General features: G+C 62.9%; 47 protein-coding genes and 2 tRNA genes (2 of these 49 only partly in view). 18 read left to right on the top strand and 31 right to left on the bottom strand.

Annotated elements, in window-relative coordinates:
* The 4 genes from QWY74_RS02290 to QWY74_RS02275 all read left to right on the top strand — a co-directional run.
* Positions 1–1,170, top strand: the 3' portion of a protein-coding gene (locus QWY74_RS02290; protein WP_264823705.1) for a cupin domain-containing protein. 6 nt of this gene lie to the left of the window's left edge; only the last 1,170 of its 1,176 coding nucleotides appear in the window; the start codon falls outside the window, past its left edge; its stop codon occupies positions 1,168–1,170.
* A 4-nt stretch (positions 1,171–1,174) separates the two neighbouring features.
* On the top strand, positions 1,175–1,597 hold the full coding sequence (locus tag QWY74_RS02285; protein WP_264823706.1) for a GNAT family N-acetyltransferase: 423 nt from the start codon (positions 1,175–1,177) through the stop codon (positions 1,595–1,597).
* A gap of 327 nt (positions 1,598–1,924) precedes the next feature.
* A complete protein-coding gene (locus tag QWY74_RS02280) occupies positions 1,925–3,523 on the top strand; it encodes an isocitrate lyase (protein WP_264823707.1) in 1,599 nt (532 codons plus the stop codon).
* A 256-nt stretch (positions 3,524–3,779) separates the two neighbouring features.
* On the top strand, positions 3,780–4,253 hold the full coding sequence (locus QWY74_RS02275; RefSeq protein WP_264824387.1) for an outer membrane lipoprotein: 474 nt from the start codon (positions 3,780–3,782) through the stop codon (positions 4,251–4,253).
* A 342-nt stretch (positions 4,254–4,595) separates the two neighbouring features.
* On the opposite strand, the gene QWY74_RS02270 is transcribed toward QWY74_RS02275, so the two are convergent.
* Positions 4,596–4,877 carry a hypothetical protein gene (locus QWY74_RS02270; protein ID WP_264823708.1) on the bottom strand — a complete coding sequence of 94 codons (282 nt, stop codon included), beginning with the start codon at positions 4,875–4,877 and terminating at the stop codon, positions 4,596–4,598.
* Between the two features lie 206 nt (positions 4,878–5,083).
* On the opposite strand from QWY74_RS02270, the gene QWY74_RS02265 reads away from it, so the two are divergent.
* Positions 5,084–5,563, top strand: coding sequence for an FKBP-type peptidyl-prolyl cis-trans isomerase (locus tag QWY74_RS02265; RefSeq protein WP_264823709.1), 480 nt, complete (start codon positions 5,084–5,086; stop codon positions 5,561–5,563).
* A gap of 135 nt (positions 5,564–5,698) precedes the next feature.
* Here QWY74_RS02265 and QWY74_RS02260 read toward each other — a convergent pair whose 3' ends face one another.
* Positions 5,699–6,331 (bottom strand): CDP-alcohol phosphatidyltransferase family protein, encoded by a 633-nt coding sequence (locus QWY74_RS02260; protein ID WP_264823710.1) that lies wholly within the window; start codon positions 6,329–6,331, stop codon positions 5,699–5,701.
* Between the two features lie 221 nt (positions 6,332–6,552).
* Between QWY74_RS02260 and msrA the strand changes: the two genes are divergently transcribed.
* On the top strand, positions 6,553–7,203 hold the full coding sequence (gene msrA / locus QWY74_RS02255) for a peptide-methionine (S)-S-oxide reductase MsrA (RefSeq protein ID WP_264823711.1): 651 nt from the start codon (positions 6,553–6,555) through the stop codon (positions 7,201–7,203).
* A gap of 13 nt (positions 7,204–7,216) precedes the next feature.
* Here the strand turns inward: msrA and QWY74_RS02250 are convergent, their stop codons facing one another.
* Positions 7,217–7,864 carry a C40 family peptidase gene (locus QWY74_RS02250; RefSeq protein WP_435389104.1) on the bottom strand — a complete coding sequence of 216 codons (648 nt, stop codon included), beginning with the start codon at positions 7,862–7,864 and terminating at the stop codon, positions 7,217–7,219.
* A 278-nt stretch (positions 7,865–8,142) separates the two neighbouring features.
* Positions 8,143–10,602, bottom strand: a complete 2,460-nt coding sequence (locus QWY74_RS02245; protein ID WP_290313674.1) for a DUF1266 domain-containing protein — start codon at positions 10,600–10,602, stop codon at positions 8,143–8,145.
* A 291-nt stretch (positions 10,603–10,893) separates the two neighbouring features.
* Between QWY74_RS02245 and gabT the strand changes: the two genes are divergently transcribed.
* Positions 10,894–12,168, top strand: coding sequence for a 4-aminobutyrate--2-oxoglutarate transaminase (gene gabT, locus QWY74_RS02240; RefSeq protein WP_264823713.1), 1,275 nt, complete (start codon positions 10,894–10,896; stop codon positions 12,166–12,168).
* 87 nt (positions 12,169–12,255) lie between these two features.
* On the opposite strand, the gene QWY74_RS02235 is transcribed toward gabT, so the two are convergent.
* Positions 12,256–12,498, bottom strand: coding sequence for a GlsB/YeaQ/YmgE family stress response membrane protein (locus QWY74_RS02235; protein WP_264823714.1), 243 nt, complete (start codon positions 12,496–12,498; stop codon positions 12,256–12,258).
* A 50-nt stretch (positions 12,499–12,548) separates the two neighbouring features.
* On the bottom strand, positions 12,549–13,091 hold the full coding sequence (locus QWY74_RS02230) for a DUF924 family protein (RefSeq protein WP_290313673.1): 543 nt from the start codon (positions 13,089–13,091) through the stop codon (positions 12,549–12,551).
* Between the two features lie 202 nt (positions 13,092–13,293).
* Here QWY74_RS02230 and QWY74_RS02225 point away from each other — a divergent pair, with 202 nt between their 5' ends.
* From QWY74_RS02225 to QWY74_RS02210, 4 genes are all read left to right on the top strand, one after another.
* The gene (locus QWY74_RS02225) at positions 13,294–14,889 is read left to right on the top strand and encodes a solute:sodium symporter family transporter (protein ID WP_264823716.1); all 1,596 of its coding nucleotides are present in this window, start codon (positions 13,294–13,296) and stop codon (positions 14,887–14,889) included.
* Between the two features lie 168 nt (positions 14,890–15,057).
* Positions 15,058–16,227, top strand: coding sequence for an MFS transporter (locus QWY74_RS02220; RefSeq protein WP_290313672.1), 1,170 nt, complete (start codon positions 15,058–15,060; stop codon positions 16,225–16,227).
* Positions 16,228–16,251: 24 nt separating this feature from the next.
* Complete coding sequence (locus QWY74_RS02215) at positions 16,252–17,643, top strand: YcjX family GTP-binding protein (protein WP_264823718.1); 1,392 nt, start codon at positions 16,252–16,254, stop codon at positions 17,641–17,643.
* Entirely contained in the window at positions 17,640–18,698 is a 1,059-nt protein-coding gene (locus QWY74_RS02210; protein ID WP_264823719.1) for a TIGR01620 family protein, read from the top strand. Before QWY74_RS02215 ends, QWY74_RS02210 begins: the two co-directional genes overlap by 4 nt.
* 26 nt (positions 18,699–18,724) lie before the next feature.
* Here QWY74_RS02210 and QWY74_RS02205 read toward each other — a convergent pair whose 3' ends face one another.
* From QWY74_RS02205 to QWY74_RS02165, 9 genes are all read right to left on the bottom strand, one after another.
* Positions 18,725–19,846: an ABC transporter ATP-binding protein gene (locus QWY74_RS02205; protein WP_264823720.1), complete on the bottom strand. Its 1,122-nt coding sequence runs from the start codon at positions 19,844–19,846 to the stop codon at positions 18,725–18,727.
* Positions 19,847–20,075: 229 nt separating this feature from the next.
* Entirely contained in the window at positions 20,076–20,954 is an 879-nt protein-coding gene (locus tag QWY74_RS02200; protein ID WP_264823721.1) for a carbohydrate ABC transporter permease, read from the bottom strand.
* On the bottom strand, positions 20,947–21,855 hold the full coding sequence (locus tag QWY74_RS02195) for a carbohydrate ABC transporter permease (RefSeq protein WP_264823722.1): 909 nt from the start codon (positions 21,853–21,855) through the stop codon (positions 20,947–20,949). The genes QWY74_RS02200 and QWY74_RS02195 overlap by 8 nt, the downstream gene beginning before the upstream one ends.
* 56 nt (positions 21,856–21,911) lie before the next feature.
* Positions 21,912–23,189 (bottom strand): ABC transporter substrate-binding protein, encoded by a 1,278-nt coding sequence (locus QWY74_RS02190; RefSeq protein ID WP_264823723.1) that lies wholly within the window; start codon positions 23,187–23,189, stop codon positions 21,912–21,914.
* 332 nt (positions 23,190–23,521) lie between these two features.
* Complete coding sequence (locus tag QWY74_RS02185; RefSeq protein WP_264823724.1) at positions 23,522–24,700, bottom strand: AGE family epimerase/isomerase; 1,179 nt, start codon at positions 24,698–24,700, stop codon at positions 23,522–23,524.
* Between the two features lie 95 nt (positions 24,701–24,795).
* Positions 24,796–26,244: an ATP-binding protein gene (locus QWY74_RS02180; RefSeq protein WP_264823725.1), complete on the bottom strand. Its 1,449-nt coding sequence runs from the start codon at positions 26,242–26,244 to the stop codon at positions 24,796–24,798.
* A 32-nt stretch (positions 26,245–26,276) separates the two neighbouring features.
* Positions 26,277–27,005 (bottom strand): response regulator, encoded by a 729-nt coding sequence (locus tag QWY74_RS02175; RefSeq protein ID WP_264823726.1) that lies wholly within the window; start codon positions 27,003–27,005, stop codon positions 26,277–26,279.
* Positions 27,006–27,124: 119 nt separating this feature from the next.
* On the bottom strand, positions 27,125–27,922 hold the full coding sequence (locus QWY74_RS02170; protein WP_290313671.1) for an HAD family hydrolase: 798 nt from the start codon (positions 27,920–27,922) through the stop codon (positions 27,125–27,127).
* 114 nt (positions 27,923–28,036) lie between these two features.
* On the bottom strand, positions 28,037–28,627 hold the full coding sequence (locus tag QWY74_RS02165; protein ID WP_264823728.1) for a PTS sugar transporter subunit IIBC: 591 nt from the start codon (positions 28,625–28,627) through the stop codon (positions 28,037–28,039).
* Between the two features lie 470 nt (positions 28,628–29,097).
* On the opposite strand from QWY74_RS02165, the gene QWY74_RS02160 reads away from it, so the two are divergent.
* From QWY74_RS02160 to gpgF, 3 genes are all read left to right on the top strand, one after another.
* On the top strand, positions 29,098–31,038 hold the full coding sequence (locus QWY74_RS02160) for an exoribonuclease II (RefSeq protein ID WP_264823729.1): 1,941 nt from the start codon (positions 29,098–29,100) through the stop codon (positions 31,036–31,038).
* Positions 31,039–31,175: 137 nt separating this feature from the next.
* Positions 31,176–32,294, top strand: coding sequence for an N-acetylglucosaminyl phosphatidylglycerol synthase (gene gpgS / locus QWY74_RS02155; protein WP_264823730.1), 1,119 nt, complete (start codon positions 31,176–31,178; stop codon positions 32,292–32,294).
* Positions 32,287–33,390: a glucosaminyl phosphatidylglycerol flippase gene (gpgF, locus tag QWY74_RS02150; protein WP_264823731.1), complete on the top strand. Its 1,104-nt coding sequence runs from the start codon at positions 32,287–32,289 to the stop codon at positions 33,388–33,390. Before gpgS ends, gpgF begins: the two co-directional genes overlap by 8 nt.
* A 351-nt stretch (positions 33,391–33,741) precedes the next feature.
* On the opposite strand, the gene sucD is transcribed toward gpgF, so the two are convergent.
* From sucD to sdhC, 9 genes are all read right to left on the bottom strand, one after another.
* On the bottom strand, positions 33,742–34,614 hold the full coding sequence (sucD, locus tag QWY74_RS02145) for a succinate--CoA ligase subunit alpha (protein ID WP_264823732.1): 873 nt from the start codon (positions 34,612–34,614) through the stop codon (positions 33,742–33,744).
* Positions 34,614–35,780, bottom strand: coding sequence for an ADP-forming succinate--CoA ligase subunit beta (sucC, locus tag QWY74_RS02140; protein WP_264823733.1), 1,167 nt, complete (start codon positions 35,778–35,780; stop codon positions 34,614–34,616). Before sucC ends, sucD begins: the two co-directional genes overlap by 1 nt.
* A 138-nt stretch (positions 35,781–35,918) precedes the next feature.
* The gene (lpdA, locus tag QWY74_RS02135; protein WP_290313670.1) at positions 35,919–37,358 is read right to left on the bottom strand and encodes a dihydrolipoyl dehydrogenase; all 1,440 of its coding nucleotides are present in this window, start codon (positions 37,356–37,358) and stop codon (positions 35,919–35,921) included.
* A gap of 48 nt (positions 37,359–37,406) precedes the next feature.
* A complete protein-coding gene (odhB, locus tag QWY74_RS02130) occupies positions 37,407–39,008 on the bottom strand; it encodes a 2-oxoglutarate dehydrogenase complex dihydrolipoyllysine-residue succinyltransferase (RefSeq protein WP_264823735.1) in 1,602 nt (533 codons plus the stop codon).
* 40 nt (positions 39,009–39,048) lie between these two features.
* Positions 39,049–41,880 carry a 2-oxoglutarate dehydrogenase E1 component gene (locus QWY74_RS02125; RefSeq protein WP_264823736.1) on the bottom strand — a complete coding sequence of 944 codons (2,832 nt, stop codon included), beginning with the start codon at positions 41,878–41,880 and terminating at the stop codon, positions 39,049–39,051.
* Positions 41,881–42,096: 216 nt separating this feature from the next.
* Positions 42,097–42,807 (bottom strand): succinate dehydrogenase iron-sulfur subunit, encoded by a 711-nt coding sequence (locus tag QWY74_RS02120; RefSeq protein ID WP_264823737.1) that lies wholly within the window; start codon positions 42,805–42,807, stop codon positions 42,097–42,099.
* A gap of 12 nt (positions 42,808–42,819) precedes the next feature.
* The gene (sdhA, locus tag QWY74_RS02115) at positions 42,820–44,592 is read right to left on the bottom strand and encodes a succinate dehydrogenase flavoprotein subunit (RefSeq protein ID WP_264823738.1); all 1,773 of its coding nucleotides are present in this window, start codon (positions 44,590–44,592) and stop codon (positions 42,820–42,822) included.
* Between the two features lie 3 nt (positions 44,593–44,595).
* A complete protein-coding gene (sdhD, locus tag QWY74_RS02110; protein WP_264823739.1) occupies positions 44,596–44,943 on the bottom strand; it encodes a succinate dehydrogenase, hydrophobic membrane anchor protein in 348 nt (115 codons plus the stop codon).
* Positions 44,937–45,314, bottom strand: coding sequence for a succinate dehydrogenase, cytochrome b556 subunit (gene sdhC / locus QWY74_RS02105; protein ID WP_264823740.1), 378 nt, complete (start codon positions 45,312–45,314; stop codon positions 44,937–44,939). The genes sdhD and sdhC overlap by 7 nt, the downstream gene beginning before the upstream one ends.
* A 451-nt stretch (positions 45,315–45,765) precedes the next feature.
* Between sdhC and gltA the strand changes: the two genes are divergently transcribed.
* Both gltA and QWY74_RS02095 read left to right on the top strand, forming a co-directional pair.
* Positions 45,766–47,052 carry a citrate synthase gene (gene gltA, locus QWY74_RS02100; RefSeq protein WP_264823741.1) on the top strand — a complete coding sequence of 429 codons (1,287 nt, stop codon included), beginning with the start codon at positions 45,766–45,768 and terminating at the stop codon, positions 47,050–47,052.
* 106 nt (positions 47,053–47,158) lie between these two features.
* Positions 47,159–48,049, top strand: coding sequence for an NAD(P)-dependent oxidoreductase (locus tag QWY74_RS02095; protein ID WP_264823742.1), 891 nt, complete (start codon positions 47,159–47,161; stop codon positions 48,047–48,049).
* Positions 48,050–48,480: 431 nt separating this feature from the next.
* On the opposite strand, the gene QWY74_RS02090 is transcribed toward QWY74_RS02095, so the two are convergent.
* From QWY74_RS02090 to QWY74_RS02075, 4 genes are all read right to left on the bottom strand, one after another.
* Positions 48,481–48,556 (bottom strand) — tRNA-Glu (locus tag QWY74_RS02090).
* A 23-nt stretch (positions 48,557–48,579) separates the two neighbouring features.
* A tRNA-Ala gene (locus tag QWY74_RS02085) sits at positions 48,580–48,655 on the bottom strand.
* Between the two features lie 151 nt (positions 48,656–48,806).
* On the bottom strand, positions 48,807–50,285 hold the full coding sequence (gene gltX / locus QWY74_RS02080; protein ID WP_290313669.1) for a glutamate--tRNA ligase: 1,479 nt from the start codon (positions 50,283–50,285) through the stop codon (positions 48,807–48,809).
* Positions 50,286–50,408: 123 nt separating this feature from the next.
* Positions 50,409–50,957 carry a hypothetical protein gene (locus QWY74_RS02075; RefSeq protein ID WP_264823744.1) on the bottom strand — a complete coding sequence of 183 codons (549 nt, stop codon included), beginning with the start codon at positions 50,955–50,957 and terminating at the stop codon, positions 50,409–50,411.
* 175 nt (positions 50,958–51,132) lie between these two features.
* On the opposite strand from QWY74_RS02075, the gene dusA reads away from it, so the two are divergent.
* On the top strand, positions 51,133–52,131 hold the full coding sequence (gene dusA / locus QWY74_RS02070) for a tRNA dihydrouridine(20/20a) synthase DusA (RefSeq protein ID WP_264823745.1): 999 nt from the start codon (positions 51,133–51,135) through the stop codon (positions 52,129–52,131).
* Positions 52,132–52,140: 9 nt separating this feature from the next.
* Here dusA and QWY74_RS02065 read toward each other — a convergent pair whose 3' ends face one another.
* Positions 52,141–53,172 (bottom strand): succinylglutamate desuccinylase/aspartoacylase family protein, encoded by a 1,032-nt coding sequence (locus QWY74_RS02065; RefSeq protein WP_264823746.1) that lies wholly within the window; start codon positions 53,170–53,172, stop codon positions 52,141–52,143.
* A 144-nt stretch (positions 53,173–53,316) separates the two neighbouring features.
* Here QWY74_RS02065 and QWY74_RS02060 point away from each other — a divergent pair, with 144 nt between their 5' ends.
* The gene (locus QWY74_RS02060; protein ID WP_264823747.1) at positions 53,317–53,937 is read left to right on the top strand and encodes a TetR family transcriptional regulator; all 621 of its coding nucleotides are present in this window, start codon (positions 53,317–53,319) and stop codon (positions 53,935–53,937) included.
* On the opposite strand, the gene QWY74_RS02055 is transcribed toward QWY74_RS02060, so the two are convergent.
* On the bottom strand, positions 53,929–54,633 hold the full coding sequence (locus QWY74_RS02055) for a hypothetical protein (protein WP_264823748.1): 705 nt from the start codon (positions 54,631–54,633) through the stop codon (positions 53,929–53,931). The genes QWY74_RS02060 and QWY74_RS02055 overlap by 9 nt on opposite strands.
* 266 nt (positions 54,634–54,899) lie before the next feature.
* Positions 54,900–57,671, bottom strand: the 3' portion of a protein-coding gene (locus QWY74_RS02050; RefSeq protein ID WP_290313668.1) for an efflux RND transporter permease subunit. Its footprint extends 414 nt past the window's final position; the window shows 2,772 of its 3,186 coding nt (coding positions 415–3,186); its start codon lies beyond the right edge, outside the window; its stop codon occupies positions 54,900–54,902.

The following is a 57,671-nucleotide window of genomic DNA, read 5'->3' as shown; positions in this document are numbered from 1 at the left end:
TCCGATACCCCGTTACCCATGCTCGGCGGCCTGACCGCGACGGAATTTCTGCGCGACTACTGGCAGCAGCAGCCACTGCTGATTCGCGGTGCCTTGCCGGATATCGAGAGCCCGCTGTCCCCCGATGAGCTGGCCGGGCTGGCCTGCGAGGACAACATCGAGGCGCGCCTGGTCGAGGAAAACGGTCCCGAAGGCCCCTGGCAGGTCAGTCATGGCCCCTTCGACGAGGCCACCTTTGCCCGCCTGCCCGAACGCGACTGGACACTGCTGGTCCAGGCAGTGGATCACTACGTGCCGGAGGTCGCCCAGCTGCTGGAACGCTTCACCTTCCTGCCCCGCTGGCGACTCGACGACATCATGATCAGCTACGCACCGCCCGGCGGCAACGTGGGGCCGCATGTCGACCAGTACGACGTCTTCCTGCTCCAGGCCAGCGGTCAGCGCCAATGGCAGCTCGGTGGACAGGTGCCGGAGGATGCGCCGATCATTCAGGGCATCGATCTGAAGATTCTCCAGCGTTTCGAGGTTCAGCCCGATCAGGACTGGGTTCTGGAGCCCGGCGACATGCTGTACCTGCCGCCGGGTGTGGCGCACCACGGTGTCAGCCGAAGCACAGACTGCATGACCTTTTCCATCGGCTTTCGCGCGCCCTCGGCGGATGAAGCCGTGACCTCCTATGCCGACTACATCGGCGAGCAGCTGCCGGGCTCGCAGCGCTACGCCGATGCCGGCATGGCCGCTCCGGCGGACCCGGCCGAGCTCGACGACGCCGCCCTGTCGCGCATGCGTCGCCTGATCCTCGAGACGCTGGACGACCCCGCTCAGATGGCACAATGGTTCGGACGGGTGATGACGCAACCGAAATATGTCGATCAACTGGTCCCCAATGACACCCCGACCGACCCGGAGGAACTTGTCGCCACGCTACACGCCGGCGAGGCGCTGGAGCCCAGCCTGGGCTCAAGGATCGCCTGGCGTGCCCTGGATGATCACCATGCCACCCTGTTTGCCGACGGTGATGGCATTGCCTGCCCACTGCCGCTGGCCCGCGATCTGGCCAACGCCAGCTGCCTCGATGCCGATCTCCTGCAGCACGCGGACGCCCCGACCGTGCTGACCCGGCTGCTCGACGCCGGCAGCCTGGACTGGGTGCAGGACGACGAGGACTGATGCCATGCCCTTGACCATTCGGGAAGGCGGCTGGACCGAGCTTGGCGATGTCGCCGGTGAAATCCGTCGGGTCGTCTTCATCGATGAGCAGCAGGTGCCCATCGAGGAAGAATGGGATGGCCTCGACCCGGACTGCCGGCACTTCCTGGCACTGGACACCGAGGGCCGGCCACTGGGGACCGCCCGTCTGCTGCCCGATGGCCACATCGGCCGGGTGGCGGTTTTCCACGAGGCCCGCGGCCAGGGGGTCGGGCAGGCCCTGATGCAAGCCGCCATCGACACGGCGCGTCGTCGCGGCGACGCCCGGGTGATGCTGGCGGCGCAGATCCAGGCGTTGCCATTCTACGAAAGGCTGGGCTTCATCGCCGAGGGCGAGACCTTCATGGAAGCCGGAATTGCGCACCGCAACATGAGCCTGCCGCTCTAACTTCCTCTCCCCTTCCCCGTCAGTTTTACGAAGCCTGACTACACAATTCGCGCGCAAAAGCACGGTCGTGTAGTCGAGTTACAACCCTGCCTTACCCCAAATATCAATGGCCAAAGCCCGCCATATAGGCCCATAGTGATCCCCAGGACGATCATTGATGTCTCGGCGCGACATTATCCTCGTCACTCGATCAGGCCTGGTGAAGCAAGGCATGGCATCCGCAAGTACCCGCCGGCCACTCCACCAACGCTCTGAAAAGGCCAGCAAAATTCGCACCTGCAGCACAGACGTGATACCCGACTCCCTGAATCGAAAAGAGGATCCACCATGGCTAATTTCCACGATGAACGTCAGACACTGGCTCAGGCACGAGAGACCAGGGACGGCAAGTGGGCCAATATCAACCCGGAACACGCCGCCCGCCTGCGCATGCAGAACCGGTTCCGCACCGGCCTCGACATTGCCCGTTATACGGCGGCGATCATGCGCGAGGACATAGCCGCCTATGATGCCGACCCGGGGCGCTATACCCAGTCGCTGGGTTGCTGGCATGGCTTCATCGGTCAGCAGAAGATGATTTCCATCAAGAAGCACTTCGGCGAGACCAAGGGGCGCTACCTATATCTCTCGGGCTGGATGGTGGCTGCCATGCGTTCCGAGTTCGGCCCCCTGCCCGATCAATCCATGCACGAGAAAACCAGTGTGCCCGCCTTGATCGAGGAACTTTACACCTTCCTGCGACAGGCGGACACCCGCGAGCTCAACCAGCTCTTCCGCCAGCTCGATGAAGCCCGCGAGGCCGGTGACGAAGTCAAGTGCCGGGAACTGACCAGGCGCATCGACAATTTCGAGACGCATGTGGTGCCGATCATCGCCGACATCGATGCCGGCTTCGGTAATGCCGAGGCCACCTATCTGCTGGCCAAGAAGATGATCGAGGCCGGTGCCTGCTGCCTGCAGATCGAAAACCAGGTATCCGACGAGAAGCAGTGCGGCCATCAGGACGGCAAGGTGACCGTTCCCCACGAGGACTTCATCGCCAAGATCAATGCGTTGCGCTACGCCTTCCTAGAGCTCGGCGTGGAAGACGGCGTCATCGTCGCGCGCACCGACTCGCTGGGCGCCGGCTTGACCCAGAAAATCGCCGTCAGCCATGAAGCCGGCGACCTCGGCGATCAGTACAACGCCTTTCTCGACGGCGAGGAAATTACCTCGGCCGACGAAATCCACAACAGCGATGTGGTCATCAAGCAGCAGGACAAGCTGGTCAGGGTCAAGCGCCTGGCCTCGGGGCTTTATCAGTTCAAGCCCGGCAGCGGTGAGGACCGGGTGGTACTGGACTGCATCACCAGCCTGCAGAATGGCGCCGATCTGCTGTGGATCGAGACCGAGAAGCCGCATGTCGGCCAGATCAAGAGCATGGTGGACCGCATCCGCCAGGTCTGCCCCGATGCCAAGCTGGTTTACAACAATTCACCCTCGTTCAACTGGACGCTGAATTTCCGCCAGCAGGTCTTCGATGCCTGGGCGGCCGAGGGGCAGGACATGTCGGCCTATGACCGGGATGACCTGATGAACGCCGAATACGACGACACCCAGCTCGCGGCCCTGGCCGACCAGTGGACACGCGACTTCCAGCGCGACGGCGCCCGTGAGGCCGGCATCTTCCATCATCTTATCACCCTGCCGACCTACCATACGGCCGCCCTATCCACCGACAACCTGGCCAAGGGCTACTTTGGCGACATGGGCATGCTGGCCTATGTGGAAGGCGTTCAGCGCCGCGAGATCCGGGAGGGTATCGCCACCGTCAAGCACCAGGACATGGCCGGCTCGAACATCGGTGACGATCACAAGGAATTCTTCCATGGCGAAGCGGCCCTGAAGGCGGGAGGCAAGGACAACACCATGAACCAGTTCGGTTGATTGGCATCCAAGGAATGAAGGGAACCAACGGGGAGGTTTAACCTCCCCGTTTTGCCGTGTCGGCATGGCAGCTGGACGCATGGGCGTCTCGACTGACAAGCTTGGCAAATAGCAGGATTGCCGTTAGTATTTTTGCGAACAGTGTTTCAGAACCTGGGACAACCTGCAGACAAGGAAAGCGACCGTTTGCCATGGCGATCTCGCTGTCCAGATGACATGACCAATGGATGAATGAGCCTAGGAGGTTCTCAACATGTTGAAACGTCTACTTCCCGTACTGGCCGTGAGTGTGCTCACCCTCGCCGGGTGTGCCAATTCCAACCCCTACTCCGGCAATGTCTATTCCGGCAACGATGCCAAGACAGCGCAAAGCGTGACCATCGGCAACATCACCGCCCTGAGACCGGTGCAGATTCAGGCCGACAGCCGCGCCGGCGGCATCCTCGGCGGTGGCGGTGGCGCCATCATCGGTGGACTGCTGGGTAGCCAGGTCGGCGGTGGCTCGGGTCGTCAGCTGGCGACCGTCGCCGGCGCCATCGGCGGCGCCGTGGCCGGCAGCAAGATCGAGGAATCCTCGAACATGATCGATGCCGTGGAAATCGAGGTTCGCAAGAACAATGGCGAGCAGGTCGTGGTCGTGCAGCGCGCCGAACGCCAGCAACAGTTCCAGGTCGGCCAGAAGGTTCGCCTGATCGGCACAGGCCGTAACGTCAGCGTCGCACCTTACTAAGGGCTCCGGCGGGCAGGCAGGGAGCGAGATTCTGCCGAGCCAGACCGATGCCAGCGACAAGCGCGACACAGCGACAGCGTCCAGCAAAAGGGGCATAGCCGTAACCGGCCATGCCCCTTTTTACACTATGCCGCATTCCGCCGACTTGAAAAGGCGGGCTCCAACGCCAACATCCAGGTCACCAGCGATTGATGCGACTGGCGCACAGCTATCGGGGCGAATCGTGACAGAACACGAGCAAGCGGCTGGAGTGAGCCCTCCGAGCCCTGGAGGCGGCGAGAAGAGCACAAGTCAGGCAGCGAACAAGTGGGAGCCCTCCCCTCGCTAGACGACGTCAAAAGATCAGTGCAGGTCGACCTTGTTCATTGCCCAGCAGGCCAGCTTTCCACCCACCAGGACCAGCACCCCGATGATCAGCAGCGTCAGCAGAATATCCACCGGACGAACGATCGCCGTGGCGACCAGAACCGCAATAGCGGGACTCCAGACCCAGCGATCATCCTCGCTGCGCAGTACGCTGGGGACCAGCTTGTCCAGTGCGCCACTGACGGACGCTTCCCAGCGATTAATACACAGCGTGAGGATCACGGCAAAGGCGATCAACCAGATCAAAGTCACGAGCATGACGTACTCCACGGTTTGTCGGCATGACGAAAGAAAAGACTGACAAAGGGTATCCCTGCCTGCCATCCCACGCAACCGACGCCGTAATGCGTGAATACGACTCAGGCGCAGCGGATGCAACCTGAAAATTGCCCACCACCCCTGACAGAGGGCAAGGGCTCACGTTACCATTGTCTTTTACACGCACTCACCAATAGGTTGCATCAATGCAAATCGCGCAGAATTCCGTTGTCGCATTTCACTACACCCTCACCAACGACGCTGGTGAAGTGCTGGACAGTTCCGAGGGTCGCGAGCCACTGACCTATCTGCATGGCGCCGGCAACATCATCCCGGGTCTCGAGAAAGAGATGGAAGGTCGTGCCGCTGGCGAGAAACTCCAGGCTCAGGTCACTCCGGAGGAAGGCTACGGTGAAGTCCAGCCGCAGCTGGTTCAGGAAGTGCCGCGGGATGCCTTCCAGGGTGTCGAGAACGTCGAGCCCGGCATGCAGTTCCAGGCCCAGACCGAAGGCGGCCCGCTGATGGTCACCGTGACCCAGGTCGAGGGCGACACGGTCACCGTCGACGGCAACCACCCGCTGGCCGGCCAGCAGCTGAACTTCGACGTCGAGATCGCCGAAGTCCGCGAAGCCAGCGAGGAAGAAGTCGAGCATGGCCATGTCCATGGTGAAGGCGACGAACACTGAGTGACGCCTCGGCGCTGACTCGAGACGTTCGATGTCATGGAGCGGCCAGTGGCCGCTCCTTTTTTATGCTGCCGTTTTGTGCCGTCGGGTGACGTGAACCAGGCGAGCCAGACCGTCTAACAGGCCCGGACCGGCTCAACCCTGTCCGCTCAGATCCTGGGCTGCCAGGGTCCGGTACCCGCCCCACAGGCGAGTGGTGGTCGTCACCACACAGGCAACGCCAAAGCCGGTGGCCAGCCAGGGGAAATGACTCGGCCACAGACAGAAGGCCACGAGTGCCAGTACGGTTTCGCTGCCCTCGGTCAGGCCATGCAGGTAGTAGAACGATTTGCGCTGAAAATTCGGGCGCTCGAGACCGTGGCGCGCCGCCATGATGGCAAAGGCCAGGAAGGACGTTCCGGTACCGATGAAGGCAAACAGCAGGAACGCACCCGCCACGGCATTGGTGGCCGGCTCGGCCAGGACGAAACCCAGCACCACCGCTGCATAGAAGACAAAATCCAGGCCGATATCGAGGAAGCCCCCGGCATCACTGCTCTGGCCGAGATGGCGAGCCAGGGCTCCATCCAGGCCGTCTCCCAGACGGTTGAGCAACACCGCCACCAGGGCTGCCCAGTAGATTTCCCAGGCCAGCAGCGGCAATGCCAGCATGCCGATCAGAAACGCGCCCAGGGTGACCTGGTCAGGCTGAACGCGGCGACGTGCCAGCCAGCGTGCCAGCACCCGCAGTGGCCTCTGCGTCAATGGCATGGTCCAGCGATCCAGCATGTGAGTCTCCTCTCGAAGCGAAGCCAGGTAAAAAAGAACCGATCGAATGAAACCCGGTGACGTTGCGACACGTATCATGGAGCAAGCCATCCTTCGGCGCCACAACCGGGCCCGCATCCGCGGACGCCATCGGAGCGGAACCCTGGGCGCCATTTGGCATCCCAATGTTGACAGGGCCGTTGTTTGATGACGGCGCTACATCGTCTTGTCAGGAGCCCTTGATGACACATTCCTCTCGCTGGACACATTGTTGGCCATTGCTGGTGGCCACGAGTCTCGCCTCGACGGCCATCGCCGACGACAACCGCACTGCCAGCGCTGTGTTCGCAGCCGGTTGTTTCTGGTGTGTCGAGGAAGCCTACGACAAGGTGCAGGGTGTCACCGCCACGACGTCCGGGTTCAGTGGCGGCGACGTGCCGCACCCCAGCTACGAGCAGGTCGTCGCCGGCGGTACTGGGCATACCGAGGTGGTCAAGGTCGAGTACAACCCTGAGGTCGTGGATTATGGGACGCTGCTGCATGTCTTCTGGCGCAACGTGGATCCCTTTGCCGAAAACCGACAGTTCTGTGACCAGGGCGCCTCCTATCGCAGCGCCCTCTTTCCCATGGACGCGCAACAGCGTCGGCTCGCCGAGACCAGCCGCGAGGCGCTGGCCCAGCGGTTCGACCGTGAGATCGCTACCGAGATCCACTCCTTCGAGGCCTTCTACCCCGCCGCGGAATACCATCAGGACTATTATGACAAGAATCCGCTGAGGTATCGCTTCTACAAGTCGGCCTGTGGCCGCTCGGATCGACTTGAAGAAATCTGGGGGGAAGAAGCGGAAGCCAGCACGGGCCCCGAGCCGCAGAAGGACCCGAAGCAGTCATGACGCCGCAACGCCATCAACCCTCGCTGGTGGTGTCCTGCTGCCAGCGGGGCTCGATACGCTTTGCCAGATGGCGGGTTTCCAGCGGACGTCGGCTCTGCCAGTAATAGCGCTGCCAGTATTGATTATCCAGCGACGAAAGCCGCACACCGCTGGAGGAAGACGCATGCATGAAGCGACCATCCCCCACGTAGATGCCGACATGGCGATATGCGCCGGGTGTCCGGAAGAAGACCAGGTCCCCGGGACGCAGTTCGTCACGCGATATGCGTTGTCCTTCATGGACCTGGTGGGCCGTGGTGCGCGGCATGTCGAGCTGGAAGGTGTCGGCGAAGACATTCTGCACCAGGGCAGAACAATCCACTCCGCGACGGGTGGTGCCGCCCAGCCGGTAGGGAGTCCCCATCCATTCCTCATGCTGGGCCATCAAGGCCTGACGCACCGAGGTCGGCGACGGCTGACGGGCCAGCCAGGTAGACTCGCGGGCCGGCGACATCATCTGACTCGGCTCGCCGGGCATGCCGGGGAGGTCGCGGGCGAAGTAATCTTTGTCCAAGGGCTTGTGCGCCATGGCGGACGGCTCGTTGACCGACGCGGCGCAACCCGACAGCAGGCCACATAACACCACCAAAAAGGCAAGACGACGGGACGTCGAGCTGATCATCCTTGCTTCCTCATGCAACGGTTCTGTGCAACATCCGAAATCGAAATGGTCGGTCTGACAAATCGGCAATATGACCCTGTTTCGCGCCGACGCTTCACTAGCCGCCAAAACTGGAGCCTCATCAGGGGGTCAACCCGGAGCGGCCGACGGTTTGGCTCGTCCTCGCCTGCGTGAACCCATTCTGATATCGGATCGACATCATGAACGAAGATACTCTGCGGGCCTCAGAGTAGACGTTTTAGGCATAATAGCCAAGAAATGTCGCCGATTTCCGACATTCAATGGAGCATTTTCTCATCACCCGGCAGGGTATCCACATGCATGGGGGCCCAGTGGCGAGGTCGGGTTCCTGGATATTCCAGGCTCGCCCAGGGACCGGCGAGTGGTGGCGCCGCCGCCAGCCAGCCAGCCAGCGCCTGCCTCATGCCCTCCAGAAACGCCTCGCGTTCAGCGGTTTCGCCCATGAAAAACGAAAATCCGGCATACAGGCCACGCGCATAGGCTTCCCAGCCACTATAGTGCCGGGCGGCCAGAGTGTAGGCGCGTTGTAACCTGTCCGACAGCGCCCGCGAATCGAGCCAATTCAGTTGGCGTCCGGCAATCGCCAGATCCACGGCCTGGGCAAGATCCCAGGCAATCAGGTCAACGTCATTGCAGCCATCACTGCCCACCTGAACACGTTGCAGACGCAGCAGATGATTGCGCTCATCCTCTCCACAGTCCGCGCTTTCGAGGGTCGCGATCTCGGATGCCAGCCGACCCGGGTTCAGGGTGTAGGGGGCATAGTTGATCTGGTACTCCTGTCGATCCCCGACCTCCAGAAAGTAGTCGATGAACTCCAGCAGGCCGGCTGCCTCCTGGACGCCGTAATGACCGTCCACCCAGTCACGAATCGTCGCCATCTCCCGATCGCTCTCTGCCTGAGGCAGGCTCCAGATCGCCGAGTTGAGCGGCCCCACCAGCGCCAGGGCAGTGAATTGCGTCAGGCCCGGGCGGGTACCGGGCTCCAACGCTGAACCAGCCCGCCAGTCAAGCCAGTGGAAGACGCTGCCTGGGTCGTCGCGATGCCAGAGAATCCAGGGCACCAGGGATGGCTGTTCGGGTTCCGGCAGCAGCGCTTCCCATTCGGCCCAGGCCGAGAGTAGACGGCGGGTGTCAGCATAGAAACGGCACAAGGCGCCCTGCAGGGCACCGGCCAGGGACTCCAGCTCGGCTGCCGGAAACCACTCACTGTCCATGGCCATCTGCAGATGAAAGGCGAACTTTTCGGCCATGTGGATGGTCGCGGCGTGACGACTGGCGCGCCCCAGGGCATTGCGGGCTTCGAGCTCATGCGGCGCCGCGGCGCCGAAGGGCGTCTGCGCGGATGGCAGGGCGCCATGCGCGGCGTCCGCAGCCAACTGGTTGAGATGATGCGCCTGCGCGGGCAGCCAGTAACGCCCCAGGGCCCGTGATCCCTCATCGGCGTGCAGGTCCAGGGTCTCCTGGAGATAGCTTCGGGCGTCGTCGCGGCGAGCAGGGTCCGGCTGGCGCGCGACACCCTGTCGCAGGGCCAGTTCCGGTTCGCGCACGGCCGCCAGAGCCAGCACCCAATTACCGGCATCCCGCCGCAAGCCTCGAATGAAGTCACGCGAGGCTTGGATGGGCTCATCCAACGCCAGCTCGTCCAGCGGCAAGCGCCAGGGGCTGACGGGCGAGTGACGCAACAGACGCCAGTCAGCCTCGATCTCGGCCAGCGCATCGCGGCCCTCGAACAGGCTCCGACCGCGTTGATAGGCGCGCGCCAGAGCTGTCCAATCGTGATAGCGGTGCAGCACCAGGTCGGCACCATGCAAGGCAAAATGCCGCGCCTCCGCATCGGACAGCCAGCCCGCACAGGCACCGGCCCAGGCCAGGTCGATCAAGCGAAGCCAGTCCCAGGCCGCCCATTCGAGGGGTTCGCCACTTTCGACCAGCGCCAGCATGACGCGCCCGAAGTCGCGGTCCCGAGGGTCTAGGCCGGCATGCCATCGGCGGCGCCCTTCCGGTTTGGCGTCCCTCAGCCGAGCAGCATCCAGGTCCCAGCCCTGCCGATCCCCCTGGGAGGCCAGCCACAACAGAACGCCGATCAACTGCTGGCGATCGTAAATCTGCCAAGACTGGGCCAGCCAGTCATCGAGACCGTACCAGTCATCCTTTACGGGCCGGGCATCCAGGACGGGATGAAAAGCAGCACGCAGCCGCCATACCTGATCCTCCGGATCCGCCGGCCACAGGGTATCGTCGTCTTCTCGGGTGTTCAGCCAGCTACCGATCATCGGCCAGGTTACACCCTCACCTTCAAGCTCCAGCGCGGCAAGTGCCTCACAAGCATCGGCAAAGCCGTCATCGCCGGTGATCCAGCCGTCGGCTCCACGTGCTCGGCGAAGCGCTACCAGCCATTCATGCAGGCTCGCATGGTGGGCCTGGATTTCTTCGGCCAACTGCCGCCCCCAGTGTCGAGCACGCGACGCGGACAACCAGCCGGCCGCGCCGGCAAGGGCCAGCCACTCGAGGGCGGCCAGAAGTTTCGCCGGGTCGGAGCCACGCCCATCCAGAGTTTCCAACAGTCGCCAGGCCAGCTCACCGCGGTCAACCACGCCGAGCCTGGTCAAACGCGCCCGAGCCTCGTCACGATTCACCGCCAAGGGTTCGGGGTCAAAGTCCCAGCCACACAATACCAGTTGCTGCGCCCACCAGGCTTCCAGGGGGTCAACCAAGGCACACCTCGCCACACTGCAAAATCAAGGGGGGGGATGATAGCAATCCCCCGGGAATCCGGCGACACAGTGTAGCGCAAAGCGGGCCCCGAGCCGATCATCGGCGACCTCGATAGTGTGCTACCGAGGCTGGCTTATGGCATGGTAGGACATATCAGCGCGCCAGGATCGGCGCGACAGCCCGGGGCAAACCGGCCTGCAGTGGGCGCCCCGGGGACCCGATGCGCCAAGCCCGAGGTCTGTCAGCGGCTTGGGATTGCCGTCGAATTCTACCCAACAGAGGAGAAGTCCATGAACAACGCTCAACTCAATGAACTCAAGCAACGCTATGTCGCCAGCGGCGCCGCCAGCCCCGCCACAGCATTTGCGGAGCGAGCGGAGAACGCCGAAGTCTGGGATGCCGATGGCAATCGCTTCATCGACTTTGCCGGCGGCATCGGCGTGCTCAACGTCGGGCATCGCCACCCGAAAGTCGTGCAGGCGGTGAAGGACCAGCTGGACAAGGTCATGCATACCTGCCAGACGGTGATGCCCTATGAGGGCTATGTGAAGGTGGCCGAGAAGCTCAGCCAGGTCACGCCGGTGCGCGGCCATGCCAAGGTGATGCTGGCCAACTCCGGCGCCGAGGCGCTGGAAAATGCCGTAAAGGTGGCACGCGCTGCGACCGGCAAGAACAACGTCATCTGCTTCGATGGCGGCTATCACGGCCGCACCTTCATGACCATGGCCATGAACGGCAAGGTCGCGCCCTATGCCACCGATTTCGGCAGCATGCCCGGTAATGTCTTCCGCGCGCCCTTCCCGGTGCCCTATCACGGCGTTAGCGAGGATGAAGCACTGCGTGGCCTGAAGATGGCACTCAAGACCGATGCCAATCCCAAGGACACCGCGGCGATCGTGCTCGAGCCCGTGCTCGGCGAAGGCGGTTTCTACCCCGCCCCGCCGAGTTTTCTCAAGGCCATTCGCGAGATCTGCGACGAGCACGGCATCATGATGATAATCGATGAAGTCCAGTCCGGCTTTGGGCGGACCGGCAAGCTGTTCGCCATCGAACACAGCGGCGTCGAGCCCGACATCATGACCATGGCCAAGAGTATGGCCGACGGCATGCCGATTTCCGCGGTGGTCGGTACCGACAAGATCATGGATGCCTCCGGCGGCAATTCGCTGGGGGGCACCTATACCGGCAGCCCGGTGTCCTGTGCCGCCACCCTGGCGGTGCTCGAGGTCTTCGAGGAAGAGAACATCCTGAGCAAGAGTCAGGCCCTGGGCGACAAGCTGGCCAGCCGCTTCGAGTCCTGGCAGAGCACCTTCGACTGCATCGACTACGCGCGCAACATGGGCGCCATGGCGGCTTTCGACCTGGTGTCGGACAAGGCCAACCACACGCCGAACGCCGAGCTGGCCGGTGCCCTGTGCAAGAAGGCCCGCGAGCATGGCCTGATCCTGCTGTCATGCGGCATGTACGGCAACACCATTCGTTTCCTGATGCCGGTGACCATTCAGGATGAGGTGCTGGAAGAGGGCCTCGACATCATCGAGCGCTGCATCAAGGAGCTGACGTGACCCCGGCTTGAACCGGCCCACGCAGTAAAAGGCGCCGCCCAATGGGCGGCGCCTTCTTGTTCGGGCCATGCAAAGTGTCGGCCGAGGTCAGGATTGCCTGACCTTGGCGATAACCCACAGCAGCACCACGGCACCTACGACAGCCGTGACCAGTGAACCGATGAAGCCGCCGGAGGACAGTCCCAACAGGCTGAACAGGAAGCCCCCGACCACGGCCCCCACCACACCGACGCCGATGTTGCCCAACAGGCCGAAGCCACCGCCGCGCATGATGTTACCGGCAATCCAGCCGGCAAGACCGCCAATGATCAACCACGCGATGATACCCATGCCACTCTCCTCTCAGATTGGTAATGCATCGATGGTGCCTGCTACCGAGCTCAGAAGGAAGACCCCGGCTGCTCGAGAAAGGCCAGTTCCTCGGGGGTCGACTCACGGTCGAGGATGGCATTGCGATGCGGATAACGCCCGAAGCGTTCGATGATCTCGCGATGGCGCCGCTCGAAGTCAAGCTCGCGCTCCAGCCCGGGCTGGGCGAAGAGCTCGAGCGCGCGGTCGTGGATGGGCAGGGACTCGCTGTGCATGAAGGGCATATAGAGAAAGGCCCTGCGCGGGAGGTCGAGCACGCGATCCAGACCTCGATCGATGGCCTCCTGAGCGAGCACCAGTGCCAGGGGATCGGCGGCGAAGGCGCCGGGGGTGTCGCGATGGATGTTGCGCGAAAACTGATCCAGCACGATGACCTCGGCAAGGCGACCCGCGGGCGTGGATCGCCAGCCGAACAGTTCACCTTGCCTTGCCGCGGTCAGCACCGCGCTGAAACGCTCAGCAATACCGGCATCCAGCGCCGGATCCTTGCGAAACCAGTCCCGCGGTTCAAGCGTGGTGAACCAGAATGACAGAACCTCATCGGCACCTTTCATGAGCCCTCCTACCGGACAATTAAAGCTTACCCACTAGGACGCCGGATGTGGCGCCATGACAGGCCATTATTTTAGACGAAAGGCGAATGGCATAGAATTCATAGGCTCCTAAAATAATGCTTTAGCTGTAAATTTACATTATTTTTCGACAATAATCCCAGCGAGATGGCCATAAACTGCGCTTTTTACGGAAATTTATAACATGCATGCTCTGACTCTCGTCTCATTCCTGTTTTTCACGGGCCTGGTGGCCTTCCTGACCTGGCGGATCACGCGACAGGATGACCACAAGAGCACCACCGGCCTTTTCCTGGCCGGCCGCAGCCTGACATTCCCGTTGATCGCCGGCTCACTGCTGATGACCAATCTGTCGACAGAGCAGATGGTCGGACTCAACGGGGCGGCGTTCAGCGATGGATTGAGCGTCATGGCCTGGGAGGTCGTGGCGGTGATTGCGCTGGTGCTGCTGGCACTCTTCTTTCTACCACGCTTCCTGCGCAGCGGCATTGCCACGGTACCCCAGCTGCTGGAGATTCGTTTCGACAAGGGCACCCAGCGCATCACCAATGTGATCTTTCTACTGGCGTATGCGGTGATTCTGCTGCCGATCATCCTCTATTCCGGGGCCATGGGTCTGCAGGGTATGCTAGATCTGGAAGGCATGACCGGCATTCAGTCTCCCACCCTGCTGCTCTGGCTGACCGTCTGGCTGGTCGGCCTGATCGGTTCCGTCTATGCCATCTTCGGTGGCCTCCGAACAGTGGCCGTATCCGACACCCTCAATGGTATCGGCCTGCTGGTGGGTGGTTTTGTGATCGTCTACTTCGGCCTGCAGGCCATCAGTGACGGCAGTGGCGTCATGGCCGGCTGGGAGACGCTCAAGCAGAGCCATCCCGACAAACTCAACTCCATCGGTGGTGAGGAGCAGCAGGTGCCGTTCTTCACCCTGTTCACCGGCGTCTTTCTGATCAACGTCTTCTATTGGACGACCAACCAGCAGATCATCCAGCGTACCTTCGCGGCCAAGAACCTGGCCGAGGGCCAGAAAGGTGTTCTGCTGACCGGCTTCTTCAAGCTGCTGGGGCCGATCTACCTGGTCCTGCCGGGCATCATCGCCTATCACCTCTATGCCGATCAGGGAATCCAGGCCGACGAAGCCTATGGCCACCTGGTGTTCAACGTACTGCCGCCCTATCTGACCGGCTTTTTCGCCGCAGTGATGGTGGGTGCCATCCTATCGTCCTTCAACTCGGCGCTTAACAGCACCACCACCATGTTCAGCCTGGGTATCTACAAGGGCATCCTCAACAAGGACGCCAGCGAAGCCCAGGTGGTGCGCGCCAGCAAGACCTTCGGCTGGATCATGGCCCTGATCGCCATGACCATCGCCCCGCTGCTGGCCGGTCAGGAAAGCCTGTTCGGCTACCTGCAGAAGATGAACGCCATCTACTTCATTCCCATTCTGGCCGTGGTGCTGGTCGGCCTGCTGACCCGTCGCGTGCCCGCCATGGCGGCCAAGATTGCCCTGGTGGGCGGCTGTTTGCTGATTTTCGCGGGGTATTTCATTCCGCCGTTCAACAAGCTGCCGACCATAATGCACGAGTTCCATTTCGTGGCCTCGGTGTTTGTGCTGCTGGTCATCGGCATGCTGATCATCGGCAAGCTGCGCCCGCGCAGCGAGGCCTGGACCCACGAGGACAGCGGCGCCGTCGACCTGACACCTTGGAAGGGCGCCGTTCCCGTAGGTATGGTACTGGTGATCCTGGTGGTCATCATGTACGCCGCCTTTGCCGGCTGACGCCGCCGGCTTGCCAAGGCAACCTCGACGCCCCGCCCACCCGCGGGGCGTCGTCATGACAGCCCCCTGCAGCGGCTGTTCTGCCCGTAAAATGACAAGCGCCAGCCAGACGCTGCCGCGCAGCATGGCGCCGAGACGCGGTGCCCCACTGGTTGAACAGGAACCGCCATGCCGTTGACCGTTTCCCTGCTCTCGCTCTGCCAGGCCCTGCTGGTCAGCGGCAACATCCTGCTGATCGCCGTGTCTCCCTTGATCGGGGCCATGCTGGCACCCTCTCCCGGCTGGTCCACCGCGCCGGTGGCGACCCAATGGCTGGGGCTGATGTGCGCCACCATCCCAGCCTCCTTGATCATGGCACGGCTGGGACGCCGGCGCGGCTTCATGCTCGGCACCCTGATCGGCATTGCCGGCACCGGCCTGGCTATTGCCGCCCTGCATACCCAGCGCTTCAGCCTCTTCCTGCTGGCGACAGGGATGATCGGCATCGGCATCGGTTTTGGTCAGCTCTACCGCTTCGCTGCCGTCGAGGCGGCGCCGGAGGAAGGTCGCGACCGCGCCATCGGTCTGGTCATGGGCGGCGGTGTGGTGGCGGCCTTCTGCGGGCCCTGGCTGGCCCGGCACAGTCATGATCTGGCCGCCACCCCCTATCTGGGCAGCTTCATCGGTCTCGGCGTGCTCTACCTCTGTGCCCTGGTTCTGCTCGCCTTCGTGCGCATGCCGGCGGAACAGCAGGGGCGGGACAACAGCCCGCAGCGTCCGCTGACCGAGATCATGCGCCAGCCGGTGTTCCTGATCGCGGTCATCAGCGCCATGGTCGGTTACGGCGTCATGAACCTGGCCATGACGGCGACCCCGCTGGCCATGGCGGCGGCCGGGCACGAGTTCGACCATGTGGCCGCCACCATCCAGTGGCATGTGGTCGCCATGTTCCTGCCGTCCTTCGTGACCGGGCGCCTCACCGCGCGTTTCGGCAGCTCGCGCATGATCATCGCCGGTTGTCTGTTGCTGATTGCCAGCGCCCTCGTGGCACAGTGGGACCTCGACCTGGCGGGTTTCCACGGTGGCTTGATACTGCTGGGCCTGGGCTGGAACTTCACCTTCCTGCCGGCCACCGGACTGCTCACCGAGGCCCACACGGTGGCCGAGAAGGCACGCACCCAGGCCGCCAACGAGTTCCTCGTCTTCACCACCGTCGCCCTCACCGCCCTGCTCGCCGGACCGGCGGCCTCGGCGCTCGGCTGGTCGTTCCTCAACCTGGCCATGATCCCGCTGTGCGCCCTGCCCATCTTGCTGTTCGGGCTTGCCTTCCGCGGCCAGCGCCCACAGATTAGGGGATGATTCGGACATCAAACGGACTCTTGAATGCCCCAGGACTTGACTCGCGACCTGCACGACCTCCTCGAACGCGGCCGCGACCGCCAGCTGCGCCTGGCGGTTACTGGGCTCTCGCGTGCCGGCAAGACCGCCTTTCTGACGTCGCTGGTCGACCAGCTTCGCCATGCCGGTCTGGAGGCCCGCCTCGATCTGCTCAGTGCCGCCCGCGAGCAACGCCTGCTGGGGGCGCAGCGCGTTTCCCAGCAGGACCTGGGCGTGCCGCGTTTTCCCTACGATCAGGCTATGCTGTCCCTCGGCGGCGAGCCACCCCAATGGCCCTCGCCGACCCGTGGCATCAGTGAGCTGCGCCTTAAGATCCGCTATCGCCGGGCCAGTGCCAGCTGGTGGAGTTCCGATACGTCGGAGCTGACGCTGGATCTGTTCGATTACCCCGGAGAATGGCTGCTCGACCTGCCCCTGCTGGAGCACGACTTCATCGGCTGGAGTCGTTCGCAGTGCGAGGCAAACGGGCCGCAACGCCAGGCCCTGTTCGCCGACTGGCAGAAGGCCGTCAGCGAGCTGGCTCCCGACAGCGAGGTGGACGAGGCGCAACTGGCCGAGCTCGCCGAACGCTATGCCGAGGGGCTGCGCGGCGCCCGCGAGGCCGGTTTTTCCGACCTGCAACCGGGACGTTTCCTGCTACCGGGTGACCTCTCCGGCGCTCCGGTGCTGCAGTTCTTTCCATTGCCGGGTCTGGCTCAGTGGAGTGCCGAGGCGCTTGCCACCCTGCCCGAGGAGAGTCTCTACGCCACCCTCAAGCGGCGCTTCACCTATTACCAGCAGCACATCGTGCGCCCCTTCTACCGCGATCATTTCCGGCGCTTCGATCGCCAGATCGTGCTGATCGACGTGCTGGGCGCCCTGAACGCCGGGCCGGAGCGCTTCGAGGACCTGTCCCGCGCGCTGTCGCGACTGATGCAGAGCTTCGACTACGGTCAGCGCAGCCTGCTGTCGCGCCTGTTCACGCCGCGCATCGACCGACTGGCGATTGCCGCCACCAAGGCCGATCATGTCACGCCCGAACAGCACACCCGGCTGGTCGCCCTGCTCGAGGCGCTGCTGGAAGAGCCCCTCAAGGACCTGCGCTATGCCAATGTGCCCGTCAAGGCGCTGTCGCTGGCCTCGGTGCGCGCCACCGAGGTGCGCGAGGTCACCCAGCAGGGGCGCAACATGCCGGCCCTGCGCGGCACCGACCTGACCGGCGAATCCGTGCTGACCTTCCCCGGCGAGGTCCCGAACCGCCTGCCGGATGCCGAATTCTGGGCGCGACAGGGTTTCGACTTCACGGGCTTTCGTCCCTTGCCGAGAGAGCCCGGCCCGCTGCCGCACATCCGCATGGACGCCGCGCTTGACTGGCTGATCGGAGACAAGCTGACATGAACGATACTCCTCGCCACAAGCCGGAAGACCCGCGCCCCGGCATGCGTTTCACGACCGAAACGCCACTGCGCGATGCCGATCCACAGCCGGCCCATCACTTTTCTGGCGAGGTGTCGAGCCGGGCGCTGACGCCGACCGAGAACACGGAGCCCACCACTCGGGCAGACCCTGCCGCCGCCCTGGGGCGACCGCGCAAGCGACGCTGGGGATTGCTCGGGGTGATGGCCGGCACCATGGGGCTGGGAGCCGCAGAGCTGGTCAGCGGCCTGCCCGCCAGCCTGACCGGCGGCGACTGGCTGAGCGCCGGCTGGCAACTGCTCGGCCTGGGTGTCATCGGCCTCGGCGGCCTGGCCATCCTGCGCGAACTCTGGCGGCTGCGCCGGCTCGGCCGGCACCATCGCCTGCGCGAGGCACTCGCCGAGCTACCCGAGTGCTCGCCCCAGCAGGCCATGGCGCTGGCCCGACGCCTCAAGACCCAGCTCGACCTGCATGACGACCACCCTCACTGGCAGGCCTTCCTCGAGGCCCGCCAGCCCCACCATGATGGCAATGACCTGGCGCCGCTACTGGCCCACCACCTGCTGGGCCCGCGCGATCGCGAGGCGCGCCGGCTGATTTCGCGCATGAACGGCGAAACCGCCATCATGGTCGCGGTCAGCCCGCTGACGCTGGTCGACATGGGCCTGGTGGCCTGGCGCCACCTGGCGATGATCGACCGCTTGTGCCGCCTCTACGGACTCGAGCTCGGCTATGCGGCTCGCGTCAGACTGCTGCGCGATGTCTTCCGGCAGATGGCCTTTGCCGGCGCCACCGAGCTGGCAAGCGATGCCGGTATGCAGATGCTTTCCATGGACCTCGCCGGGCGGCTTTCCACCCGCGCCGCCCAGGGCCTCGGCGTCGGCCTGCTGGGCGCCCGCCTGGGACTGCGCACCCAGCAGCTGACCCGACCGCTGACCTTCACGGACAACGAGCAGCCTCGCCTGAATGACCTGCGCCGCGAACTCTGGCAACAGCTGCGCCGGATCGACGACAAGGGCGCAAACCCTCGCGAGTGACCCGGCTCGCTGGAGCCTCCACCGCTTCAGGCCAGCCGGGTATCGCTGTCGGGTGCAAAGAGCACTCCACGCCGCATGTCGACCCGCAGGTCCAGCCGCTCGCCCGGGCGCACCCGACAATCGGGGCCGACTCGGGCCGTGACCTCGCCATCGCCCAGCGGCAACTGCAGGAGGATATCGGCCCCGGTGGGCTCCACCACACTGACCCTGGCCGACAGCGGCGTGCCCTCGGCCCGGTCGCCCAGACGCGCGTCCTCCTCGGCGAAATGCTCCGGGCGCAGCCCGAGAGTGAGCGTTGCCCCGACATGCTCGGCCAGCCCCGGGGTCTCGCGATCCGCCGGCCAGGGCAGGACGAGCTCTTGCTCGCCGTCGGTGGTGACATGCAATCGGTAGGCACCGGCCTGCCCTTGCAGGGTCGCGTCGATGAAATTCATCGAGGGAGAGCCCATGAAGCCCGCGACATACTTGTCGACCGGGTTGTTGTAGACCTCGTCCGGCGTGCCGAGCTGCAAAATCCGGCCATCGCGCATCACGGCAATGCTGTCGGCCAGCGTCATGGCCTCGATCTGGTCATGGGTCACATAGACGATGGTGGTGCCCAGCCGCTGGTGGAGCTTCTTGATCTCGGTACGCATCTCCACCCGCAGCTTGGCATCCAGGTTGGACAGCGGTTCATCGAACAGATAGATCTGCGGCTCGCGCGCCAGGGCGCGGCCCATGGCCACCCGTTGGCGCTGCCCGCCGGAGAGCTGTGCCGGCTTGCGGTCCAGCAGGTGCGAGATCTGCAAAAGGTCGGCGACACGTTGCACGGCGGCCTCGCGCTCGGCCTTCGGCACCTTGCGCATCTCCAGGCCGAAGGCGATATTGCCGCGCACGCTCATGCTGGGGTACAGCGCATAGGACTGAAAGACCATGGCGATATCGCGCTCGGCCGGCGTGCGCCAGGTGATATCCTCGCCGCCCACCAGGATGCGCCCCGAGGTGACCGGCTCCAGGCCGGCGATGGCATTCATCAGGGTCGACTTGCCGCACCCCGAGGGGCCCACCAGGATCAGGAACTCGCCGGAGTCGATGGCCAGGCTGACCTCCTCGAGCACCCGGGTCGTACCGAAATCCTTGCAGACATTGTCGATTTCCAGAGCTGACATGGTGGTGACCTCGTTATTATCCGCCAGTGGCTGGCTCGAAGCTGAGGCAACGAACCAGCAACGGCGTCTGCAACAATGCAGATAGATTGGCGTCTCCGGCGGCAAGCCTCCGCGAGGGCGCTGTAAACCCTTCCCTGGGCGCTACTTTTGCCATACCTGGCAAAAGACCCTCGCTTCGCCTTGCCCCCGATCCTCTTCGCTGAGCGCTTGGGTTGCTACCAGCGACTCCCTATCCTTTTACCGAACCGGCGGTGAGCCCCCGGACGAAATACTTGCCGGCCAGCACATAGACCAGCAGGGTCGGCAGTGCCGCGATCATGGCGGCGGCCATGTCGACGTTGTATTCCTTCACCCCGGTGGAGGTATTGACCAGGTTGTTGAGCGCCACCGTGACCGGCTGGGTGTCATGGCCGGAAAAGGCCACGCCGAACAGAAAGTCATTCCAGATCTGGGTGAACTGCCAGATCACCGAGACCACGATGATCGGCTTGGACACCGGCAACAGGATCCGCCAGAAGATGCGAAAGAAGCCGGCGCCATCCAGCTTGGCCGCCGACACCAGTTCATCGGGAATCGACACGTAGAAGTTGCGAAAGAACAGTGTGGTAAAGGCAATGCCGAATACCACATGCACGAATATCAGGCCGGCTCGTGAGCTCGACAGTCCCAGCCAGCCCAGCGTCTGTGCCATAGGCAGCAGAATGACCTGGAAGGGGATGAAGCAACCGAACAGCATCATGGCGAAGACCAACTCGGCCCCCTTGAAGCGCCACTTGGTCAGGGCATAGCCGTTGAGCGCCCCGATCAGGGTGGCGATGATCACCGCGGGGATGACGATGGCGAAGGAGTTCCAGAAATAACCGCTGACACCCTCGCAACGCATACCGGTGCAGGCCGAGCCCCAGGCCTTCAACCAGGGGTCGAGGGTGGGGTTGTCCGGCAGTGCCAGCAGACTGCCGGCGGCAATTTCCTCCAACGGCTTGACGGAAGTCAGCAGCATCACGACCAGCGGCAGGAGATACCAGAGTGCGGCCAGCAACAGGGTGGCATGCAGTAACAGGCGCCAGAAACGCGCCACCGGGGTTCTGGAGCGAATCACGTTATCCATGGCGACGGCTCCTCAGTTCCGAGTACAGGTAAGGCACCAAAATGGCCAGCACACCGCACAGCATGAGGACGGCACTGGCCGAACCCATGCCGATCTGCGCCCGGGTGAACGCATGCGCGTACATGAAGGTCGCCGGCAGGTCGGAGGAATAGCCCGGCCCACCGCCGGTCAGCGCCACCACCAGATCGAAGCTCTTGATGGCAATGTGCGAGAGGATCATCACGGCGCTGAACACCACCGGCCGCAGGCAGGGCATCACGACCCGCCAGTAGACCCGCGGCAGGCTGGCCCCATCCAGCTGGGCGGCCTTGAGGATGCTGTCATCGATGCCGCGCAGCCCCGCCAGGAAGAGCGCCATGACGAAGCCGGAGGCCTGCCACACCGCGGCGATCACCAGGGTGTAGACGGCCATGTCCGGATCGACCAGCCAGTCGAAGGTGAAGGACTCGAAGCCCCAGCCGCGTACCATGGCCTGGATGCCGAGGCCGGGATTGAGCAGCCATTTCCACACCACCCCGGTGACGATGAACGACAGCGCCATGGGGTACAGGTACAGGGTGCGCAGCACCCCTTCGCGACGGATACGCTGATCGAGCAATATGGCCAGCCCGGCCCCCAGCACCAGGCAGCAACCCACGAAGAGCCCACCGAAGACCCCCAGGTTGGTGGCCGCCACCCACCAGCGTTCGTTGTTCATCAGGCGCGCATACTGCGTGAAGCCGACAAAGTCGTAACTGGGCAGCATGCGCGAGCTGGTCAGGGAAAGAATGAAGGTCCACAGCATGAAGCCATAGACGAAACACAGCGAGATCACCACGGACGGCGCCAGCACCAGCTTGGGCAACCAGGCCTGGAGTCGACCCGACATGCTGGCGGTCGAGGACGGAGAAGCAGATTTCATGAGACCACCTCAAACTCGAGGAAAATGGCGCCCGGGACACCGGGCGCCATGCGACATTACATGGCCAGTTCGGCGGCCTTGACGAGCCGTTGTGCGGCGGCCTCGGCGGTCATGTCGCTCGAGTTGAAGTAATTGGTGATGATATCGAAGAAGGCGCCCTGCACATCACTACGCATGGCCATGCGGTGGGCCATGCTGGGCACCAGGGTGTCGGCGTCGCGTGCCGCTTGAAAGTCTTGCATGGAACGCTTGGCACAGCGGTCGAACTCGCTCATGTCGAGGTCGGGGCGCGCCGGAATCGAGCCCTTGATCTGATTGAAGGTCTGCTGGAACTCCGGCTCGAGAATCAGCCGCGCCAGCGTCTTCTGCGCCTCACGTGCCTCGTCATCGTCAAGCTGGAACATGGCAAAGCTGTCGGTATTGAAGGTGAATGCCTCGTCGGTACCCGGGACCGCGGCACACAGATAATCCTCGCCGGCCTGCATGTCGGCCGTCGTGAACTCGCCCTTGGCCCAGTCGCCCATAATCTGCATGGCCGCCTCGCCCTCGATGACCATGCTGGTGGCCAGGTTCCAGTCGCGGCCCGGCATGCCCTCGTCCATCAGCTCGCGCAGGCGCTTGAAGGTCGTCAATGCCTCGATCATGGTGTCGCTCTGCAGGGCCTGCTCATCCAGCTCGACGAATGCCTGACGATAAAAGTCACTGCCGCCGAGGCTCAGCACGACACTCTCGAAGGTGGTGGCGTCCTGCCAGGGCTGGCCGCCATGGGCCAGCGGCACATATCCCGCCTCACGCAAGGCCTCGCCGGCGGCGAACAGCTCATCCCAGGTGGTTGGCATCTCGACGCCGGCATCCTCCAGCACCTCGGGGTTGGCCCACAGCCAATTGACCCGGTGCACGTTGACCGGCACCGCCACGTAGTGGCCATCGTGGCGCATCATGTCGGACACCACCCCGGGCAGCAGCTCCTCCCAGTTGCCCTCCTCAGCCACGCTGTCGAGATTGCCGAGCAGACCCAGCTCGCCCCACTCCTGAATTTCCGGGCCCTTGATCTGCGCCGCCGCCGGCGGATTGCCGGACATGGCACGCGACTTGAGCACCGTCATGGCGCTGTCACCGGCGCCGCCGGCGACGGCGAAGTCCTTCCATTCGTGCCCCTCGGCCTCGAGCAGGTCGCGCAGCGTGCCGACCGCCTTGGCCTCCCCGCCCGAAGTCCACCAGTGCAGTACCTCCACTTCGCCGGCCTGGGTCTGCCCGGCGGCGCCCAGGGCGCCTGCCATGGCCAACCCGAGCATTGACTTGCGAAACAAGGGAAGAGTCGTGAGTGCGCGCATGATGACGTCTCCTGAAGTGTTGTGATTATCGTCTTCATCATCGAGATACGCCGCCAGGGGCGGCTCATGACACGCTAACGCACTTCAGTATCCGGGAGGGGTTACCAAGTACTGGATAGTGTTGCCGGCCCATTGCAATGCCGAAACAATGTTTCAGGTCAGTAACATCCTTTCGCGTCTTCAGGGCCCAAGCCATGGCAGACAGGGGTACCGCCCCGGGGCTGATCCGTCAACAAGCCTGCGAGGGGGGGCTGTGAATACCTCCCTGGACGCTACCGACGCCTTTCATGGCGTCGGACCTCCTCTTCGGCCTGTCCCCGGCGCCCTTGGGTTTAGGGTCCTGCTGTCAAGGCTGCCATGGCATCCTGACAGGCTCCCATGGTGTGGTAATCGACCTTGCCCGCCGGACTCTTGACGTCGGAATAGCGGCGATTGTCGGCGTCCAGTACGCGGTACCAGGCACCATGCTCATGGTCGATCATGTGCTGCCAGCTGAACGCCCAGAGTCGTCGGTACCAGTCCCGGTAAAGCTCCCGGCCGGTGCGTTGGCCCAGCATGGCCGCCGCCGCAAAGCTCTCGGCCTGCACCCAGAAATACTTGTCGGGATCACTGATCCGGCCTTCCAGGTCGAGCCCGTAGACCAGCCCGCCGGTCTCGGGATGCCAGCCCGCGCTGACACTGCTCTGGAAAAGCCGTTCGGCGGTGGGCAGCAACCAGTCTTCCGGCCGATGGCGTTCGAGCATCAGCAGCAACTTGGCCCACTCAGTCTGATGCCCCACCTGATAGCCCCAGGGGCGAAACAGATGGCTGGGATCGTCACGGTTGTATTCCAGATCACGCTGCCAGTCAGCGTTATAGTGCTCCCATATCCAGCCGTCTTGCTGATCGCGATTGGCCGCGACGATGGCCCGCGCGATCGTCATGGCCTGATCCAGGAAGTGCCCTTCCCCGGTCGCCTCGTAGGCCGAGATCAGGGCCTCGCAGGCATGCATGTTGGCGTTCTGGCCGCGGTATCCATCGAGCCGCCAGTGGCGATCCGCCTCATCGGCGAAGCGCCCGTGCGATGCCTCCCAGAAACGTCGCTGCAGCATGGCATGGGTTGCCTGCAGCCCGGGTCGTGCGCCCGGCACATCGGCCTTGAGCGCCTCGGCATGGGCCAGCAGCACGAAGGCGAGTCCGTAACAGTGGTTGGTGTCGTCCTCCACCTCGCCGTCCTGCAGGGTCCAGGCATAGCCCTGATAGTCGGGCTGAAAATGCCGCTCCTCCAGATAATCCAGCCCGTGTCGTGCCCAGTGGCGATACTCCGCCTCGCCGGTGTGTCGTGCGTACCGGGCATGGATCACGACGTAGCGCGCACTGGAGACCAGATGGCGATGCCGGCGATCCAGGATCTCGCCATCATCGCGCAGGTAGTGAAAGAAGCCCCCCTGGGGATCGATGGCGCGGGGATGATAGAACGCCATGGTGTGGCGGACATGGGCATCGATAAAGTCGGGATCGAAGATGTTCACGAGACTAGCTCCCTCCGGATGGTGGCACAAGGCCGCAATGGAACCACGGTAGGACGCCGCGGCGATGCCGCCATCTTTCCTGATATTGCAAAGTGTTACACGACGGCGTCATCGCCCCGCGGCAACGTCAGGGTCACCACCAGCCCTTCCCGGGCATGGTTGTTCAGCGTCAGTTGGCCGCCATGGGCCTGGATGATGTGTCGGGCGATACCCAGCCCCAGTCCGCTGCCGCCGGTATGCCGACTGCGTGATGGCTCCAGGCGCACGAAGGGCGCGAAGACTCGGTCGTGCTCGTCCGCCGCGATACCGGGGCCATGATCACGGATCACCACCCTCAGGACGTCGTGGGCGTCCTCCAGCTGGACCTCCGCTCGCTGGCCATAGAAGATCGCATTTTCCAGCAGGTTGGCCAGGCAGCGTTTGAACGCCAGCGGCTTGACCGCGATCGGTTCGCCGTGACCGGCGATGTCGATGTCGCCGCCCTGCAGGGCCAGCTCCTCGGCCAGTTCCTCGAGTAACCGCCGCGGTTCGATCGCCTCGACGTCTTCGTGCATGTCCAGGCCCTTGACCGAGTCGAGGGCGCCCCTGACCAGTTGGTCCAGCTCATCCAGGGAGTGGGTGAAACGCTCGCGCAGCGTCGAATCCTCGAGCATCTCGGCTCGCAGACGCAATCGGGTGATGGGCGTTTTGAGATCATGCGAAATGGCCGAGAAGAGCCGCTCGCGTTCTTCCACCTGGTGCTGAATCCGCTGCTGCATGCGATTGAAGGCGACGGCGGTCGCGGCCACCTCCTGCGGGCCACCCTCGCTCAGCGGCGGGCTGTCCAGATCATGGCCCAGCCGCCGTGCGGCGCGGGCCAGCCTGGCCAGGGTGCGCGTCGCGCTGCGAATGCCCAGCCACGACAGCCCGATGACCGTCAGCAGCACCACCAGCGCCACGAACAGCCGATCGCCGGACAGCCAGTTGCCGTCCCGCACGATGTCCGACATGGGCAGCAGAGTGGCAACGTAGAGCCACTGCTCGCGTTCCATCGGCAGCTGAATGACCAGAATGGGCTGCTCGATGGCAGAACTCATCAGGCTGTGTTGTCCCCAGCGTGGCGGAATGTCCTGCAGCAGCACCTCGTTGTCGAGCAGGCGCAGCGTCGCCGGGTCGGAGAACTCGACCACCGCATTGGAGATGCCCAGTTCCCTGTTCAGCACCGCACCGAAGGTGTCGACGACCAGCGCCTTGCCCGGCCCGTCACCGATATCCTCCACCGGAATCCGGTGGTCGTTGACGCTGACGAAGAAGCGCGTGCCGCCCATGTCACGCAGCTGGTCGAGCACGATATGTCGGTAGTCATACGGCAGGGAGCGGAAGAAGCGCACCGTGGAGGCCACGCTGTAGGCGATATTGTTCGAGGTCTCGTCGAGTCGCTCCAGCTGGGCGTCCCGCGCCTGGGTCGTCCAGATGGCATAACTGGCCAACTGTGCTCCGAGCACCCCGACGACCATGATCAGCAGAAAACGCCCGCGCAACGAGGCCGGCAGCAGACGGGCCATACAGCGACGCCAGGCTCGCCAGCCGGAGTGACTCACGCGACGGGATCCACCCGCGTGGCCAGCACATAGCCCATGCCACGCACCGTGCGGATCAACGACGAATGCTGGGCATCCTCGCCAAGCCGCCGACGCAAGCGGCAGACATGCACATCGATGGAGCGGTCCAGGGATGGTGCCGGGCGGCCTCGGGTCAGGTCGAACAGAGTATCCCGCGAGAGCACCTGTTCGGCATGCTCGAGAAAGACCTGCAACAAGGCGAAATCGGCGCCGGAAAGCGCGCTACGCTGGCCTTCCCTGTCGATCAGTTCGCGGGTGACACGATCCAGTTGCCAGCCGCCGAACGCCACGATGCGCGTCATGCCCGAGCCGCCGGCCTCCCCATCACGCGGCCGGCAGCGACGCAGCACCGCCTTGACCCTGGCGAGCAGCTCACGCGGATTGAAGGGCTTGGCGACATAATCATCGGCCCCCAGCTCCAGGCCGAGGATCCGATCGGTCTCGTCGGGGCTGGCGGTCAGCATGATCAGGGGAACCTCACTGTCCCGCCGAACTTCGCGGCAAATGGCGAAACCGTCATCGCCGGGAAGCATGAGATCGACAATCAGCAGATCCGGCTGCTCGTCGGCAAGCAATGCACGCAGGGCAGCGGCGTCCTCGGCCACCCGGGCACGATAACCGTGCCGGGTCAGGTAGTCGGCGAGCAGTTCGCGGATCTCCGGGTCATCATCGACCACGAAGACGGTGGTGGCGGGGGTCGTCATGTTTAGCAGTCACTCGTCTGCAGGGAAGTCGTCCCATCCTGGCCAAGGGCCATGCCACCTACTCTAGGCGTGCGTGGGGTCACTGACGATACCACCAAGGTGGCACCTCTTTTCCGGATTCACAGGGCGAAGCGTTCCCTTAGATGACGGGCAACCGCAGCCCGGTCGTGGGAACCGATCCGCATGGCACCGGGCACGGCGTCCATCAGCGCCGGATGCGCATTGGCCATGGCATGGGCTTCGCCGGCCAGCGCGAGCATCTCGATGTCGTTGCGGTTGTCGCCGAAGGCCAGGCAGCGTTCTGCCGGGATACCCAGCTGCGCCAGCAGGGCATTCAGTGCCCTGCCCTTGGTGACCCCGGCGGCCATGATCTCCAGTGAATTGTCCAGCGAATAGGTGAGGTGCAGCCGCGAGCCGGCACGGTCCTGCGCCCTTTGCTCCAGCGCCTTCAGCTCGCCGGCATCACCGATATACAACACCTTGCCGATGTCGTCGCCGCTCAGGGCGTGCAGATCCGCCACTCGATAGGCAAAACCGGTATGCGCATGCAGCGCCAGCAACGTCGGGGCTGGCGCATCGATCAGCCACTCGTCGGCGGAGTAGAGGTTGAGCCGTATGCCCTCGGGCCGAGGCAGACGAATCAGCGTTCTGGCCACCTCGGCAGGGAGATGACAGGCATCGAGCACCCGATCATCCGGTGCATGGGTGTAGGCGCCGTTGGTGCTGATGATGAAGACGTCGATCCCCAGCTGGTCACGAAACACCAGGATATCGCGATAATGCCGCCCGGACGCCAGCACGATGTAATGCCCGCGGGCGTTCAGCGTCCGCAGTGTCTCGATGGTCAACTCGGCCAGGGCATGGTCGGCACCCAGCAGGGTGCCATCCAGGTCCGTGGCAATCAGATAGGGCGACATGCGAGCTCCTCGCGCCATGGGTGAGACGCCAGTCTATCAGCCCCCGAAGGGCGCTGCGGCGGCGCGACCGGCGAGTCGTGTCCACGCTAGCGGCCTTGCGTGGCCGACGACGCATCAGCCCCCGCCAGACAGGCTGGCAGCAATCTGCCCGGCGCGGGACTCCACCACCATGTGCCGAACATCGTCGCCAATGGTCATCGACCCTCGACAGCCCAGGGTTTCCAGCCGCTCGGCATCGAGTCGTGCGGGATCCTTGAGCTCAACCCGCAGCCGGGTGGTGCAGGCACCGATACGCTGTAGATAACCGGTACCGCCCAGGGCCGCCGCCGGCAGGCCGAACATTAGCACCGGAAAAAAGCCCGCCATGAAGCCGCCGGCACTCGGATCACCGGCGAAGAACCGGTTCAGATCTCCGGTCGCGCCCTCGAAACTGCCGAACACGAACCACACAAAGCTGTTCAACACATGGTGCAGCCCGGTCACGATCAGGAGGCGATTGAGCGCCCCATAGACGAACTTACCCAGAGCACCCGCCTCGATCAGCCAGTGACCCAGGCTATCAATGCCCATCTGAATAGTGGGCCACAACCAGCCGAAGACAATGCCCAGCATGACTGCGGCCAGCCCGGTGGCAATCAGCACGAAGCGCCGGCCACCGGAAAAGGCCAGATACTCGTAGCAGGATGGTGGTACCGAAACGCACATGCGTGCGCGCCACCGTGGTCAGGGCGGTCCCGCCCTGCATGACATCCGCGCCGCCTCCATCATGCACGTGCAGGTCGATGAACCCGGGCAGCAAGCGCGGTAGATCGTTGTGCTGCGAATCGACCGCTTCGCCGTCGATTCGACTTATGCGGCCGTCCTGCCAGTGCAGCCAGCCGAGTCGCCAGCCCTCGGGGTTCAGAATATTGCCGTAACGCATGCTGTCTCCAGCCGCCTCAACGCGTCAGCTCGACGATGAAGTCAGATTAGTCGGTGAAGCAGTGAGTGATCGTCGTACCAATATTCGAAACTAAGAATCGAAACTAAGAAATAGGTCATCCACTCGATCGAAGCGACGGCGGCAGCGTCGCTCGGGCGCCTTCAGCATCTCGAGCGGATCACGCCCGGCATGATTGGCGAGCCGCGATGTAATCCGTATAGTGAGCCCCCTATCCCGCCATTCGATCGTTATCATGCTGCAGAACAATTCGGCGCTTGCTCAGCTCAAGCAACAGATCCGCGACAACACCCCTCGAGTCGAGGGCGTGATCAAGGCCACCGAGCGGGGTTTCGGCTTTCTCGAGACCGAGGACGGCACCTCCTATTTCGTGCCGCCGCCCGCCATGAAGCAGGTCCTGCATGGCGACCGAGTCAAGGCCGTCGTCCATGAGGACGGTGACAAGACCTCGGTAGAGCCGGACACCCTGGTCGAGCAAGGTGTGGAGCGATTCGTCGCTCGCGTGCGCAAGCGCGACGGCCGCCTGGCGGTGATCCCCGATCACCCCTTGATGAACACGCCCCTCAAGGCCCGCGTCAAGAATACCCTGGACGAGGCCTCCCTCGTGGAGGGTGACTGGATCGTGGCACGGCTAATCCGACACCCGCTCAACCCGGATGATCGTGCTTTCTTCAGCCAGATCGACGAGCTGGTCGCCAAGCACGACAACCCGGCCGTGCCCTGGCGGGTCACCCTGGCGCGTCATGCACTCGAACAGGCCAGCCCGCAAGCGGGCGATGAATGGCCCATGCAGGACGAAGGCCTGCAGCGCGAGGATCTGACCGCGGTGCCCTTCTTCACCATCGATGACGCCAAGACCCGCGACATGGATGATGCCCTGCACATCGAGCCGCGCGACGCCGGTGGCTGGCGGCTGACCGTGGCCATTGCCGACCCCACTGCCTATGTGCAGGAAGGCGATGGGGTGGACCTGGAGGCCCGGACCCGAGCCTTCACGGTCTACCTGCCCGGCCAGAACGTGACCATGCTGCCCGAGTATCTGGCCGATGATCTGTGCTCGCTTTGGGAGGGCCAGGATCGACCGGCTCTGGCCTGCGCGCTGGAGGTCGAGGAGAATGGTGCTTTGGGCGACTATCGTTTCTTTGCCGCCACCGTCCGCTCCCATGCTCGCCTCGCCTACGACAACGTCTCCGACTGGCTGGAAGGCCAAGGCGAATGGGCGCCCGAGGCCGGCATCAGCGAACAGCTGAAGGCCCTGCAGCAGCTGACCGAGGCCCGCAGCGCCTGGCGCGAGGAGCACGCCCTGGTGTTCAAGGATCGTCCCGATTATGTCTTCGATCTGGATGACGCCGGCAATGTGCTGAACATTCGCACCGAGCACAGACGCATTGCCAACCGCATGATCGAGGAGTCGATGATTGCGTCCAATGCCTGCTGCGCGGACCTGCTGGCCCAGCATGTCGGTCATGGCATCTTCAATGTGCATCGCGCCTTCGAGCCCGAGAAAGCCGAATCGGCTCGGGACTTCCTGGCCGACCAGAACATCGAAGTGGCCACGGAAGCCCTCACCGAGCTGCCGCGTTACAAGGAACTCAAGCGCGAGCTCGAAGCCCGCGATGACGCCTGGCTGGATTCCCGCCTGCGCCGTTTCCAGGGCTTTACCAACATGTCGGCACGCCCCGGTCCGCACTTCGGTCTCGGCCTAGATGCCTACGCCACCTGGACATCACCGATCCGCAAGTACGGCGACATGGTCAATCACCGTCTGATCAAGCGGGTCCTCAAGGGCGAGCAGGCACCGGCGGAAGCCAGCCTGGAACTGACCGACCAGTTGACCGAGCGTCGTCGCCTCAACCGCATGGCCGAGCGCGACGTCAAGGACTGGCTGTATGTGCGCTTCCTCAGCCCCTACGCCGCCTCCGACGAGGCCTTCGACGCCGAGGTCATCGCCATCAACCGCGGTGGCATGCGCGTTCGGCTGACCGCCAACGGGGCCACGGCCTTCATTCCGGCGCCGTTGATGCACACCGATCGCGACAAGGTGGTCATCGATGACAAGGAAGGCCGCATCCAGATCGAGGGCGAGGAACGCTTCAAGCTTGGTGATGCCATTCGCGTGGCGCTCACCGAGGCGCGAGAAGAGTCCCGTTCGCTGGTGGGCCGCCCAGTGCACTGACTCTCGCGCCCTTGAGACGCGATTGACAACGGCAGCCCACGGGCTGCCGTTGTCGTCTCCAGGTCTCGAAACTGTCGTCGAACTGTCGTAGTACCGACCTAAGCTGGTGGCGATCATCCTGATACCGGGAGCGCCTCTTGCACCTCGTCGACGTGACCATGTTCCATGCCCCTGCCAGTGGCGGCGTGCGTACCTATCTGGGCGCCAAGCACCGTTGCCTCGCCGACACCCCTGACGTTCGCACCAGCCTGCTGGTCCCCGGTGCCGAGCGCGACGCCCTGGGCGACTGCCATACCCTGCCCGCCCCGCGCCTGCCGCTGGGTCAGGGCTATCGGTTTCCGTTGCGACGCCGTCCCTGGCGGGATGCCATCGAGCGCCTGGCCCCCGACCTGATCGAAGCCGGCGACCCCTATGTCACCGCCTGGTCGGCCCTCGACGCCGGCCAACGCCTGGGCGTGCCGGTGGTCGGCTTCTATCATTCAGATCTGCCGCGTCTGATGGGGGATCGCTTCGGCCGCAGCGTCGAGCGTCGTCTCCAAGCCTATGTGGCCGACCTCTACGGGCGATTCGACAGCGTGATGGCCCCCTGCCGGGCCATGGCCGAGCGCCTAGAGACCTGGGGCGTGCCGGATGTGCGCGTCCAGTCGCTGGGTGTAGATCTGGATACCTTTCACCCCGAGCGCGCCGATGAGAGACTGCGAGCCTCGCTCCAACTGCCCGACTCAACCCGCTTGCTGGTCTTTGCCGGTCGACATTCCCGCGAGAAGAATGTCGATCTGCTGCTCGAGGTCATGCAGCGCCTTGGCGGCGACTACCGACTGCTGCTGATGGGTCCCGGCATGCCGGCTCGCGTGCCAGCCAACGTGGTCAGCGTGCCGCGCTGTTGCGATCGTCACGAGGTCGCCCGGGCGCTGGCCAGTGCCGATGTCATGCTGCATGCGGGCACCCGGGAAACCTTTGGCCTGGTCGCGCTGGAAGCCATGGCCAGCGGCACCCCGGTGGTCGGCGCCCGGGCCGGCGCCCTGGTCGAGAATGTGCCGCTGGGCGGCGGCATGTTGTGCAATCCCCTCGACCCCGGCGACATGGCGCGTGCCGTGGAAGAGCTCTTCCTCAATGACGTGGCCGCCAGCGGCCGGCATGCCCGCCGCTATGTCGAGCGACGCTTCGGCTGGCAGGCCGTCATCGATGACCTCCTCGTGCATTACACTAGCCTGTCACGCCAGGCTGACGAAACGGTGTTATCTCGGCATGGCTGAAGCCTCGGCCCCCAGGCGGCTTCCCTCGGCCCGCTGGGCATGGCTCGCCCTGGCCGTGTCCATGACGCTGATCGTGCCCTGGTTGCTGGGTGGACGACAGCTGCTCGGCGCACTGGAGCGCTTCCCGCTGGACGTACTGGGCCTGATGCTGGTGCTGGTGGTGACCTGCTGGAATCTTAACGCGCTGCGCCTGCGTCTATTGCTGGACGGTCGCGCTGGTCGGCTCGGCCAGGGCGGCGCCCTGGGCATCGAGATGGCTTCCAAGTTTGCACTCTGCGCCACACCGGGCGGCAGTGGAGGCGCCGTCACTCTGCTGGCGTTACTGGCCGGACGCGGCTTACCGCCGTCTCGCGGCTCGGCGATCTTCCTCGTCGATCAGGGCTGTGACATGCTGTTCTTTGTGGCGATGCTCGCTGTACTGGCGGGAATGTCGCTGGGCGGCAATGTCGACTGGCCGCACCAGGGACTGCTGACCACGGCCATGCTGGGGCTGGTCGGCCTGATGGCGCTCATCATGCTGACCATGCTGCGACTGCCCCGGCTGTTGCGTCGGCGTCCCGGCTGGATATGGCGCCGGCTTTCCGCGAGGCGGCGACGCTGGCTGTCTCGTCGGCTGCTCGGTAGTCGTCGCGCTCTGGCGGCAACACTGACCCTGCCGCCATTGCGGCTGAGCGGCGTCATGGGCTTGTGCGCCGCTCACTGGCTATTGCGCTACAGTCTGCTTTACCTGGCGGTTCTGGGTATCGGGCAGGAGGTGGACTGGGCCTGGACCTTCCTGACCCAGATGCTGGCCATGGCGGCCAGCCAGATGAGTGTCCTACCCGGCGGCGCTGGGGCCGCCGAGCTGGGAGTCGGCGCCCTGCTGATGCCGATGATGCCGGCGACCCAGGCGGCGGCGGCCATCGTGGTATGGCGCTTAACGACCTACCACCTCTATCTGATCGCCGGTGCCCCGTCTTTCATGGTCTTGATGGGACGCTGGTGGCGCCGCTCATCCGGCGGCGCCAACTTCATGGCGTCGCTGCGGCAGCTTTGGTCACCTACCCGGCACGCCGGCGCGAATGCGCCCCCCTGCAGCCGACCCCGCCGGCGATGATCAGCATCAGGCTGCAGGCGTCTCCGGCGGCCATGATCCGACCACTCCAAATACTCATCAGGGCAACGGGTCCCAGTGGAGCGCCAACAGCGTGGCAGCGAACCACACCATGGCCATCACCGCAGGTAGCTGAAACAGGGCCAGCAGGGGCCCGGCAAGGCCCTCGACACTATCATCAAGCGGGCCGATGAAGCCCTTCTGAAGGCCAAGCGCGAGGGTCGATACCGCTGGTCTGCTGCCCGCACCGCTTGAGCTGGCCCTTCCATCAGCCCGTCGCTGGTCGCCACAACGGCAACAAAAAGGGCACCCGGAGGTGCCCTCTTGTCCAGCGTCAGGATGCTCGGTTCGAGCTTACCAGCCGGTCGCTTCCTTCAGGGCATCACCGATCTCGGCCAGGGAGCGCACGGTCTTGACACCGGCCGCTTCCAGGGCGCCGAACTTCTCATCGGCCGTGCCCTTGCCACCCGCGATGATCGCGCCGGCATGGCCCATGCGCTTGCCGGGAGGTGCGGTAACACCGGCGATGTAAGCCACTACCGGCTTGGTGACATTGTCCTTGATGAAGGCGGCCGCTTCTTCCTCGGCCGTGCCGCCGATCTCGCCGATCATGACGATGGCTTCGGTGGACGGATCCTGCTCGTATTCGGCCAGAATGTCGATGAAGTTGGAACCCGGAATCGGGTCGCCGCCAATGCCCACACAGGACGACTGACCAAAGCCATGGTCGGTGGTCTGTTTGACCGCTTCATAGGTCAGGGTACCGGAGCGCGAGACGATGCCGACCTTGCCGGCCTGGTGAATATGGCCCGGCATGATGCCGATCTTGCACTCATCCGGCGTGATGACACCGGGGCAGTTCGGGCCGATCAGGCGCGCACCCAGCTCGTCGCACTTCACCTTGACGTCGAGCATGTCCAGCGTCGGGATGCCTTCGGTAATGCAGACGATCAGCTTAATGCCGGCGTTGGCGGCCTCGAGGATGGAGTCCTTGCAGAACGGCGCCGGCACATAGATCACGCTGGCTTCGGCACCGGTCGCCTCGACGGCTTCCGCCACGGTGTTGAATACCGGCAGGCCCAGGTGCTCCTGGCCACCCTTACCCGGCGTCACACCACCGACCATGCGGGTCCCGTAAGCGATGGCCTGTTCGGAATGGAAGGTACCCTGGCCACCGGTGAAACCCTGACAGATGACCTTGGTGTTCTTGTCGATGAGGATGCTCATTACTTGCCCTCCGCTGCCTGCACGACCTGCTGAGCCGCATTGGTCAGGCTGGTAGCAGCGATGATGTTCAAACCACTGGCGGCCAGTTTCTCGGCGCCCAGCTCGGCATTGTTACCTTCCAGGCGAACCACGACCGGAACATTGACACCCACTTGCTCGACCGCGCCGATGATGCCTTCAGCGATCATATCGCAACGCACGATACCGCCGAAGATGTTGACCAGCACGGCCTTCACGGAGGTGTCCGAAAGGATGATCTTGAAGGCCTCGGCCACGCGTTCCTTGGTGGCACCGCCGCCGACGTCAAGGAAGTTAGCCGGTTGGCCACCATTGAGCTTGATGATGTCCATGGTGCCCATAGCCAGGCCGGCGCCGTTGACCATGCAGCCGATGTTGCCATCAAGAGCGACATAGTTCAGGTCCCACTTGGCAGCATCCGCTTCACGCTCGTCTTCCTGGGACGGGTCGCGCATGGCCTGCAGGTCCGGATGGCGATACAGAGCATTGCCATCCAGGTTTACCTTGGCATCCAGGCAGTGCAGGTAGCCCTCTTCGGTGATCACCAGGGGGTTGATCTCGAGCAGTGCCAGATCCTTGTCGTGGAACAGCTTGGAGAGCCCCAGGAAAATCTTGGTGAACTGCTTGATCTGATCCCCGGACAGGCCCAGCTTGAAGCCGAGCTCACGGGCCTGGTACGGCTGAGCACCGACCAGCGGATCGATTTCGGCCTTGAGGATCTTCTCGGGCGTCTCCTCGGCGACCTTTTCGATCTCGACGCCGCCCTCGGTGGACGCCATGAAGACCACACGCTGGGTACCGCGGTCGACCACCGCGCCCAGGTACAGCTCATCGGCGATATCTGTGCAGTTCTCGACCAGGATCTTGGTGACCGGCTGGCCATTCTCGTCGGTCTGGAAGGTCACCAGCTGCTGGCCGATCCACTGCTCGGCAAACTCACTGGCCGCTTCGGGGCTTTCAACCAGCTTGACACCACCGGCCTTGCCGCGGCCCCCCGCATGGACCTGGGCCTTGACGACCCACTTGTCGCCACCGATTTTCTTGCAGGCTTCGGCGGCTTCTTCGGGGGTGTCAACGGCGAAACCCTTAGACACCGGCAAGCCGTAATCGGCAAACAGCTGTTTGCTCTGATACTCGTGAAGGTTCATCGATTCATGCCATTGGTTGCATGTGACTCGAACGATGGCCCTGGCAGACTCGACACAGGAGTCGAGGCCGGACCATCACCGTTCGCTTCCGATACTTGGCCGGAAGCGACACGCCACCCGGAGGTGGCGCTTGTTGTGCTACTTGCGCTTCTTGCGGTTGGCCATGTGGATGGCGTGGCCACCCACGGCAAGTGCCGCTTCATGGACCGCTTCGGAAGTGCTGGGGTGAGCATAGCAGGTGAGCGCCAGATCTTCGGCACTGGAACCAAATTCCATGGCAATCACTCCCTGGGCAATCAACTCACCAGCATGCTGGCCGATGATATGCATGCCCAGAACACGGTCGGTTTCGGCATCCGCGATAACCTTGACCTGACCGTCGGCAGCATTGTTAGCCAATGCTCTGCCGTTGGCGGAGAACGGGAAAGAACCGGTTTCCACCTTGATGCCCGCCGCCTTGGCGTCCTGCTCGGTCATGCCGACCCAGGCAACTTCAGGCGAGGTGTAGATGACACTGGGAACGGCATCATAATTCATCTCGGCTTTGTGACCGGCGATGATGTCCGCCACCATGACACCCTCTTCCGACGCCTTGTGGGCCAGCATCTGGCCACGCACACAGTCGCCGATGGCATAGATGCTCGGCACGCTGGTACGGCACTGGTCGTCAACACTGATGAAGCCGCGCTCGTCCAGTTCGACACTCACGCCCTCGCCGATAACGCCCTTGGTGTAGGGACGACGACCCACGCAGACGATCAGCTTGTCGAAAGTGACTTCCTGCTCACCCTTGGCATCGGTGTACTGGACAACCACTTCGTTGCCCTTGATCTCGGACCCGGTGACGCGTGCGCCCAGCTGGATGTCCAGGCCCTGCTTCTTGAACAGCTTCTGGGCATCCTTGGCGATGGTCTTGTCGACCATCGGCAGGAAGTCGTCCATGGCTTCGAGGACCGTGACCTCACTGCCCAGGCGGCTCCATACACTGCCCAGCTCGAGGCCGATGACGCCAGCGCCGATGACGCCCAGGCGCTGCGGCACTTCCTCGAACTCCAGGGCACCGGATGAATCAACAATCAAGCCCTCGGTGAGCGGCGTCGGCGGAATCTCCACCGGGACGGAACCTGCCGCCACGACGATGTTGTCGGCTTCGTAGCTGGTGGCGTTACCGTCATGGTCGGTCACTTCGACCTGCTTGCTGCCGGTCACCTTGCCGGTGCCGTCGATCGCCGTGACGCCATTGGCCTTGAACAGCGCACTGATGCCACCGACGTTCTTGTCGATGACCTGCTGCTTGAACTCGAGCATCTTGGGAATGTTCGGGGTCGGCGCATCCATGTCGATGCCGATCTCGGCGAAATGGTCCCGCGCCTCGGCAAACTTGTGCGAGGACTCGAGCAATGCTTTCGACGGGATACACCCCACATTGAGGCAGGTACCGCCATGCACGGTCTTGCCTTCCTTGTTGACCCACTTCTCGACACAGGCGGTCTTCAGACCCATCTGCGCGGCACGAATAGCGGCAACGTAGCCGCCGGGGCCCGCACCAATGACGATCACATCAAACTTGTCAGCCATGTCGGCTCCTATGGTTGCTCTTCGCTGAGAGACTCGTTATCCCGCGGCTCAGACATCCAACAGCAGACGCGCCGGATCCTCGAGCAGTTCCTTGATGGTCACCAGGAACTGGACCGCGTCCTTGCCGTCGATCATGCGGTGATCGTAGGACACGGCCAGGTACATCATGGGGCGCACCTCGACCTTGCCGTTCACCGCCATGGGACGCTCCTGGATCTTGTGCATGCCCAGGATCGCGGTTTGCGGGGGGTTGATGATCGGCGTCGACAACAGCGAACCGAAGATCCCGCCGTTGGTGATGGTGAAGGTGCCGCCCTGCATCTCGTCGATGCCCAGCTTGCCGTCACGCGCCCGCTTGCCGAAATCGACGATGCCCTTCTCGACATCGGCAATCTTCATGCTGTCGGTATCACGCAGCACCGGAACCACCAGGCCACGGTCGGTGGACACCGCAACGCCGATATCCTGATAACCGTGATAGACAATGTCGGTTCCATCGATGGAGGCATTGACATCCGGGAAGCGCTTCAGCGCTTCGGAGGCCGCCTTGACGAAGAAGCCCATGAAACCGAGCTTGGTGTCGTGGGCCTTGAGGAAGGTGTCCTTGTACTGGGCACGCAGGTCCATGACCGCGCCCATGTCCACCTCGTTGTAGGTGGTCAGCATGGCGGCTGTCTGCTGAGCCTCGACCAGGCGCTTGGCGATGGTCTGGCGCAAGCGGGTCATCGGCACGCGCTTCTCGGGGCGCTCACCCTCGACGGACGGGGCGCCGGCTGCAGCGGCCTTGGCGCCACTGTTGTCGGCGGACTTGGTGGCCTTGGCGGACTTCTTGGCGGAACCATCCTTGACAGCTTTCTGAACATCCTCCTTGAGCACGCGCCCCCCCTTGCCGGTGCCCTCGATCTTGTTGGCGTCAAGATCATGCTCGGCGACCAGCTTGCGCGCTGCCGGCGCCAGGATTTTGTCGCCGACCTTTTCGTCCTTGTCCTCGCTGTCGCCCTTGTCAGCGCCCTTTTCGGCCTCGGCGGACTGGCCGCTGTCGGCGCTGGCGGACTTGCCTGCACCACCTTCAGTGAAAACGGCCAGAATGGCTTCCGACTCGACCTGGCTGCCCTCTTCCGCCTTGATCTCGCTCAGGGCACCATCGGCAGGTGCCACGACTTCCAGCACCACCTTGTCGGTCTCGATCTCGGCCAGCACTTCATCACGCTTGACCGCTTCACCGACCTGCTTGGCCCAGCTGGCCACGGTGCCTTCCTGGATGGATTCCGGGAAGGTCGGGGCCTTGACGTCATGCTGGGTGCCGCCGGCAGCCGGCTCGGCATCGCCACTGTCATCGCCCGCACCGCCGCTGTCGGCTTCGGCCGAGTCCTCGGCATCCTGCGACTCGCTTTCACCGTCACCACTCGCCTCGGCTTCACCCAAGCGTCCCAGCACCTGCTCGGACTCAACGGTATCGCCTTCTTCGACAGTCACTTCGGCCAGGGTTCCGGCTTCCTGCGCCACAACTTCGAGCACGACCTTGTCAGTCTCGATCTCGACCAGGAGTTCATCGCGCTCGACGCTGTCGCCGGGCTTCTTGTGCCAGGCGGCCACGCTGCCTTCAGCAACGGATTCCGGAAAGGTTGGTGCCTTGATCTCGGTAGCCATGTAATTTCCTTTATGTTCTCTCTCGTCCCGGTGGTCGGCCTTACAGATTGAAGGCGTCGTCCACCAACTGGCGTTGCTGTTCGGTGTGCACGGACATGTAGCCCGCTGCAGGTGCCGCGGACGCCGGGCGACCGGCAAACTTCAGGCGCCCGCCCAGCCCCGACTTGAGGCGTTCGATGGCAACCCGCATGTGATGCTGGCTGGGATACCAGGCACCCTGATTCAAGGGTTCTTCCTGGCACCAGACCACGTCGGTGACATTGGCGTAATCCTTGATGGCCTCGTAGAGCTCCGCTTCCGGGAAAGGATAGAGCTGCTCGAGACGCAGAATGGCTACGTCATCCCGTGCGTTTTCCTCACGCCAGTTGGCCAGATCGTAGTACACCTTGCCGGCACAGAGGACGATACGCTCGACCTTGTCGGCATCACGCTTGCCCTGATCCGGCACGACCATCTGAAAGTGCCCGTGGGCCAGCTCTTCGAGGTCGGAGGTCGCGTCCTTGTGACGCAGCAGGCTCTTGGGTGACATGACGATCAGCGGCTTGCGCAGCTTGCGAATCACCTGACGACGCAGCAGATGGAAGATCTGAGCCGGCGTGGTCGGTACGCACACCTGCATGTTGTGCTCGGCACACAGCTGCAGGAAGCGTTCGAGGCGCGCCGAGGAGTGCTCCGGTCCCTGGCCTTCATAGCCATGCGGCAGCAGCATGGTCAGACCACAGAGGCGCTCCCACTTGGTCTCGCCGGAGGAGATGAACTGGTCGACCACCACCTGGGCACCATTGAAGAAATCACCGAACTGAGCTTCCCACACCACCAGATCATTGGGCGCGGTGGTCGAGTAGCCATACTCGAAGGCCAGCACCGCTTCTTCCGACAGGAAGGAGTCATGGATGGTGAAATCCGGCTGGTCCTTGGTCAGATGCTGAAGCGGCACATAGATGCTGCCATCGTTCTGATTGTGGACCACGGCATGGCGATGCGAGAAGGTCCCGCGGCCACTGTCCTGCCCCGTTAGGCGCACCGGATGCCCTTCATCGAGCAAGGTGGCGTAGGCCAGCGTCTCGGCAAAGCCCCAGTTGGCGGCCATGCCACCCGCCTGCATCTTGCGGCGGTCATCGTAGATCTTGCTGACCTGACGCTGCACGGCCACACCATCCGGGATGGTGCACATCCGAGACGCCAGGTGCTGCAGGCGCTTCATGTCGACACTGGTATCGGTGTAGCCCGACCATTCATGGCCGAGATAGGGCTTCCAGTCGACGAAAAGCTCGGTATTCGGCTCCTGGACGAGTGCGTTGGCCACATGGTTGCCGGCCACCAGGTCATCGCGATAGGTCTCGAAGACCTGCTTGACGTCCGATTCGGAGAGCACCCCCTCGCTGATCAGACGCTCGGCATAACGGGCACGCGAGGACGGATGATTTTTGATCTTGCTGTACATCATCGGCTGGGTGCCCGAGGGCTCATCGGCCTCGTTGTGCCCGCGACGACGATAGCAGACCAGATCGATGACCACGTCCTTCTTGAACTGCTGACGATAGTCGAGCGCCACCTGGGTGACGTGATGAACGGCATCCGGATCATCACCATTGACGTGGAAGATCGGCGCCTGAACCATCTTAGCGATGTCGGTGCAGTACTCCGTGGAGCGCGAGTCCAGCGGATGAGAGGTGGTGAAACCGACCTGGTTGTTGATAACAATGTGCACGGTCCCGCCGGTCTTGTAGGCGCGGGTCTGCGACATCTGGAAGGTCTCCATGACCACGCCCTGGCCGGCGAAAGCGGCATCTCCGTGTACGTTGATCGGCAGCACCTTGCCACCGTCGCTGTCCTGGCGACGATCCTGGCGGGCGCGTACCGAGCCCTCGACCACGGGAGCGACGATCTCTAGATGCGACGGGTTGAACGACAGCGCCAGGTGAACCTCGCCACCCGGTGTCATGACGTTGGAGCTGAAGCCCTGGTGGTACTTGACGTCGCCGGAGCCGCGCTCGACAACACGCTTGCCATCGAATTCATCGATCAGTTCGGAGGGGTTCTTGCCGAGGATGTTGACCAGCACATTGAGTCGGCCGCGGTGGGCCATACCAATTACCACTTCCTTGGTACCGTATCCGCCGCTGCGCTGAATCAGCTCATCCATCATGGGAATGAAGGATTCACCCCCTTCCAGACCGAAGCGCTTAGTGCCCGGATACTTGGATGCCAGATAGGTCTCCAGTCCCTCGGCGGCCGTCAGACGCTCCAGAACATGCTTGCGAACATCCTCTTTGAACTTGGGAGCACTGCGAACCGACTCGAAACGCTGCTGAAGCCAGCGTTTTTCTTCGGTATCGACGATGTGCATGATTTCACAGCCAATGCTGCGGCAGTAGGTCTGCTGCAGTGCCTCGACGATCTCCTTCAACGGTGCCTTGTCAGCTCCCATGAAGAAGGAGCCGGTCTGAAACTCGGTGTCGAGATCCGCCTTGGAAAGCTGATGGAAGGAAAGATCGAGGTCGGGTACCGGGGTCGGGCTGCGCAGTCCCAGCGGGTCGATATCGGCCTTTTGATGGCCGCGTACCCGATAAGCATTGATCAATTGCAGGACTTTGACCTGCTTCTTGTTTTCGCCGCTGTCCGACGAAGCCGCCCGGGCGGTGCGCCGCTGCTGACCCAGCTGATAGAACTGTTCACGTGTTGGGGCCAGCGGAACATCCTGTGTGGCACTGCCGTCGGGCCTGGGCAGTGTATCGAAGTATTCTCGCCACTCGTCAGGAACGGCGCTGGGATCATCCAGATACTGTTCGTAGAGCGCTTCCACGTAATGCACATTGCTGCCCGTCACGTGAGAGGAGCGCCACATCAACTCCATAATGCCTTGTTGCATCTCTCGGTCACCCTGCACTGATGGGGTGGTATCAGCGTCGCACGGCCAAGCCATTACGACATCGTGTTGCGGCCACCCAAGGTGGTCTCACCCGTGATTTCGATGGCCGAAAGCCGGTGCCTAAGGCACCGGCTTTCGACGAATCACCGGGTAAGGGCTGCGACACCGTGTCGCGGCACTGTACCGGTGACATGATAACAAGCCGGACGCCTCGGTTTAAGTGGCATTGGCCAGCAACATTTCACGGATCTTGCCGATCGCCCGCGTCGGGTTGAGCCCCTTAGGACACACCGCGACACAGTTCATGATGCCGCGGCAGCGGAACACGCTGAACGGGTCTTCCAGTTCAGCGAGGCGCTCGCGAGTCGCCTCGTCGCGTGAATCGGCCAGGAACCGATAGGCCTGCAAGAGCCCGGCCGGTCCGACGAACTTCTCCGGATTCCACCAGAATGATGGGCAAGAGGTGGAACAGCAAGCACAAAGAATGCACTCGTAGAGGCCGTCGAGCTTGTCACGATCCTCCGGTGACTGCAGACGCTCGATGGCCGGCGCCGGGGTGTCATTCTGCAGATACGGCTGGATACGCTCGTACTGTTTGTAGAACAGCCCCATGTCGACCACCAGATCGCGAATGACCGGCAGCCCCGGCAAGGGGCGCAGCGTCAGCTTGCCCTTCTTGACCACCTCAGAAAGCGGCGTGATGCAGGCAAGGCCGTTCTTGCCGTTCATGTTCATACCATCGGAGCCGCAGACCCCTTCGCGGCAGCTGCGCCGGAAGGCCAGGCTGCTGTCCCGTTCCTTAGCCATGTGCAGAACGTCCAGCACCATGATGTCGCGGCCCTGGGTGTCGATCTGGAACTCTTCCATGTACGGAGCGGTGTCGGTTTCCGGATTATAGCGGTACAGTGATACCTGAAGCATGGACATCGTCACTCCCCCTTAGTAAGTACGAACTTTCGGCTCGAACATGTCGACAGACTTGGGCGCGAAATTAACATCTCGCTGCCCCAGACGCTTCTCAAGCGGGAAGTACATGGAGTGCTTCAGCCAGTTGGCATCATCGCGATCCGGATAATCGTAACGCGAGTGGGCACCACGACTTTCCTTGCGGTCCAGTGCCGCAATGGCAGTGGCCTCGGCCACTTCCATCAGGTTGTCCAGTTCGAGCGCCTCGACCCGTGCGGTATTGAAGGCATTGGACTTGTCCGGCAGGTAGGCATTGGCGATACGCTCGCGCAATTCAGCAAGTTGCTGAACCCCCTTCTGCATGTTTTCTTCCTCACGGAAGACACCGAAATCGCTCTGCATGATCTCCTGCAGCGCCCGCTTGAGCTCGGGTACGCTCTCGCCGTCCGAGGACTCATTCCAGCGGTTGATGCGTTGCATGGCAGCATCGATGTCATCCTGGCTGGCCTCGAGGTAGTCGACACCCTCATTGAGCGCACTTTCGATGAACATACCGGCAGCGCGCCCGAAGACCACCAAGTCGAGCAGCGAATTGCCGCCCAGACGATTGGCGCCGTGGACCGAGACGCAGGCCGCCTCGCCGACGGCGAACAGGCCGTTGACGATCCGATCGTTGCCCTGCTCGTCCTGCATGATCGCCTGGCCGTGCACGTTGGTCGGCACGCCGCCCATCATGTAGTGGCAGGTCGGAACCACCGGGATCGGCTCCTTGACCGGGTCGGCGTGGGCGAAGGTCTTGGACAGCTCGACGATGCCCGGGAGGCGCTTGCTGAGCACTTCCTCGCCCAGGTGATCCAGCTTGAGGTAGACATGATCGCCCTTCTCGCCGCAGCCGCGGCCCTCGAGGATCTCCATGACCATGGAGCGGGCGACCACGTCGCGGCCGGCCAGGTCCTTGGCGTTGGGCGCGTAACGCTCCATGAAGCGCTCGCCGTCCTTGTTGATCAGGTAGCCACCCTCGCCTCGGCAGCCCTCGGTGACCAGGGTCCCCGCGCCGTAGATGCCGGTCGGGTGGAACTGCCACATCTCCATGTCCTGCATCGGGAAGCCGGCGCGCAGCGCCATGCCGATGCCGTCCCCGGTGTTGATCAGGGCGTTGGTGGTGGAGGCATAGATGCGGCCGGAGCCGCCGGTGGCAAGCACGGTGGCCTTGGACTTGATATGCACCACTTCGCCGGACTCGATGTCCATAGCAATGCAGCCCACCACGTCACCGTTGGCGTTCTTGACCAGGTCGATGGCGTACCACTCGTTGAGGAAGGTGGTATTGTTCTTCAAGTTGTTTTGGTAGAGCGTGTGCAACAGGGCGTGGCCAGTGCGGTCCGCCGCGGCGCAGGTCCGGGCCGCCTGGCCGCCCTCGCCGAAGTTCTTGGACTGGCCGCCGAACGGACGCTGGTAGATGCGGCCGTTGTCGAAGCGGGAAAACGGCAGGCCCATGTGCTCGAGCTCGAAGACTGCCTTGGGGCCCTCGGAGCACATGTACTCGGCGGCTTCCTGGTCGGTGATATAGTCGCCGCCCTTGACGGTGTCGTACATGTGCCAGCGCCAGTCGTCATCCGGGTCGGAAGATGCGATAGCGCAGGTGATGCCGCCCTGGGCAGACACCGTATGCGAGCGCGTCGGAAACACCTTGGTCAGCACGGCGGTCTTTTTGCCCGACTTGGCAAGCTCCAGGGCGGCACGCATGCCGGAACCGCCGCCGCCGATGATGATGGCGTCAAATGTCAAACTACGCATGTTGGACATGAATCAGGCTCCCCACAGAACTTGGATGCCCCAGACCAGGAACACAAAGATGGCTAGGATGATGATGAACTGGGTGGCGACACGGATACCGGTCGGCTTCAGGTAGTCAGTGGTCACGGTCCACAGGCCTACCCAGGCATGCGCAGCCAGCGAGACGAAGGCCAGCAGGGAGAAGATGCGCATCCAGGTCTGGGCGAACAGCCCGCTCCAGGTGGCGTAATCCAGCCCTGGGTTCAGCAGCAGATAGCCGACAAGAAACAGAGAATAGAGCGCCAGCACGATGGCCGAGGCCCGCTGCAGAAGCCAGTCGGAAAGCCCGCTGCGTCCGAGATTCGTGATATTGGTTACCATACCCAGACTCCCGCCAGAATGATCAGGACAGCGCTGGCCACAACAGTGATCTGCGCCTTTTTGATACCGCCCTCGAGCGTCACGCCGATATCGACATCCATCAAGAGATGCTTAATGCCGGCGACGAAGTGATACGCCAGGGCCGACAGCAGTCCCCAGGCAATCAGCTTGGCCAGGAAGTTGCCTGCCAGTGCATCCTTCACGGCAGCAAAGCCTTCTGGTGACGAAAGCGATGCATCCAAGGCCCAGAAGCCGAAAATCAATCCAATGAAAAGAATGACGCCGGTGATGCGGTGCACGATGGACGTCAAGGCGGGGAGTGGGAACTGTATAGTGGACAGGTCCAGGTTTACGGGTCGTTTGCTATTCACGGCTCTATACACACTCTCTTGGCCCGCCACTGGGCATTCGGGCGTGCCCTTGAAGCAGGCGGTGGTTTCGGGAAGGGGCAATCAAGACCGACGCGGTCACAATCGCCGTTTCCTGCCAGTCGCAGTTACAGATTATAAGGTGATGCTCCACCCCTGACAAATCGGCCGGGCACCGTAAGGGATGCTGACACTGCATTGCGAAAAAATTCATTACCCCCGCCATGACAGGGCCTGTGCCTGCCTCTGTCGCTGCAGCCCCCGCCATGTATGGTGCGAAGCACAATTTCATGTACAAGAACCGTACATTTCCAGCGTTTTTGTCAAACACGGCACTCCAATGGACCAATTGACAATCACGAGGACGCTTCTATAGTGGGCAAACCTTTTGGCTGACAAGCTCGGCAACATAGCGGCTTGCTGGCTCGATCAAGAACACGCAGAGGAGGCCTCCATGGCTGATAGGAAAGCAACTTTGACGGTAGAGGGTCTGGACAAGCCGATCGAGCTGCCGATCCATTCCGGCACTTGCGGCCCGGACGTGGTCGATGTGCGCGGCCTGGGTGCGGAAGGCCTCTTCACCTACGACCCCGGGTTCATGGCGACCTCCTCCTGTTCGTCCGCCATCACCTACATCGATGGTGGCCAGGGCATGCTGCTGCATCGCGGCTATCCCATCGGCCAGCTGGCTGAACACTCGGATTTCGTCGAACTCAGCTACCTGTTGATGTTCGGTGAGCTGCCCAGCGATGCCGAGTACGCCGACTTTGCCAACCGCATCACCTCACACACCATGGTGCATGAGCAGATCGCCAACTTCTTCAAGGGCTTTCGCCGCGATGCCCACCCGATGTCGATCCTGTGTGGCGTGGTCGGTGGCCTGGCCGCCTTCTATCATGATCATCTCGACATCACCAAACAGGAGGACCGCGAGGTCAGCGCTATCCGCCTGATTGCCAAGATGCCCACCATCGCGGCCATGTCCTACAAGTACAACATCGGGCAACCCTTCAACTATCCTCGCAACAACCTGAACTACGCAGAGAACTTCCTGTACATGATGTTCAGCAACCCCTGTGAGGACTATGAGATCAATCCGGTCTACGCCAAGGCCATGGACCGCATCTTCATGTTGCATGCCGACCACGAGCAGAACGCCTCAACCTCGACGGTTCGTCTGGCGGGCTCCACCGGCGCCAACCCGTTTGCCTGCATCAGTGCCGGTATCGCGGCCCTCTGGGGACCGGCTCACGGAGGGGCCAACGAAGCTGTGCTCAACATGCTCGACGAAATCGGCGATGAGAGCGAAGACAACATCCAGCGCTACATCGATCGCGCCAAGGACAAGGATGACCCCTTCAAGCTGATGGGCTTCGGCCACCGTGTCTATCGCAACTTCGACCCGCGCGCCAAGGTCATGAAGGAAACCTGTGACGAGGTCCTGGAGCAGCTCGGGCGCTCCGACGACCCCCAGCTGCGCATCGCCAAGCGACTTGAACAGATCGCCCTGGAAGATGAATACTTCATCGAACGCAAGCTGTACCCGAACGTCGACTTCTATTCGGGCATCATCCTCAAAGCCATGGGGATTCCGAAGAACATGTTCACGGTCATCTTTGCCGTGTCGCGAACCATCGGCTGGATTTCTCACTGGCATGAAATGATCAGCGACAGTTACAAGATCGGCCGCCCGCGCCAGCTCTACGTGGGACACGACAAGCGGGACTACCCCGGCAACTGAGTGTCGCCAGACTGACACCGCGCACCTTGACAAGGCCACCTTCCACGGTGGCCTTTTTTGTTTATTTCCCGCCAACACCCTTACAGGCAACGCCAGGAGGCATACAGTGACCCAATCCTGCCAACGCATCGCTTTTATCGGGCTCGGTGTCATGGGCTTCCCCATGGCGGGCCACCTGGCCCGCGCCGGCCACGACCTCCAGGTCTACAATCGCACACCAGCCAAGGCCGATGCCTGGGTAGCGGCATACGGCGGCAGCCAGCAGCCAACACCTCGAGAAGCCGCCGAAAACGCCGATCTGGTGCTGCTTTGCGTGGGCAATGACGATGATGTCAGAGCTGTCACCACCGGAACCGATGGCGCCTTGCACGGCATGTCAGCCGGCAGCCTGCTGATCGACCATACCACGGCGTCTGCCAGCCTCGCCGAGAGCCTCGATGAGGCCTGTAGAGAGCGCGAAATCGGCTTTCTCGATGCGCCAGTATCCGGCGGCCAGCAAGGCGCCGAGAAAGGCGCCCTGACGGTAATGTGCGGCGGTACCGAAAGCGACTTTCAGCGCGCCCGGCCGGTGCTGGCAAACTATGGCCGTGCCGTGACCCTGATGGGCCCGGCCAGTAGCGGTCAGTTGACCAAGATGGTCAATCAGATCTGCATCGCCGGACTGGTCCAGGGCCTGTCCGAGGGACTGCATTTTGCTGAACAGGCCGGGCTGGATCAGGCCCGCGTCGTCGAGGTCATCGCCCAGGGGGCGGCCGGCTCTTGGCAGATGGAGAACCGCCACCGGACCATGATTGCGGGTGACTACGACCACGGTTTTGCCATCGACTGGATGCGCAAGGACCTGGGAATCTGTCTCGATCAGGCTCGCCAGCTACAGGCAAAATTGCCGGTCACCGCTCTGGTCGATCAATTCTATGCCGACCTGCAGACCATGGGGGGTGGACGCTGGGATACCTCTGCCCTACTGCGTCGCCTTCAGTCTTTCAAAAACCAGTGAGCCAGGGGGCTGGTGCGCCTGAAACAGGGGTTTGCCCTGGTCTCCAGGCAAGCCCGGCAAGGCCTCCGCCCCCTTTTCCACACATTCTGTGGATAAACCTGTTTAAAACCTTTCCAAAACGTCCCTGAATCGCCATGAGCTGCGGCTCACGCTCAGATTGGTCAATTTTTAACCCGATATAAACCATTGATTCGTAAAGTTTTTCTTAAAAACCCCGGCATCATGCGGGATCACGCGATGTCAATGGCGGGATACAAGACACGGAACAGAAGAAGTGGACAAGTCAAGCCAAAAAAGTGCTTTTCAAGCCTTGAAAACGCTCTCGAAGCATGGTCGGGAAACTTCTATCCACAAGTGAGGAACATGCCGAATCGGCCTCCCCGACAAGGGCAGGCTTGGCTAAGCGTGGATACATTGGGGAGGTAATAAAGTGGCGTCCCATAGGGGGTTCGAACCCCTGTTACCGCCGTGAAAGGGCGGTGTCCTGGACCACTAGACGAATGGGACGCACCGGCTTCGAATCGAGATGATGGTGGAGCCTAGCGGGCTCGAACCGCTGACCTCAACACTGCCAGTGTTGCGCTCTCCCAGCTGAGCTAAGGCCCCATATCTCGTGAAGACGAAGCATATACTACTGACCAAGGTGGGATTCGTCAACAGACTTTAAGTAGAAAGAGGAAAGAAGAAAGCTCGACACCCCTTCCCTCTTCGCAGCGCGGCTCGCCGCTCTTCCTTCTCAAAGCGGCGCAGCCGCATATTACAGCTCTCTGTACTCCTTCTCGAAGCGCTTTGTCTGTTTCTTGGACACGCCGCCCAGCACGCTAATGGCGTGGCGCAGTCGGGCTCGGGTGACATCCGAGCCGAGGATCGCCATGGCGTCCATCACGGAGGTACTCGTGGAAGAGCCGGTGATGGCGATGAAAACCGGTGCCAGGAACTCCTTCATCTTCAGTTCGAAATGGCTGGAGAGAGCCTTGACCTCGGCCAGCAGGGCTTCCTTGTTCCAGGCAGGCAGTGTTTCGCACCGCCAGGACAGAAACTGCAGCAGCTTGACGAGCGTCTCGCGTTCCAGCTTCACCCCGGCAAAGCTCGTTTCGTCCACATTGACCGTTCCGGCGAAGAAGTGCCCGGCCAGCGGCATGACCTCCGACAGTGTCTCCACCCGGGGGCGAACCTGGGGCAGAATCTGGCGCGCATAGGCTTCGTTGAAGGCCCACTCTTTCAGGGCCTCGAGCAAGGCATCGTCATCCAGGTCCTCGCGGATATACAGGCCATTCAGCCAGGACAGTTTTTCCAGATCGAAAACCGGCCCGCCAAGCGACACACGCTGAATATCGAAATGTGCCATCATCTCGTCCAGGGTGAACTTCTCGCGCTCGTCGGGCATCGACCAGCCCATGCGCCCCAGGTAGTTCGCCACGGCCTGCGGGAGATAACCCATGCGCCGATAATAGTTGATCGACGTCGGATTCTTGCGCTTTGACAGCTTCGACTTGTCGGGATTGCGCAGCAGGGGCATGTGACAGATGGTCGGCATCGGCCAGCCGAAGTATTCATAGAGCAGCTGGTGCTTGGGCGCGGAATTGATCCACTCCTCGCCCCGCAATACATGGGTGATACCCATCAGGTGGTCATCCACCACATTGGCCAGATGATAGGTGGGCATGCCATCCGACTTCAGCAGAACCTGGGCGTCCACCTGGGCCCAGTCGACCTCGATGGAGCCGCGCAGCATATCCTTGACCACACAAGTACCCTGGGTGGGCACCGTCATGCGCACCACATGGGGCCAGCCTTCCTGCTCGCGGCGTGCCACTTCATCGGCAGGCAGCGCCAGGTCATCGGGTTTCAGAGCCAGATGCTGCCCCGCCGCCTTGCGTTCTTCACGCAGCTGATCCAGCTCTTCACTGGTGCGATAGCACTTGAACGCATGGCCCGACTCCACCAGCTGCCGGGCATACTCGACATAGATATCACCGCGCTCACTCTGTCGATAAGGGCCATGAGGGCCCCCAACATCCGGTCCTTCGTCCCACTCGAGCCCCAGCCAACGCAGCGAATCGAGAATCATCTGCTCGGATTCGGCGGTGGACCGCTGACGATCCGTGTCCTCGATGCGAAGAATGAACTGGCCTCCGTGCTGCCGAGCGAAGCACAGATTGAACAGGGCAATATAGGCCGTGCCCACATGGGGATCTCCGGTGGGAGACGGCGCAATACGAGTACGTACGGTCATGTCATCCTGGGTCCGATCAATGAAAAAAGAAGCCCGCTCACCGGGCAGTCACCGGCATTATACGCACCTCACCTGCTACCGGCAGCCTGTCCCGGATAATCCCCGACAACAGGCAGGCGGATGTCAGGGCAGGAATTTCACCCCTGAGGGCTCGATGCGCACCTGCCAGGCGGCTTCCACGATCTGCCCCAGCCCATGTTCGGACTCGACGACCCATTCCCCGGTCAGGTGCTGCCCCTTGTCTCCCAGGCGCGACCGGACCGCTGCCGGCTGCACGCTGGCCGGCGGCATGACCACACGTATCCGGTAGTCTCCTTCGGGCAGGCCACTGCCTGGACCGAAGGGGCCGGCCGATACGGCACCGTCCGCGACCTCCTGGCTGTCACGCCAGCTGACGCCGCTGGCACTGCGGTCGGCCATTATCCGCAGCCGAGTCCCCTCGGGCAGATTGGTCGCCACCTCGATGACCAGGCGGCTGGTCTCATCGAGGTGCACCGAGACATCGAACTCCACCGGCTGAGCCAAAGCGTTCGCCTCTTCGGCACTGGCCTCCTTCGCTTCGGTATCCGGCTGCGCCACTCCGCCCAGACGATCATCGTCTAGCTGATCATCACTGCCACAGCCCGCCACCAACAGCACGACGCTCAGCACGACTGGCTGCCATCTCTTCATGCGTGCCCCCAGCACCGAGGATGAGCCTTCAGCGTATCATTCCGCCACGCACCTGCCGACACACTTCAACCAATATCCCGCGGCCTGATGCCGATGCAGCACCACCGACTCTCGCAAGCCCGCCCCGGAGTGATAGAATAACGACCATATCTCACGCTTCCTGTAGCCGAATCGCATGACCAGCACCCTCGACCGAACCTTCTCCGTGGCACCCATGATGGACTGGACGACCCGCGACTACCGCGCATTCGCCCGGACCCTGACGAGGCGGGCCCTGCTGTACACAGAGATGGTGACCACGGGCGCCATCCTGTATGGCTCGCCCCGCGAACGCTTCCTGGGCCATGACCCGGTCGAGCATCCGCTGGCGCTGCAGCTCGGTGGCAGCGACGCCGGAGCGCTGGCCGAGTGCGCGGCCATCGCCGAACACTGGGGGTACGACGAGGTCAACCTCAATGTCGGTTGTCCCAGCGACCGGGTGCAGAACAACCTCATCGGCGCCTGCCTGATGGCGCACCCGGACAAGGTGGCCGCGGCGGTCAAGGCCATGCAGGCTCAGGTCTCGATTCCGGTCACCGTGAAGTGTCGGATCGGTATCGATGACCAGGACGAGGATGCCGACCTGGCACGGTTCGTGGAACAGGTCGCGGAAGCCGGCTGCGAGACCTTCATCGTGCATGCCCGCAAGGCCTGGCTGGAAGGCCTGTCGCCCAAGGAAAACCGCGATGTGCCCCCGCTCAACTATCCGCGGGTGCATCGCCTGAAAGCCCAGTATCCGGGGCTTCACATCGGCATCAATGGCGGTATCAAGGGCCTGGAGGAATGTCGCGCACAGCTGGACCGGGTCGACAGCGTCATGATCGGCCGCGAAGCCTATCAGAACCCCTGGCTGCTGTCGTCGGTGGACTCGCGGCTGTATAACGCCGAGGACCCCGCCACCAGCCGCCATGCGGCGGCGCGCGCCCTGCGCCCCTACATCGCCGAGCGACTCGCGGAAGGGGCCCGGCTCAATCACCTGACACGCCACCTGCTGGGGCTGTTCCAGGGATGTCCCGGCGGACGCCGCTTTCGCCGCCACCTCTCGGAGAACGCCCACCGGGAGGGGGCCGGCCTTGCAGTGCTGGATGACGCACTCGGCCTGGTGGCCGAGGATCAGCCCGCCATGGCGGGCTGACTCACCGGGTTAGTAGAGCGAGTCGGGAGGTGGCTCGAGGCTGGACTGAAAGGTTTCGATGGCACTCTCCGCCTCGTCGATCTCGTCGAATCGGGCAATGTGAAACAGCGCCTCGCCTTCATTGACCAGCGGCAAACGGCCCATGCCGATCACGATGCCATCCGCCATGGAGCGCACTTCACCCTCGGCATTGCCAAAGGCATCGGCGACACGCCCCAGCTGCTGACCTCTGGCCACGCGCGCGCCAAGCCGCACCTGGGGCCGCAGGATGCCGTCGATTGGCGCCCTCGCCCAGCTCGAGCCATTGGCGATTTCCGCCGCCGGCGGCTCGCGACGCCGTTTGCTTCCGCTGAGCATGCCCAGTCGCCGCATGACCCTGAGCACACCACGTACCCCGGGCGTAATGGCCCACTCATCGAAGCGCAGAGCCTCACCAGCCTCGTAGGTCAGGACCGGCGTGCCACGGTTCTGCGCATAGTGGCGAAGACTGCCCTCGCGGAGTTCGGCATTCAGGATGACCGGCGCCCCGAAGGCATTGGCCATGCGTTCGGTCTCCTCGCTGGTCGCCAACTGGGCCCGTATCTGCGGCAGATTGGTGCGGTGAATCGCTCCGGTGTGCAAGTCGATGATGTGCGTCGCCTGATCGACAATCTGCTCGCGAAACAGCGCCGCCACACGCCCCCCCAGCGACCCCGACTCACTGCCAGGGAAGCAGCGATTCAGGTCACGTCGGTCAGGCAGGTAGCGAGTGTGCTGCACGAAGCCGAAGACGTTGACGATTGGCACGGCGATCAAGGTGCCCTTCAAGCGCGACAACTGCCGGGAGCCCAGCAGACGCCTGACGATCTCGACGCCGTTGATTTCATCGCCGTGTATGCCACCGCAGACCAGCATGACAGGCCCTGGTTTCCGGCCATGCACCACCTCGACCGGGATGTACAAAGGGGCATGGGTGTATAACTTGGCGACCGGCACATCAATCTGCTGACGGCTTCCGGGGGAGACACTCACATCGGCCAGTTCAAAGGGGGCACGCGCCATGGTCTTTCCCTGTTGATGAAACAATCCAGAGGGCAGTTATACACGGCGCGACGTCGGAAGACGAGCGACATGCACCAACGCATGTAAAACACCCACCCCTCGGGTAGAATGGCGAAAGGCACCACCACAAAGTTGAGTTCCTCTATGGCAAGACGTACCAAGGCAGAAGCCGAGGCCACCCGCGTGGCGTTGCTGGATGCCGCCGAGGCCGTCTTCTTCGAGAAAGGCGTTGCCTGCACTTCACTGGAACAGATTGCTCGTCACGCCGGCCTGACCCGCGGTGCGGTCTACTGGCACTTCCGCAACAAGAGCGACCTGTTCCGGGCGGTGCTGGACAGGGTCAGGATGCCCTTCGAGGAACTAGTGGCCGAGTCGGCGGCCCCCGATGCATCACCGCTCGATGCCATACGCTTGGGGTGTCAGCGAGGCTTTCATCAACTCGAGCAACCCCAGCATCGGCGCGTGCATGCCACGCTGCTGCATCGCTGTGAGTTTTCCAATGACATCGACCCGCAGGCCATACAGGCCGAGATGGCCGAGGAGTGCCTGGGCGCCCTGCAGAGATATTTTGATGAGGCGCGTGACCAGCAACTGTTGCGCGAGGATCTCGATCCGCTGGTAGCCACGCAGTTGCTCCAGACAACCCTGAGTGGGCTCTACCATGACTGGCTGCGTGACACCGAGGCATTTTCCCTGCAGGAGCGCGGTAACCAGCTGGTCGACACGCAACTGCGGCTGTTCAGTCGCGGCACCCCCTCAAGCTGAGGTCGACGAACCGTTGCGGCCCGGGGGTTCGCTATCGGGGCGTCCCTCACGCCCGGCGAGACGCAGCTTCACAAGCCGTGTGCGGGCATCCAGGTAATCCTGCTCGAGCACCGAGCGATAGGCGTCGGCATTGCCCAGATACTTGACCAGCACTCGCCGCTCGCCCCTGGCCGGCTGATTGCCCGCCTTGCCTTGCAACACCACCTGACGGTCCTCGTCATCCTCCAGCACGGCCGTCGCATCCCCGTCCCCGGTGACGTCCACCACACGAACTGTCTCGCCTAGCAGGCAGCGACGCGAGAGGGTCGGGTGGCGGTGTAACCAGGCATGCAGGCGCCGACACAGGGCGCTGGCGAGCGGCGAGGCCAGGGCAAACGCCGCCCATAGCACGGCGAACCCGGCCGGCACGCGGAAGAATCCCAGCGAGAGCCGGCTCAACACCAACCATTCGATGGCCAGCGTGATCAGCCCGGCGAAGATGGTCAGTACGCTGAGTGCCATGGAGACAGGGACACCGGCAAAGCCCAGCCCGACCATGGTGCTAGCCAGATGGTCCTGCTTGAGACTGTCGTGCTCGAACAGCTCGGTCGGCGTCAGACGTAGCATCACCAACAGCCAGTACAACGCAAGCAAGCCCAGCAGCAGCGTGAAGACAATCAGCGGAAAGCTTGATGCCTGTTCAATCAGGGTGTTCATGGCGCGTCCTCCTGGGGTCGTGTGGCCCGGGTTCTGGGTCGCGTTCTCGGACAGACATTGCGGTGTTCCGACATCGGCCCGAGGCACTGCCCGATTACTTAGCCAGCAAAACTTTCTCTAGATTCAGGATAGACCATGCAGTGCCGTGATCACCCCCCTCTTTCGTTCTAGACGCCAGTCACTGCGCGTCGCCGCCCCTCAATAAAAAACGGGCACCGCCCCCGAGGGGGCGATGCCCGTTCGCCACAGATCCGGGAAATATCAGATCAGCGTGCGTCCTGCTGCACCGCTGTCTCGCTATTCCCGGTACCCGCCTTGCCGGTCTTGCGCTTGAGCCAGTTGGTGACGGCCGCGATCATGGCGTAGAAGCTCGGCACAAAGAGACTGCCGAGGATGGCCACCGAGGCCATGCCCACCGCCACCGTAGTGCCGATGTGGTGGCTGCTGGTGGCACTGGCGCCGGTCGCTAGAGCCAGCGGCAGAGTACCGAAGATGAACGCCAGTGATGTCATGACGATCGGGCGGAAGCGAAGCTCGGCCGCGGTGATCGCTGCCTCGCGAATCGACTTGCCCTGCTCACGCCGCTGCAACTCGGCAAATTCGACGATCAGGATGGCATTCTTAGCCGCCAGACCGACAACCACCAGCATGCCGATCTGCACATAGACACTGGTATCGAGTCCGCGCAAGACGATGCCGCCGATCCCACCCAGGAAGGCAAAAGGAGTGGCCGTCAGGACCGCCAGTGGCAATGACCAGCTCTCGTACTGGGCCGCCAGAATCAGAAAGACCATCAGTAGCCCGAAGACAATAGCCAGAGTCGCCGCGCTGCCAGCCTGACTTTCTTGGTAGGCCGTGCCGGTCCAGCCCATGCCCCAGCCATCGCCCAGGACGTCCTGAACAAGCTGTTCCATGGCCTGAATCGCCTGCCCGGAACTGAAGCCAGGCGCCGGCTGGCCCTGGAACTGAGCTCCAGGATAGACACCGAAACGCGTCACCACCGAAGGCGCGGTTTGACGCTCGATAGTGGCGAACTCGGAAATCGGAATCCGCTGGCCATCGCCTCCCCGAACATAGATGCTATTGATGGCATCAGGTGTTTTGCGGAAGGCATCCTGATTCTGTAGGTAGACCTGGAAGTTGCGGCCCTGGTAGCTGAAGTAATTGACGAATCCATTACCCAGGGTGGTGCCCAGGGTCGAGTTCAGAGCCTCCATGGAAACGCCATAGCTCAGCGCCTTCTGGCGATTGAGCTCGACCTCGTAGGACGGCACATTGGCGCTGTAGGTCGTGAACACCTGATTCAGCGCCGGGTGCTCTGCCGCCGCCCCCATGAGCTTCATGGATGCCTGAGACATTTCCTCCGCGGAGGCGCCTTCGTAGGACTCCAGGTAGCCGGTAAACCCGCCGGTAGTGGACAAGCCGATAATCGGCGGCATGTTGAACGCCCTGGCTGAGCCACCGGGGGTTTGCGCACCGAGCTGCATGACCCTGCCGACCAGCTCCTCCACATCCATCTCGCGCTCGCTCCATGGCTCCATGTTGATGAAGATGATGCCGCGGGCCGTGTTCACCGTGCTGGTCAGCATGTCGTAGCCCGCCACCGCTGTGGAGTACTTGACGGCATCCAGCTCCTCGATGGCCGCGCTCAACTCCTGCATGTAGGCCTCGGTACGTTCCAGAGAGGCCGCATCCGGCAGCTGCACCGCCGCAAGGGCAATCCCCTGATCCGTGGAGGGCACCAGAGAAGAGGGAGTGCTCTGGTACATCCACCAGGAGCCCGCCCCGACCAAGACCGTCAACAGCAGGGCCAGGCCCCAGAAGCGCACCAGCAGCTTGACGCCCCACATGTAAACCGCGGTGATGCCGGCAAAGAGACGGTCGAAGAGGCGCAGGGGCGTGCGCACGGCCCGCCCGAAGGCGGTCTCCCTGCGGTGCAGGTCATGCTTGATGAAGATGGCAGACAGAGCGGGCGTGAAGGTCAGCGCCATCAGCGCCGAGAAGGCCACCGAGACAGCGACGGTCAGGGCAAACTGCTGATAGATCTGGCCACTGAAACCGCCCAGGAAGGCCACCGGCACAAAGACCGCCGCCATGATCAGGGAGGTGGCAATCACCGGGCCGCCGACCTCCTTCATGGCCCGCACCGTGGCCTGCAGGACGGTGATATCCTCCTCCTCGCCGAGTACCCGTTCGACGTTCTCCACCACCAGGATGGCATCATCGACCACGATACCAATCGATAACACCATGGCGAACAGCGTCAGCAGGTTGATGGAGAACCCGAACATGTAGAAGCCGGCGAAGGTCGCCAGTACCGAGACCGGCACCACCGACATGGCAATCACCGTGAAGCGCCAGTTCTGCAGGAAAATGAACAGAATGACGGCGACGATCAGGAAGGCTTCTATGAAGGTGTGATAGACCGTTTCCACCGAGGCACTGATGAACTGGGTGGTATCGTAGGGAGTGACATACTCGAGCCCCGGCGGGAACCGCTCGGACATGTCATCCATGACCGCCTCAACCGCGCGGGCGGTTTCCAGCGCATTGGCCCCGGGCTGCTGATTGATCATGATGGGGGTCATGGTGCCGCCATTCAGCTTGGCGTCGACCCCATAGGACGATGCGCCCAGCTCGACACGCGCGACATCCGCCAGACGCAGAGAGGAGCCATCCGAATTGGTCCGCAGCAGAATGTCGCGAAAGTCGTCCGGGCTGGTCAGTCGGCCACCGGCGGTCACCGTATAGGTATAGGCGCGCGGGTCTTCCTGCGGCATGGCGGCCAGACTCCCCGCCGGCACTTCGGTGTTCTGTGCCCGAATCTTCTGCGACACCTCGGCAGGCGTCAGGTCGTATTCCGCCAGCTTGTCCGGATCCATCCAGATCCGCATGGCGAAATCGCCGCCACCCAGTACCTCGGCGGAGCCCACGCCAGACACCTGACGCAATTCGTCGAGGATATTGAGCGTGGCGTAGTTCTGCATGTAGATCTTGCCGTAGTCGCCATCTGGCGAGATCAACGACACCAGCATGAG

The sequence above is a fragment of the Halomonas almeriensis genome (genome assembly GCF_030409235.1).
GTDB lineage: Bacteria > Pseudomonadota > Gammaproteobacteria > Pseudomonadales > Halomonadaceae > Halomonas > Halomonas almeriensis.
The sequence above is the reverse complement of the archived record's forward strand: the minus strand, read 5'-3'. Positions and strand labels throughout refer to the sequence as shown.

Coding starts and splice junctions, on each gene's coding strand:
- QWY74_RS02065 (WP_264823746.1), bottom strand. CDS start 53,172: ATGGCGCGTGCCCCCTTTGAACTGGCCGATGTGAGTGTCTCCCCCGGA.
- QWY74_RS02055 (WP_264823748.1), bottom strand. CDS start 54,633: ATGAACACCCTGATTGAACAGGCATCAAGCTTTCCGCTGATTGTCTTC.
- QWY74_RS02225 (WP_264823716.1), top strand. CDS start 13,294: ATGCATGCTCTGACTCTCGTCTCATTCCTGTTTTTCACGGGCCTGGTG.
- gpgF (WP_264823731.1), top strand. CDS start 32,287: ATGGCTGAAGCCTCGGCCCCCAGGCGGCTTCCCTCGGCCCGCTGGGCA.
- QWY74_RS02075 (WP_264823744.1), bottom strand. CDS start 50,957: ATGAAGAGATGGCAGCCAGTCGTGCTGAGCGTCGTGCTGTTGGTGGCG.
- QWY74_RS02270 (WP_264823708.1), bottom strand. CDS start 4,877: ATGCTCGTGACTTTGATCTGGTTGATCGCCTTTGCCGTGATCCTCACG.
- QWY74_RS02190 (WP_264823723.1), bottom strand. CDS start 23,189: ATGCGCGCACTCACGACTCTTCCCTTGTTTCGCAAGTCAATGCTCGGG.
- sdhD (WP_264823739.1), bottom strand. CDS start 44,943: ATGGTAACCAATATCACGAATCTCGGACGCAGCGGGCTTTCCGACTGG.
- QWY74_RS02200 (WP_264823721.1), bottom strand. CDS start 20,954: ATGGATAACGTGATTCGCTCCAGAACCCCGGTGGCGCGTTTCTGGCGC.
- odhB (WP_264823735.1), bottom strand. CDS start 39,008: ATGGCTACCGAGATCAAGGCACCAACCTTTCCGGAATCCGTTGCTGAA.
- sucD (WP_264823732.1), bottom strand. CDS start 34,614: ATGAGCATCCTCATCGACAAGAACACCAAGGTCATCTGTCAGGGTTTC.
- QWY74_RS02280 (WP_264823707.1), top strand. CDS start 1,925: ATGGCTAATTTCCACGATGAACGTCAGACACTGGCTCAGGCACGAGAG.
- QWY74_RS02210 (WP_264823719.1), top strand. CDS start 17,640: ATGAACGATACTCCTCGCCACAAGCCGGAAGACCCGCGCCCCGGCATG.
- gltX (WP_290313669.1), bottom strand. CDS start 50,285: ATGACCGTACGTACTCGTATTGCGCCGTCTCCCACCGGAGATCCCCAT.
- dusA (WP_264823745.1), top strand. CDS start 51,133: ATGACCAGCACCCTCGACCGAACCTTCTCCGTGGCACCCATGATGGAC.
- QWY74_RS02220 (WP_290313672.1), top strand. CDS start 15,058: ATGCCGTTGACCGTTTCCCTGCTCTCGCTCTGCCAGGCCCTGCTGGTC.
- sucC (WP_264823733.1), bottom strand. CDS start 35,780: ATGAACCTTCACGAGTATCAGAGCAAACAGCTGTTTGCCGATTACGGC.
- QWY74_RS02180 (WP_264823725.1), bottom strand. CDS start 26,244: ATGGCCCGTCTGCTGCCGGCCTCGTTGCGCGGGCGTTTTCTGCTGATC.
- QWY74_RS02265 (WP_264823709.1), top strand. CDS start 5,084: ATGCAAATCGCGCAGAATTCCGTTGTCGCATTTCACTACACCCTCACC.
- QWY74_RS02125 (WP_264823736.1), bottom strand. CDS start 41,880: ATGCAACAAGGCATTATGGAGTTGATGTGGCGCTCCTCTCACGTGACG.
- lpdA (WP_290313670.1), bottom strand. CDS start 37,358: ATGGCTGACAAGTTTGATGTGATCGTCATTGGTGCGGGCCCCGGCGGC.
- gabT (WP_264823713.1), top strand. CDS start 10,894: ATGAACAACGCTCAACTCAATGAACTCAAGCAACGCTATGTCGCCAGC.
- QWY74_RS02195 (WP_264823722.1), bottom strand. CDS start 21,855: ATGAAATCTGCTTCTCCGTCCTCGACCGCCAGCATGTCGGGTCGACTC.
- QWY74_RS02160 (WP_264823729.1), top strand. CDS start 29,098: ATGCTGCAGAACAATTCGGCGCTTGCTCAGCTCAAGCAACAGATCCGC.
- QWY74_RS02230 (WP_290313673.1), bottom strand. CDS start 13,091: ATGAAAGGTGCCGATGAGGTTCTGTCATTCTGGTTCACCACGCTTGAA.
- gltA (WP_264823741.1), top strand. CDS start 45,766: ATGGCTGATAGGAAAGCAACTTTGACGGTAGAGGGTCTGGACAAGCCG.
- QWY74_RS02170 (WP_290313671.1), bottom strand. CDS start 27,922: ATGTCGCCCTATCTGATTGCCACGGACCTGGATGGCACCCTGCTGGGT.
- QWY74_RS02235 (WP_264823714.1), bottom strand. CDS start 12,498: ATGGGTATCATCGCGTGGTTGATCATTGGCGGTCTTGCCGGCTGGATT.
- QWY74_RS02260 (WP_264823710.1), bottom strand. CDS start 6,331: ATGCTGGATCGCTGGACCATGCCATTGACGCAGAGGCCACTGCGGGTG.
- QWY74_RS02285 (WP_264823706.1), top strand. CDS start 1,175: ATGCCCTTGACCATTCGGGAAGGCGGCTGGACCGAGCTTGGCGATGTC.
- QWY74_RS02175 (WP_264823726.1), bottom strand. CDS start 27,005: ATGACGACCCCCGCCACCACCGTCTTCGTGGTCGATGATGACCCGGAG.
- sdhA (WP_264823738.1), bottom strand. CDS start 44,592: ATGTCCAACATGCGTAGTTTGACATTTGACGCCATCATCATCGGCGGC.
- QWY74_RS02060 (WP_264823747.1), top strand. CDS start 53,317: ATGGCAAGACGTACCAAGGCAGAAGCCGAGGCCACCCGCGTGGCGTTG.
- QWY74_RS02205 (WP_264823720.1), bottom strand. CDS start 19,846: ATGTCAGCTCTGGAAATCGACAATGTCTGCAAGGATTTCGGTACGACC.
- QWY74_RS02165 (WP_264823728.1), bottom strand. CDS start 28,627: ATGTGCGTTTCGGTACCACCATCCTGCTACGAGTATCTGGCCTTTTCC.
- msrA (WP_264823711.1), top strand. CDS start 6,553: ATGACACATTCCTCTCGCTGGACACATTGTTGGCCATTGCTGGTGGCC.
- QWY74_RS02215 (WP_264823718.1), top strand. CDS start 16,252: ATGCCCCAGGACTTGACTCGCGACCTGCACGACCTCCTCGAACGCGGC.
- QWY74_RS02250 (WP_435389104.1), bottom strand. CDS start 7,864: ATGATCAGCTCGACGTCCCGTCGTCTTGCCTTTTTGGTGGTGTTATGT.
- QWY74_RS02120 (WP_264823737.1), bottom strand. CDS start 42,807: ATGTCCATGCTTCAGGTATCACTGTACCGCTATAATCCGGAAACCGAC.